54 protein-coding genes (1 of these 54 running past the window's edge) are annotated in these 57,008 nt (G+C 59.9%); 42 read left to right on the top strand and 12 right to left on the bottom strand.

Going from position 1 to position 57,008, the window contains the following annotated elements; all coding sequences use genetic code 11:
• Together dapD and RG836_RS26800 are read right to left on the bottom strand one after the other, a co-directional pair.
• A protein-coding gene (gene dapD, locus RG836_RS26805) for a 2,3,4,5-tetrahydropyridine-2,6-dicarboxylate N-succinyltransferase (RefSeq protein ID WP_310850851.1) crosses the window boundary here: on the bottom strand, window positions 1-603 show its 5' portion. It extends 432 nt beyond the left edge of the window; 603 of the gene's 1,035 nt are visible here — the first part of the coding sequence; the start codon lies at window positions 601-603; its stop codon lies off the left edge, out of view.
• Between the two features lie 33 nt (window positions 604-636).
• Entirely contained in the window at window positions 637-999 is a 363-nt protein-coding gene (locus tag RG836_RS26800) for an ArsC family reductase (RefSeq protein WP_310850850.1), read from the bottom strand.
• Between the two features lie 186 nt (window positions 1,000-1,185).
• On the opposite strand from RG836_RS26800, the gene RG836_RS26795 reads away from it, so the two are divergent.
• Window positions 1,186-2,817 carry a Na+/H+ antiporter gene (locus RG836_RS26795; RefSeq protein ID WP_310850849.1) on the top strand — a complete coding sequence of 544 codons (1,632 nt, stop codon included), beginning with the start codon at window positions 1,186-1,188 and terminating at the stop codon, window positions 2,815-2,817.
• Window positions 2,818-2,870: 53 nt separating this feature from the next.
• On the opposite strand, the gene dapC is transcribed toward RG836_RS26795, so the two are convergent.
• The 3 genes from dapC to map form a co-directional block, all read right to left on the bottom strand.
• The gene (dapC, locus tag RG836_RS26790) at window positions 2,871-4,067 is read right to left on the bottom strand and encodes a succinyldiaminopimelate transaminase (protein ID WP_310850847.1); all 1,197 of its coding nucleotides are present in this window, start codon (window positions 4,065-4,067) and stop codon (window positions 2,871-2,873) included.
• A 223-nt stretch (window positions 4,068-4,290) separates the two neighbouring features.
• Window positions 4,291-6,993 carry a [protein-PII] uridylyltransferase gene (locus RG836_RS26785; RefSeq protein ID WP_310850845.1) on the bottom strand — a complete coding sequence of 901 codons (2,703 nt, stop codon included), beginning with the start codon at window positions 6,991-6,993 and terminating at the stop codon, window positions 4,291-4,293.
• Window positions 6,994-7,030: 37 nt separating this feature from the next.
• A complete protein-coding gene (map, locus tag RG836_RS26780; protein ID WP_310850843.1) occupies window positions 7,031-7,813 on the bottom strand; it encodes a type I methionyl aminopeptidase in 783 nt (260 codons plus the stop codon).
• A gap of 372 nt (window positions 7,814-8,185) precedes the next feature.
• Between map and rpsB the strand changes: the two genes are divergently transcribed.
• From rpsB to ispD, 23 genes are all read left to right on the top strand, one after another.
• Window positions 8,186-8,923, top strand: coding sequence for a 30S ribosomal protein S2 (gene rpsB, locus RG836_RS26775; protein ID WP_003219330.1), 738 nt, complete (start codon window positions 8,186-8,188; stop codon window positions 8,921-8,923).
• Window positions 8,924-9,114: 191 nt separating this feature from the next.
• Window positions 9,115-9,978, top strand: coding sequence for a translation elongation factor Ts (gene tsf, locus RG836_RS26770; RefSeq protein ID WP_310850842.1), 864 nt, complete (start codon window positions 9,115-9,117; stop codon window positions 9,976-9,978).
• 213 nt (window positions 9,979-10,191) lie between these two features.
• Window positions 10,192-10,935: a UMP kinase gene (gene pyrH / locus RG836_RS26765; RefSeq protein WP_003172271.1), complete on the top strand. Its 744-nt coding sequence runs from the start codon at window positions 10,192-10,194 to the stop codon at window positions 10,933-10,935.
• Window positions 10,932-11,489: a ribosome recycling factor gene (gene frr, locus RG836_RS26760; protein ID WP_310850841.1), complete on the top strand. Its 558-nt coding sequence runs from the start codon at window positions 10,932-10,934 to the stop codon at window positions 11,487-11,489. The genes pyrH and frr overlap by 4 nt, the downstream gene beginning before the upstream one ends.
• Window positions 11,490-11,502: 13 nt before the next feature.
• A complete protein-coding gene (uppS, locus tag RG836_RS26755; protein WP_310850840.1) occupies window positions 11,503-12,258 on the top strand; it encodes a polyprenyl diphosphate synthase in 756 nt (251 codons plus the stop codon).
• Entirely contained in the window at window positions 12,258-13,064 is an 807-nt protein-coding gene (locus RG836_RS26750) for a phosphatidate cytidylyltransferase (protein ID WP_310850838.1), read from the top strand. Before uppS ends, RG836_RS26750 begins: the two co-directional genes overlap by 1 nt.
• Window positions 13,061-14,251, top strand: coding sequence for a 1-deoxy-D-xylulose-5-phosphate reductoisomerase (gene ispC, locus RG836_RS26745; RefSeq protein ID WP_310850837.1), 1,191 nt, complete (start codon window positions 13,061-13,063; stop codon window positions 14,249-14,251). Before RG836_RS26750 ends, ispC begins: the two co-directional genes overlap by 4 nt.
• Window positions 14,252-14,303: 52 nt before the next feature.
• Entirely contained in the window at window positions 14,304-15,656 is a 1,353-nt protein-coding gene (gene rseP / locus RG836_RS26740) for a sigma E protease regulator RseP (protein WP_310850835.1), read from the top strand.
• Window positions 15,657-15,730: 74 nt separating this feature from the next.
• Window positions 15,731-18,079, top strand: coding sequence for an outer membrane protein assembly factor BamA (gene bamA / locus RG836_RS26735; RefSeq protein WP_310850834.1), 2,349 nt, complete (start codon window positions 15,731-15,733; stop codon window positions 18,077-18,079).
• A 45-nt stretch (window positions 18,080-18,124) separates the two neighbouring features.
• Window positions 18,125-18,628 (top strand): OmpH/Skp family outer membrane protein, encoded by a 504-nt coding sequence (locus RG836_RS26730; RefSeq protein ID WP_054047181.1) that lies wholly within the window; start codon window positions 18,125-18,127, stop codon window positions 18,626-18,628.
• 3 nt (window positions 18,629-18,631) lie between these two features.
• Complete coding sequence (lpxD, locus tag RG836_RS26725; RefSeq protein WP_310850831.1) at window positions 18,632-19,687, top strand: UDP-3-O-(3-hydroxymyristoyl)glucosamine N-acyltransferase; 1,056 nt, start codon at window positions 18,632-18,634, stop codon at window positions 19,685-19,687.
• A 108-nt stretch (window positions 19,688-19,795) separates the two neighbouring features.
• Window positions 19,796-20,236: a 3-hydroxyacyl-ACP dehydratase FabZ gene (gene fabZ, locus RG836_RS26720; protein WP_008028982.1), complete on the top strand. Its 441-nt coding sequence runs from the start codon at window positions 19,796-19,798 to the stop codon at window positions 20,234-20,236.
• The gene (gene lpxA / locus RG836_RS26715; protein WP_310850828.1) at window positions 20,233-21,009 is read left to right on the top strand and encodes an acyl-ACP--UDP-N-acetylglucosamine O-acyltransferase; all 777 of its coding nucleotides are present in this window, start codon (window positions 20,233-20,235) and stop codon (window positions 21,007-21,009) included. The genes fabZ and lpxA overlap by 4 nt, the downstream gene beginning before the upstream one ends.
• Before the next feature lie 2 nt (window positions 21,010-21,011).
• Complete coding sequence (lpxB, locus tag RG836_RS26710; RefSeq protein ID WP_310850826.1) at window positions 21,012-22,142, top strand: lipid-A-disaccharide synthase; 1,131 nt, start codon at window positions 21,012-21,014, stop codon at window positions 22,140-22,142.
• 11 nt (window positions 22,143-22,153) lie between these two features.
• Window positions 22,154-22,780: a ribonuclease HII gene (rnhB, locus tag RG836_RS26705; protein WP_310850955.1), complete on the top strand. Its 627-nt coding sequence runs from the start codon at window positions 22,154-22,156 to the stop codon at window positions 22,778-22,780.
• A gap of 83 nt (window positions 22,781-22,863) precedes the next feature.
• Window positions 22,864-26,385 (top strand): DNA polymerase III subunit alpha, encoded by a 3,522-nt coding sequence (gene dnaE, locus RG836_RS26700; RefSeq protein WP_310850824.1) that lies wholly within the window; start codon window positions 22,864-22,866, stop codon window positions 26,383-26,385.
• Window positions 26,386-26,526: 141 nt separating this feature from the next.
• Window positions 26,527-27,474, top strand: coding sequence for an acetyl-CoA carboxylase carboxyltransferase subunit alpha (locus tag RG836_RS26695; protein ID WP_310850823.1), 948 nt, complete (start codon window positions 26,527-26,529; stop codon window positions 27,472-27,474).
• A 150-nt stretch (window positions 27,475-27,624) separates the two neighbouring features.
• Window positions 27,625-28,953: a tRNA lysidine(34) synthetase TilS gene (tilS, locus tag RG836_RS26690; protein ID WP_310850822.1), complete on the top strand. Its 1,329-nt coding sequence runs from the start codon at window positions 27,625-27,627 to the stop codon at window positions 28,951-28,953.
• Window positions 28,954-29,227: 274 nt separating this feature from the next.
• Window positions 29,228-30,859 (top strand): CTP synthase, encoded by a 1,632-nt coding sequence (locus tag RG836_RS26685; protein WP_310850821.1) that lies wholly within the window; start codon window positions 29,228-29,230, stop codon window positions 30,857-30,859.
• Between the two features lie 18 nt (window positions 30,860-30,877).
• Window positions 30,878-31,723 (top strand): 3-deoxy-8-phosphooctulonate synthase, encoded by an 846-nt coding sequence (gene kdsA, locus RG836_RS26680; RefSeq protein ID WP_310850820.1) that lies wholly within the window; start codon window positions 30,878-30,880, stop codon window positions 31,721-31,723.
• Window positions 31,724-31,879: 156 nt separating this feature from the next.
• Entirely contained in the window at window positions 31,880-33,169 is a 1,290-nt protein-coding gene (gene eno, locus RG836_RS26675) for a phosphopyruvate hydratase (RefSeq protein ID WP_310850818.1), read from the top strand.
• A 169-nt stretch (window positions 33,170-33,338) separates the two neighbouring features.
• The gene (ftsB, locus tag RG836_RS26670) at window positions 33,339-33,617 is read left to right on the top strand and encodes a cell division protein FtsB (RefSeq protein WP_310850816.1); all 279 of its coding nucleotides are present in this window, start codon (window positions 33,339-33,341) and stop codon (window positions 33,615-33,617) included.
• Window positions 33,614-34,321 carry a 2-C-methyl-D-erythritol 4-phosphate cytidylyltransferase gene (gene ispD / locus RG836_RS26665; protein ID WP_310850814.1) on the top strand — a complete coding sequence of 236 codons (708 nt, stop codon included), beginning with the start codon at window positions 33,614-33,616 and terminating at the stop codon, window positions 34,319-34,321. The genes ftsB and ispD overlap by 4 nt, the downstream gene beginning before the upstream one ends.
• 138 nt (window positions 34,322-34,459) lie before the next feature.
• On the opposite strand, the gene RG836_RS26660 is transcribed toward ispD, so the two are convergent.
• The gene (locus RG836_RS26660) at window positions 34,460-35,356 is read right to left on the bottom strand and encodes a LysR family transcriptional regulator (RefSeq protein WP_310850813.1); all 897 of its coding nucleotides are present in this window, start codon (window positions 35,354-35,356) and stop codon (window positions 34,460-34,462) included.
• 106 nt (window positions 35,357-35,462) lie between these two features.
• Here RG836_RS26660 and RG836_RS26655 point away from each other — a divergent pair, with 106 nt between their 5' ends.
• The 8 genes from RG836_RS26655 to rpoS all read left to right on the top strand — a co-directional run bounded on the left by RG836_RS26655 (window position 35,463) and on the right by rpoS (window position 42,646).
• Window positions 35,463-36,575 (top strand): S-(hydroxymethyl)glutathione dehydrogenase/class III alcohol dehydrogenase, encoded by a 1,113-nt coding sequence (locus tag RG836_RS26655; RefSeq protein ID WP_310850812.1) that lies wholly within the window; start codon window positions 35,463-35,465, stop codon window positions 36,573-36,575.
• Window positions 36,576-36,605: 30 nt separating this feature from the next.
• Entirely contained in the window at window positions 36,606-37,451 is an 846-nt protein-coding gene (gene fghA, locus RG836_RS26650) for an S-formylglutathione hydrolase (protein WP_310850811.1), read from the top strand.
• A gap of 71 nt (window positions 37,452-37,522) precedes the next feature.
• A complete protein-coding gene (gene ispF / locus RG836_RS26645; protein ID WP_310850810.1) occupies window positions 37,523-37,996 on the top strand; it encodes a 2-C-methyl-D-erythritol 2,4-cyclodiphosphate synthase in 474 nt (157 codons plus the stop codon).
• Window positions 37,993-39,051, top strand: coding sequence for a tRNA pseudouridine(13) synthase TruD (gene truD, locus RG836_RS26640; RefSeq protein ID WP_310850809.1), 1,059 nt, complete (start codon window positions 37,993-37,995; stop codon window positions 39,049-39,051). The genes ispF and truD overlap by 4 nt, the downstream gene beginning before the upstream one ends.
• Complete coding sequence (gene surE, locus RG836_RS26635; RefSeq protein ID WP_310850808.1) at window positions 39,039-39,788, top strand: 5'/3'-nucleotidase SurE; 750 nt, start codon at window positions 39,039-39,041, stop codon at window positions 39,786-39,788. The genes truD and surE overlap by 13 nt, the downstream gene beginning before the upstream one ends.
• Window positions 39,789-39,829: 41 nt before the next feature.
• On the top strand, window positions 39,830-40,465 hold the full coding sequence (locus tag RG836_RS26630) for a protein-L-isoaspartate(D-aspartate) O-methyltransferase (protein ID WP_310850953.1): 636 nt from the start codon (window positions 39,830-39,832) through the stop codon (window positions 40,463-40,465).
• Between the two features lie 213 nt (window positions 40,466-40,678).
• Window positions 40,679-41,533 (top strand): peptidoglycan DD-metalloendopeptidase family protein, encoded by an 855-nt coding sequence (locus RG836_RS26625; RefSeq protein ID WP_310850806.1) that lies wholly within the window; start codon window positions 40,679-40,681, stop codon window positions 41,531-41,533.
• Between the two features lie 105 nt (window positions 41,534-41,638).
• On the top strand, window positions 41,639-42,646 hold the full coding sequence (rpoS, locus tag RG836_RS26620; protein ID WP_310850804.1) for an RNA polymerase sigma factor RpoS: 1,008 nt from the start codon (window positions 41,639-41,641) through the stop codon (window positions 42,644-42,646).
• 499 nt (window positions 42,647-43,145) lie between these two features.
• Here rpoS and fdxA read toward each other — a convergent pair whose 3' ends face one another.
• Window positions 43,146-43,469: a ferredoxin FdxA gene (gene fdxA / locus RG836_RS26615; RefSeq protein ID WP_310850802.1), complete on the bottom strand. Its 324-nt coding sequence runs from the start codon at window positions 43,467-43,469 to the stop codon at window positions 43,146-43,148.
• Between the two features lie 140 nt (window positions 43,470-43,609).
• Entirely contained in the window at window positions 43,610-46,189 is a 2,580-nt protein-coding gene (gene mutS, locus RG836_RS26610) for a DNA mismatch repair protein MutS (RefSeq protein WP_310850800.1), read from the bottom strand.
• A gap of 193 nt (window positions 46,190-46,382) precedes the next feature.
• On the opposite strand from mutS, the gene RG836_RS26605 reads away from it, so the two are divergent.
• The 5 genes from RG836_RS26605 to recX all read left to right on the top strand — a co-directional run bounded on the left by RG836_RS26605 (window position 46,383) and on the right by recX (window position 49,952).
• On the top strand, window positions 46,383-47,126 hold the full coding sequence (locus RG836_RS26605) for a LexA family transcriptional regulator (RefSeq protein WP_310850798.1): 744 nt from the start codon (window positions 46,383-46,385) through the stop codon (window positions 47,124-47,126).
• Window positions 47,127-47,349: 223 nt separating this feature from the next.
• Window positions 47,350-47,697: a phage holin family protein gene (locus tag RG836_RS26600; protein WP_310850797.1), complete on the top strand. Its 348-nt coding sequence runs from the start codon at window positions 47,350-47,352 to the stop codon at window positions 47,695-47,697.
• 142 nt (window positions 47,698-47,839) lie between these two features.
• Window positions 47,840-48,340 carry a CinA family protein gene (locus tag RG836_RS26595; protein WP_310850795.1) on the top strand — a complete coding sequence of 167 codons (501 nt, stop codon included), beginning with the start codon at window positions 47,840-47,842 and terminating at the stop codon, window positions 48,338-48,340.
• Between the two features lie 83 nt (window positions 48,341-48,423).
• On the top strand, window positions 48,424-49,476 hold the full coding sequence (recA, locus tag RG836_RS26590) for a recombinase RecA (protein WP_310850794.1): 1,053 nt from the start codon (window positions 48,424-48,426) through the stop codon (window positions 49,474-49,476).
• Window positions 49,477-49,484: 8 nt separating this feature from the next.
• A complete protein-coding gene (recX, locus tag RG836_RS26585) occupies window positions 49,485-49,952 on the top strand; it encodes a recombination regulator RecX (RefSeq protein ID WP_310850793.1) in 468 nt (155 codons plus the stop codon).
• 52 nt (window positions 49,953-50,004) lie between these two features.
• Here the strand turns inward: recX and RG836_RS26580 are convergent, their stop codons facing one another.
• Window positions 50,005-51,123, bottom strand: a complete 1,119-nt coding sequence (locus tag RG836_RS26580; RefSeq protein WP_310850791.1) for an LOG family protein — start codon at window positions 51,121-51,123, stop codon at window positions 50,005-50,007.
• 261 nt (window positions 51,124-51,384) lie between these two features.
• On the opposite strand from RG836_RS26580, the gene RG836_RS26575 reads away from it, so the two are divergent.
• Complete coding sequence (locus RG836_RS26575) at window positions 51,385-51,579, top strand: hypothetical protein (protein ID WP_310850790.1); 195 nt, start codon at window positions 51,385-51,387, stop codon at window positions 51,577-51,579.
• Here the strand turns inward: RG836_RS26575 and RG836_RS26570 are convergent, their stop codons facing one another.
• Entirely contained in the window at window positions 51,580-52,005 is a 426-nt protein-coding gene (locus RG836_RS26570; RefSeq protein ID WP_310850789.1) for a PA3611 family quorum-sensing-regulated virulence factor, read from the bottom strand. It abuts the gene before it with no gap.
• Window positions 52,006-52,194: 189 nt separating this feature from the next.
• Here RG836_RS26570 and RG836_RS26565 point away from each other — a divergent pair, with 189 nt between their 5' ends.
• Window positions 52,195-52,932 (top strand): tRNA-uridine aminocarboxypropyltransferase, encoded by a 738-nt coding sequence (locus RG836_RS26565; protein ID WP_310850788.1) that lies wholly within the window; start codon window positions 52,195-52,197, stop codon window positions 52,930-52,932.
• Here the strand turns inward: RG836_RS26565 and RG836_RS26560 are convergent.
• On the bottom strand, window positions 52,929-53,825 hold the full coding sequence (locus tag RG836_RS26560) for a DMT family transporter (RefSeq protein WP_310850787.1): 897 nt from the start codon (window positions 53,823-53,825) through the stop codon (window positions 52,929-52,931). The two genes, RG836_RS26565 and RG836_RS26560, sit on opposite strands and share 4 nt — an antisense overlap.
• Window positions 53,826-54,063: 238 nt before the next feature.
• Between RG836_RS26560 and erdR the strand changes: the two genes are divergently transcribed.
• The gene (gene erdR / locus RG836_RS26555; protein WP_310850786.1) at window positions 54,064-54,714 is read left to right on the top strand and encodes a response regulator transcription factor ErdR; all 651 of its coding nucleotides are present in this window, start codon (window positions 54,064-54,066) and stop codon (window positions 54,712-54,714) included.
• A 75-nt stretch (window positions 54,715-54,789) separates the two neighbouring features.
• Window positions 54,790-55,152, top strand: a complete 363-nt coding sequence (locus tag RG836_RS26550) for a diacylglycerol kinase (RefSeq protein ID WP_310850784.1) — start codon at window positions 54,790-54,792, stop codon at window positions 55,150-55,152.
• Here RG836_RS26550 and RG836_RS26545 read toward each other — a convergent pair.
• Window positions 55,149-56,075 carry a LysR family transcriptional regulator gene (locus tag RG836_RS26545; protein ID WP_310850783.1) on the bottom strand — a complete coding sequence of 309 codons (927 nt, stop codon included), beginning with the start codon at window positions 56,073-56,075 and terminating at the stop codon, window positions 55,149-55,151. The two genes, RG836_RS26550 and RG836_RS26545, sit on opposite strands and share 4 nt — an antisense overlap.
• A 146-nt stretch (window positions 56,076-56,221) precedes the next feature.
• Between RG836_RS26545 and RG836_RS26540 the strand changes: the two genes are divergently transcribed.
• On the top strand, window positions 56,222-57,001 hold the full coding sequence (locus RG836_RS26540; RefSeq protein ID WP_058412660.1) for a ferredoxin--NADP reductase: 780 nt from the start codon (window positions 56,222-56,224) through the stop codon (window positions 56,999-57,001).
• The last annotated feature ends 7 nt before the right edge of the window (window positions 57,002-57,008 follow it).

Genomic DNA, 57,008 nt, shown 5'->3' with positions numbered 1-57,008 from the left:
GGTGGTGCCTTCGCCCACGTAAGCGCCGAGACGGATCCGCGCCGCGTCAGCGATACGCACGCCGGCCGGAACCACGTAGTCGGTCATTTTCGGGAACTTGTCCACCGAGAACACTTCCAGCAACTCGCCGCGCAGGCGTGCTTCCAGTTGATGCTCAGCCAATTCGCCAAGGTCGATCGCGCCCTGGCTGGTCCAGGCCACGTTCGGCAGCAGCGGGAAAATACCGGCCAGGTTCAGGCCGTGCGGCTTGACCAGGCGATGGGACAGCAGGTGCAGTTTGAGGTAGGCCTCAGGCGTGGACGTCAGTTGTGCGTCTTCGGCGAGCAGGGTGGCGACCAGCGGCTTGTGGCTCTCGGCCAGACGGGTCAGCAGCGCAGCCTGAGTCGCGTCGACGCTTTTCAGCGCCTCGGCCAGTTGCGAAGCCTGGGTGGTGGTGAACGCAATGGCTTGGTTGCCCTCGGTGTAATTCAGTACCGGAGCGATGGCTGCGACCAGTTCGGCCGACGGGTTGAGCAGCGGCTGGGCGTAGAACACTTCCAGCCAGGCGCCTTGACGGTTTTGAGTGCCGACACCGAAGGCCAGGCTGAACAGAGTAGTGGACATGGAAATACCTCTAACAAAATGGATCGGGCTGGCTTACTTGAGCGCCGCCGCATAAATATCTGGCTTGAAGCCAATCAGGGTTCGATCACCGAGATCAAGCACCGGGCGCTTGATCATCGAGGGTTGTGCGAGCATCAGTTCGATGGCTTTGGCCTGGTCGAGATCGGCTTTGCGTTCGTCGTCGAGTTTGCGAAAAGTCGTGCCCGCACGGTTCAACACCACCTGCCAGCCATGCTCGTTGCACCACTGGGTCAGGTGTTCACGGTCGATTCCGGCCGTCTTGTAATCGTGGAAGTCATAGCTGACAGCGTGTTCATCGAGCCAGGTGCGCGCCTTTTTCATGGTGTCGCAGGCTTTGATGCCGAAAAGGTGCAACGTTTTGCTTGAAACGGTCAAGGAATTGCCCCCTTTGCAGGTGCTGGAAATAAAAGGTGACGGATTATGCCATGGCCGGATGGTTCCCACGCAAAACCTGATGGGTGAGGAGTTTCGCTGGTCATTCAACACGGCCCACCGGCCAACCCTCAGTCTAAGCGGCTACTATGGCAATTCGATGCTGTCGTTTGTCCGGGAACTCGCGTTATGCAAACCGCCTACACCGTTCTGATCCTGTTGATGCTGGTCAGTGTCTCGCGCCTGGTGGGGCGGGTGATTCCGTTGCCGCTGCCGCTGGTGCAGATCGGCGCCGGGGCCTTGCTGGCCTGGCCGACGCTTGGCCTGCATGTGGCGCTGGACCCCGAGTTGTTCCTGTTTCTGTTTCTGCCGCCGCTGCTGTTCTCCGACGGTTGGCGCATGCCCAAGCGCGAATTGTGGCGCTTGCGCGGACCGATCCTGACCCTGGCGGTCGGGCTGGTGCTGTTCACAGTAGTCGGCGCCGGGTATTTCATTCATTGGTTGATTCCGAGTATTCCGTTGGCGGTGGCGTTCGCGCTGGCGGCGGTGCTGTCGCCGACCGATGCGGTGGCGGTGTCGGCGATTTCCCAGAACCGCCTGCCGACGCCGTTGATGCACATGCTTCAGGGCGAGGCGCTGATGAACGATGCCTCGGGCCTGGTGACGTTCAAGTTTGCGCTGGTCGCCGCGATCACCGGGGTGTTCTCGCTGGCCAACGCCAGCCTGACCTTTGTGCTGGTGGCGCTCGGCGGTCTGGCGGTGGGTGTGGCCCTGAGCTGGCTGGTCGGCCGCTTGCGCGCGTGGATGATCAACCGGGGCTGGGATGATCCGGCCACCCACGTGGTGTTCATGTTGCTGCTGCCTTTCGCCGCTTATGTGCTGGCCGAGCGCTTGGGGGTATCGGGAATCCTCTCGGCGGTAGCGGCCGGGATGATGCAGAGCTGGCTCGATCTGCTGCCGCGCCAGACCAGTACACGGCTGCTCAATCGCAGTGTCTGGTCGTTGCTTGAGTTCGCCTTCAACGGCTTGATTTTTCTGCTGCTGGGCCTGCAACTACCAGACATCATCAAAGCCGTCGCCAGCCATGAAACCTCGCTGTGGCCGATGTTGCTTTATCGCTGCCTGGACGTAATGGCGATTTTTGTCGTGCTGCTGGTGTTGCGATTCGTCTGGGTGCAAAGCATCTGGCGCCTGTCGGTGTGGCTGCGGCGCTGGCGTGGTGTCGGCGCCCTGACGCAGGTGCCGAGCACGCGATCCGTATGGCTACTGACGGTTGGCGGAGTGCGCGGTGCCGTGACGCTGGCGGGTGTGCTGTCGGTGCCGATGTTGATGGGTGGCGACCCCTTCCCTGAACGAGACCTGCTGATCTTCATTGCCGCCGGGGTGATTCTGTTGTCCTTGGTCGCCGCTTGCATTGCCTTGCCGTTGCTGCTGCGCGGCATTGAAAAAAGTCCAGACGACAAGCGCCGACAAGAAGTGCGCGACGCCTGGCGCAAGACGGCGGAAGCGGCCATCCATGCCTTGGAACTCGAAGAAGCCAAGCCACTGGACGCAACCGAAGCGGCGCTGGCCGCTGAGCTGAGGGCGCGGCTGATGACTGAATATCGCCATCAACTGGATGTGTTCAATGACTCGGCAGAAGCCCAGGCATTGGCGTTTCAAATGGACTTGCTGGAGCGCCGCTTGCGGCTGACCGCATTGCGCGCCCAGCGCCTGGAGTTGTACCGCCTCAGCCGTCATCACCAGATTGGCGATGACGTTTTGCGTGAAGTGCTCGGCGAGCTGGATTTGAGCGAAGCCAAGTTGGGCGTGGTCAAGTGAGCGTTTGAGCGCCCGCCCGGCGTTGCACCGGGCGGGATGTTATTAAGGTTGGCTTACTTGTTACTGATAAATGCACGAATACGTTCCGCTGCTTCGACGCATTCCGCCAGTGGTGCAACCAGGGCCAGGCGTACACGGCCGGCGCCGGGGTTGAAACCGTCGACTTCCCGGGACAAGTACGAGCCTGGCACCACCGTGACGTGCTGCTCGACGAACAGGTCGCGGCAGAAGGCTTCGTCATCGCCGGCTACGTTCGGCCACAGGTAGAAACCGCCGTCCGGGCGTTGCACGTCCATCACCGGGCTGAGGATCGCCAGCACCGCGTCGTATTTTTCGCGGTAGAGGTCACGGTTGGCCTGGACGTGGGCCTCGTCCTGCCAGGCCGCGATGCTGGCCAGTTGAGTCTGCACCGGCATCGCGCAGCCATGGTAGGTGCGATACAGCAGGAAGCCTTTGAGGATATCGGCGTCGCCGGCGACGAAGCCGGAACGCAGGCCGGGCAGGTTGGAACGCTTGGACAAGCTATGGAACACCACGCAGCGTTTGAAGTCTTCGCGTCCCAGTTCGACGCAAGCGCTAAGCAGGCCCGGTGGCGGTGTTTGCTCGTCGAAGTACAGCTCGCTGTAGCACTCGTCGGCGGCGATCACGAAGTCATACTCGTCGGCGAGGGCAATCAGCTTTTTCAGAGTGTCGAGCGGGATCAGCGCGCCGGTCGGGTTGCCGGGCGAGCACAGGAACAGGATCTGGCAACGTGTCCAGACGTCCGGCGACACGTCGTCGAAGTCCGGGTTGAAACCGTTCTCATCCAGGCACGGCAGGTAGTGCGGCTTGGCCCCGGCGAGGAACGCCGCGCCTTCATAGATTTGGTAGAAGGGGTTCGGGCTGACCACCAGCGCATCGTCACTACGGTTGACCACGGTTTGGGTGAAGGCGAACAGCGCCTCGCGTGTGCCGTTGACCGGCAGTACGTTGCGTGCCGGGTCGAGCCAGTCCTTGGGTACGGCGAAGCGACGTTCGCACCAGGCGGCAATGGCTTCGCGCAGGGCTGGGATGCCGAGGGTGGTCGGGTAAACCGCCATCTGATCCAGGTTGTTGGCCAGGGCTTCGGCGACAAAGCCTGGCGAACGGTGTTTCGGTTCGCCAATGGACAGCGCGATTGGCCGCTTGTCCGGATTCGGTGTGACGCTGCCCAGCAACGCACGGAGCTTTTCGAAGGGATACGGCTGCAACTGGTTCAGAGCATTGTTCATCGGGGGCCTCTTTTTAATCCGAGAGCGGGCTTGGCGGGGACGACTTCTGTGGCGCGGGAGCTTGCTCCCGTTCGGCTGCGCAGCAGTCGCAAAACCTTCGCCTGCGGTGTGCCTGACAGCCCGCGTTCGCGAGTTCAGGGGCCGCTTCGCAGCCCAGCGGGAGCAAGCTCCCTCGCCACAAAAAACACTTCAACCGCTATCAACGCGCAGAAGATGTGTCAGTTCAAATGCTGATACGCGACAGACTGATTCCAGGTTCGGCGCTGACGCTCAATTGTTCAACGATCGCATCCTGCAAGCGGCTGCACAGCAGCGGGTCGGACAGCGGCTGGTTGTTCGCGTCGGTGATGAAGAACACGTCTTCCACCCGCTCGCCGAGGGTGGCGATCTTGGCGTTCTGCAGCGACAGGTCAAACTCCAGGAAAATCGTGCCGATGCGCGCTAGCAAGCCAGGACGGTCCGGGGCGCTGAGTTCGAGCACGGTCACCGGGCGCTGGGCGTCGTTGTGGATCGTCACCTGCGGCGCGAAGGCGAAATGCTTGAGCTGGCGCGGCACCCGGCGCTGAATGATGGTCGGGTAGTCGTCCGGGTTGCGCAGGGCTTCGGTGAGGCCGTCGCGAATCTGTTTGACCCGCTCCAGGTTATTGCCGATCGAATCACCGTCGGTGTCGAGCACGATATAGGTGTCGAGGGTGAACTGGCTGCTGGAGGTGATGACCCGCGCATCGTGGATGTTCAGGTTCAGTTGGTCCATCGCGGCCACGGTCACGGCAAAAAAGTCGTGCTGGTCCGGGGCATAGATGAAGATCTGCGTGCCGCCCTCGAACTCGCGCTGGGTGGTTTCCTTGATCAGCACCAGCGGGCCGCCGTCGGCCGGCTGCTGCAGGATCGCGTCGCTGTGCCAGGCCACGTCGCCGGCGGTATGGCGCAGGAAGTAGTCATCGCCCAGTTGCGCCCAGAGTTGCTCAACGTCGTCCGGATCGGTGCCGCCGCGCACCAGGATGTCCAGCGCCGCGCTTTGGGTCTGGCGGATCTGTTCTTCGCGGTCCACCGGGTTCTCCAGGCCGCGGCGCAAGGCGCGCTTGGTCTCGGTGTAGAGCTGGCGCAACAGGCTGGCGCGCCAGGAATTCCAGAGCGTCGGGTTGGTGGCATTGATGTCGGCGACCGTCAGCACGTACAAATAGTCGAGGCGTGTTTCGTCGACGACGGCCTGGGCGAAGTCGTGGATCACCTGCGGGTCGGACAAGTCCTTGCGCTGGGCGGTGGTCGACATCACCAAGTGGTTTTGCACCAGCCAGACGATCAGTCGACTGTCCCACGTCGGCAATTGGTGCCGCTGGCAGAACGCCTCGGCGTCCACCGCACCAATTTCCGAGTGGTCACCGTGGCGGCCCTTGCCGATGTCGTGGTACAGGCCCGCGAGGTAGATCAGTTCGGGCTTCGGCAGTTTGGCCATGAGCTTGCTGGCCAGCGGGAATTTTTCCGACACCTGGGTGTACTGCAACTTACGCAGATGTTTGATCAGGTTCAGCGTGTGCGCGTCGACGGTATAGATGTGGAACAGGTCGTGCTGCATCTGCCCAACGATAAAGCCAAACTCAGGCAGGTAACGCCCGAGAATGCCGTAGCGGTTCATCCGCCGCAGGTTGCGATGGATACCGATCTTGCATTTGAACAATTCGATAAACAGGCTGGTGTTGCGGATGTCGTTGCGGAAATCGTCGTCGATCAGATGACGATTTTCCCGCAGCAGACGAATGGTGTCTGCGCGTACCCCTTTGATTTCCGGCTGCTGGGCCATCAACACGAAGATTTCCAGCATGGCGAACGGCGTGCGGCTGAACACGTTGTCGTTGCGCGCCTCGATGTAGCCGTCGTGCAACTGGAAACGCGAATTGATCGGCTGCGGCGGCGCTTCGTCCTCCGGGGCCAGGATCACTTCTTCGAAATGCTGGATGATCAGGTCGCTGAGCTGGGCAATGCTCATGACCACCCGGTAATACTGCTGCATGAAGTTTTCGATGGCTTGCTTGGCATCGTCGCCCTCGAAGCCCAGCAGCCCGGCGATGGAGCGCTGGTGATCGAACAGCAGGCGATCTTCCGCGCGGCCGGCAAGCATGTGCAGGGCGTAGCGGACTTTCCAGAGGAATTCCTGGGAAGACGCCAGCAAGGCGTTTTCGCTTTCCACCAGGAAGCCTTCGCCGGCCAGCGCCCGCAGGTTCAGCGTGCCGTACTGGCGGCGCGCGACCCACAGAATGGTCTGGATATCCCGCAGGCCACCGGGCGAGCCTTTGACGTTGGGTTCCAGGTTGTATTCGGTGTCGTTGTACTTGTGGTGGCGGGCCTTTTGCTCGGCGCGCTTGGCCAGGAAGAACTCTTTGCTCGGCCACATGTGCGCGGTACTGGTGACGTCGAGCATGCGCTGGCGCAGGCGTTCCGGGCCGGCGATGGTGCGGCTTTCCATCAAATTGGTAATGACCGTCAGGTCGGCGCGGGCTTCTGAAGCGCATTCATCCACCGAGCGAACGCTCTGACCGACTTCCAGGCCAATGTCCCACAGCAACGTCAGAAAACGCTCAATGGAATCACGGAAAACTTCGTGGTCGGCGCTGTCCAGCAGGATCAGCAAATCGATGTCGGAGTAGGGGTGCAGTTCGCCCCGTCCATAGCCACCAACGGCGACCAGTGCGATGTCGGCGTCTTCACTCCAGTTGAACTGCTCCCAGGCCTTTTGCAGCAGGTTATCCACAAACCAGGCGCGGTCCTCGATCAGCCGGCGAATATCGCGGCCACTGCGAAAACGCGCATCAAGCGTTTCGTGGGCCTGGCGGATGGCCTTCTTGAAGGCCGCGATCGGGCTGGCCTTCAGCGCCAGTTCAGCCTGGAACTGGCCACGGTCGAAGAGTTCGGGATCCACCTGCGGCATCGATTGGCTTTCCTTCTATAGGCTGGGAGCGGCGGGGTCAGGCCGAAACGCGAGGGATGGTGTCATCGGCGCGCAGGGTGAAGATCTCGTAACCGGTTTCGGTCACCAGCAGGGTGTGTTCCCACTGCGCCGACAGCTTGCGGTCCTTGGTGATGGCGGTCCAGCCGTCGCCCAGCACTTTGGTGTCGGCCTTGCCCTGGTTGATCATCGGTTCGATGGTGAAGGTCATGCCGGCTTGCAGCTCCATGCCGGTGCCTGCGCGGCCGTAGTGGAGGATCTGCGGCTCTTCATGGAACACCTTGCCGATGCCGTGGCCGCAAAATTCGCGCACCACCGAGAAACCGTTTTTCTCAGCGTGCTTCTGGATCACTTCGCCGATGTCGCCGAGGCGGCAGCCAGGCTTGACGATTTCGATCGCCTTGTACATGCATTCCTGGGTGATTTGCGACAGGCGCTCGGCCCAGACCGGCACGGTGCCAACGTGGAACATGCGGCTGGTGTCGCCGTGGTAGCCATCCTTGATGACGGTAACGTCGATGTTTAGCGTGTCGCCGTCCTTGAGCGGCTTCTCGTTCGGAATCCCGTGGCATACCACGTGATTGATCGAGGTGCAGATCGACTTCGGATAGCCTTTATAGTTGAGCGGGGCGGGGATGGCTTTTTGCTCGTTGACGATGTAGTCGTGGCAGATGCGGTCCAGCTCTTCGGTGGTGACGCCGGGTTTGACATGTTCGGCAATCATTTCCAGCACATCGGCGGCCAGTTTGCCGGCGACGCGCATTTTCGCGATGTCCTCGGGGGTTTTGAGGGTGACGGTCATACAGGCTCTCTTTGCGCTCAGCGGCGTTTATTAAAACGGAATAGGCACGGCGTGAACGCCTTTGCGGCCCTGAAAAACGCGATTCTACCAGACCATCGGCGCAAATCTGAGCTTCTGTGCATCGCTTCTCCATAGGGAATGGTGCATTCTGGGCCGGTACCACGGGGCGCACGCCAATGGCGCCGTGGCTTTGCACAATCCGGGTTCCGTTTCGAACCTTCCTGTGATATAAAATGCGCCGCTTTCCGGGGATACCCCGAGAAGCTTAAATCCACACACGTGTCGACACGATGACCTGGGTGCCTTCAGCTGATGCTGCTGGTTGGTCATTGGGATACGTGGAGGCCAAACCCGACTTATTAAGGAACTATCATGTCCCAAGTCAACATGCGCGATATGCTGAAGGCCGGTGTGCACTTCGGTCACCAGACCCGTTACTGGAACCCGAAAATGGGCAAGTACATTTTCGGCGCGCGTAACAAGATCCACATCATCAACCTTGAAAAAACCCTGCCAATGTTCAACGAAGCGCTGACTTTCGTAGAGCGTCTGGCCCAGGGCAAAAACAAGATTCTGTTCGTCGGCACCAAGCGTTCCGCTGGCAAGATCGTTGCTGAAGAAGCAGCACGTTGCGGTTCGCCGTACGTCGATCACCGCTGGTTGGGCGGCATGCTGACCAACTTCAAAACCATCCGTGCTTCCATCAAGCGTCTGCGTGACCTTGAAGTGCAAGCCGAAGACGGTACTTTCGCCAAGCTGACCAAGAAAGAAGCGCTGATGCGCACTCGCGATCTTGAGAAGCTCGATCGTTCCCTGGGTGGTATCAAGGACATGGGCGGTCTGCCAGACGCACTGTTCGTTATCGACGTTGATCACGAGCGCATCGCGATCACCGAAGCCAACAAGCTGGGTATCCCGGTTATCGGCGTTGTCGATACCAACAGCAGCCCGGAAGGCGTTGACTACATCATCCCAGGCAACGATGACGCCATCCGCGCCATCCAGTTGTACATGGGTTCGATGGCTGACGCTGTTATCCGTGGCCGCAACCACGTTGCTGGCGGTACCGAGCAGTTCGTTGAAGAAGCTCCGGTCGCTGCAGCTGAGTAATTAACGCCTTGGCGTTGGCTCAGTAAGCAAAAAGGGGGCTTGGCCCCCTTTTTGCCACCTCGAAAACCGTTTGTCTCCCGCGCCGCTACAAGCTTGTAACGCGCAGCGGACAACCTCGGTGGTTCGTGAAGAATTGAACGCCCGTTCGATCGGGTGGAATGGTTGATAACCTATCCAAGAGGAATTTTGAAATGGCAGAGATTACTGCAGCGTTGGTCAAAGAACTGCGCGAGCGTACCGGCGAAGGCATGATGGATTGCAAGAAAGCCTTGACCAAGGCTGGCGGCGACATCGAAAAAGCCATTGATGACATGCGTGCTTCGGGCGCCATCAAGGCTGCCAAGAAAGCGGGCAACGTTGCCGCTGAAGGCGCTATCGCTCTGAAGGAAGACGGTAAATCCGCCGTCCTGCTGGAAGTGAACTCCCAGACCGACTTCCTGGCTCTGCAGGACGACTTCAAGGCATTCGTGGCTTCCAGCGTTGAAAAAGCTTTCGCTGACAAGCTGACTGACGTTGCTCCGCTGATCGCCGCTCAAGAAGCCGATCGCCTGATCCTGGTCGGCAAGGTTGGCGAAAACGTCAACATCCGTCGCCTGACCCGCGTTGAAGGTGACGTGGTTGGTGGTTACTTGCACGGCAACAAGATCGGTGTTGCGGTTGTTCTTAAGGGCGGCGACGTTGAGCTGGCCAAAGACATCGCCATGCACGTTGCAGCAACCAACCCTGAGTTCCTGCTGCCGTCGGAAGTTTCCCCTGAAGCGATCGAGCGTGAGAAGGGCGTGTTCTTGACTCTCAACGCTGACAAGATCGCCGGCAAGCCGGAAAACATTGTTGAGAACATGGTCAAAGGCCGTATCAGCAAGTTCCTGGCTGAAGCGAGCCTGGTTGAGCAGGCGTTCGTCAAGAACCCTGAAATCAAGGTTGGCGAACTGGCTAAGAAAGCCGGTGCTGAAATCGTTTCCTTCACCTACTTCAAAGTGGGCGAAGGCATCGAGAAGCCGGTCGACAACTTCGCTGAAGAAGTTGCTGCCCAGCTGGCTGCCGCCAAGCAATAAGACGGTTTTCTAACTGTCGCCCTGAAGAGGCTGCCCGCTCACGCGCGCAGCCTCTTTTCAGATGGGGTAGCCAATTTTTGTTGGCTTCCTTTCGGAACTGGCTTACAAAGCCGTGTTCCGATGGCGCTGAACCAGCGTCAAGCTAGAGTGAACGCAGGCTGAAAAACAGCCAGCAAAGAATTTTTTGAAAATACGCCGCAGGAGAGATTCGCAATGGCTCAGCAGGGCAGTGGTTATCAGGCTCGCTATAAACGCATTCTACTCAAGCTCAGCGGCGAGGCCCTCATGGGCTCGGAAGAGTTCGGGATCGATCCCAAGGTGCTTGATCGCATGGCGCTGGAAGTTGGCCAACTGGTTGGCATCGGCGTGCAGGTTGGCCTGGTGATCGGTGGTGGCAACTTGTTCCGCGGCGCGGCACTGAGCGCTGCCGGTATGGATCGAGTCACCGGCGACCACATGGGCATGCTGGCCACTGTGATGAACGCCCTGGCCATGCGCGATGCGCTGGAACGTGCCAATATCTCGGCCATCGTCATGTCCGCCATCTCCATGGTTGGTGTGACGGATCACTATGACCGCCGCAAAGCCATGCGCCACTTGAACGCCAAGGAAGTGGTGATCTTCGCCGCCGGTACCGGCAATCCGTTCTTCACTACGGATTCGGCTGCTTGCCTGCGTGCAATCGAAATCGATGCCGACGTCGTGCTCAAAGCAACCAAGGTCGACGGCGTGTATACCGCAGACCCATTCAAAGACCCGCATGCCGAGAAGTTCGATCATCTGACTTACGATGAAGTACTGGATCGCAAGCTGGGCGTGATGGACCTGACCGCCATTTGCCTGTGCCGCGACCACAAGATGCCGTTGCGCGTATTTAACATGAACAAGCCCGGCGCCCTGCTGAACATCGTGCATGGTGGCGCAGAAGGGACCCTGATCGAGGAAGGCCAACAATGATCAACGAAATCAAGAAAGACGCTCAAGAGCGCATGCAGAAATCCCTGGAGTCTCTGTCTCACGCATTTGGACAGATTCGTACCGGCAAGGCTCACCCGAGCATCCTGGGCAGCGTGATGGTGCCTTACTACGGTGCCGATACCCCGTTGAGCGGCGTCGCCAACGTGACCGTCAAAGACTCCCGGACCCTGCAGGTCGTGGCATTCGAGCGCAACATGCTCGCTGCGGTCGACAAAGCCATCCAAAGCGCCGGGCTGAATCTCAACCCGACCAACCTCGGTGAATTGCTGCTGATTTCCATGCCGGCGCTCACCGAAGAAACCCGCAAGGGCTTCACCAAGCAGGCTCGCAGTGCTGCGGAAGACGCCCGCGTGGCCGTGCGCAACATTCGTCGCGATGCATTGGGCGAGTTGAAGAAGCTGGTCAAGGACAAGGAAATCAGCGAAGACGAAGAGCGTCGTGCCGCTGCCGATATCCAGAAGCTCACCGACAAGGCTGAGGCCGATATCGACGCGGCGACCAAGCAAAAAGAAGCGGACCTGATGGCCGTATAAGGGTCGCGTTTCCATGGAAAAGACCAAGCAGCCCACGCCGTCCACGGTGCCGCGCCACGTCGCGATCATCATGGACGGCAATAATAGATGGGCGAAAAAACGCTTTATGCCGGGTGTTGCCGGGCATAAAGCGGGTGTGGACGCGGTTCGGGCCGTGATCGAGGTGTGCGCCGAGGCCAAGGTCGAGGTGTTGACCCTGTTTGCCTTCTCCAGCGAGAACTGGCAGCGCCCGGCCGATGAAGTCAGCGCGTTGATGGACCTGTTCTTCAAGGCGTTGCGTCGTGAGGCCAAGCGCCTCAACGACAACAACATCAGCTTGCGCATCATCGGCGACCGTTCGCGGTTCCATCCCGAGTTGCAGGCGGCCATGCGTGAAGCCGAAGCCATGACGGTCGGCGCCAATCGCTTTGTGCTGCAGATCGCCGCCAATTATGGCGGGCAGTGGGACATCGCGCAGGCCGCGCAGCGTCTGGCGCGTGAAGTGCAGGCCGGGCATTTGCGCCCGGAAGACATCACCCCGCAATTGCTGCAAACCTGCCTGGCGACTGGCGATCTGCCGCTGCCGGACTTGTGCATCCGCACCGGTGGAGAGCATCGCATCAGTAATTTCCTGCTGTGGCAACTGGCCTATGCCGAGTTGTATTTCTCCGACCTGTTCTGGCCGGACTTCAAACACGATGCCATGCGCACTGCGCTGGCCGATTTCGCTTCTCGCCAGCGCCGCTTCGGTAAAACGAGCGAGCAGGTCGAAGCTGGAGCCCGGGTTTAATGCTTAAACAACGAATCATCACTGCTCTGATCCTGCTGCCTATTGCCTTATGCGGGTTCTTCCTGCTGAAAGGTGCGGGCTTTGCGCTATTCATTGGTCTGGTCGTGACCTTGGGCGCGTGGGAATGGGCGCGTCTGGCGGGGTTCACCGAGCAACCGATCCGCGTTGGCTATGCGGCTGTGGTCGCGGTACTGCTGTTCTTCATGTACATCCTGCCGGGGCTCGCGCCTTGGGTGCTCGGGGCGTCGGTGATCTGGTGGGCGGTCGCCACTTATCTGGTGCTGACCTATCCGCGCTCCAGTGCCCATTGGGCCAGCGCGGCGTACAAGTTGGTCATCGGCCTGTTGATCCTGCTGCCGGCCTGGCAAGGGCTGGTGCTGATCAAGCAAGAGCCCTTGGGCAACTGGCTGATCATGGCGGTGATGGTGCTGGTCTGGGGCGCGGACATCGGCGCTTACTTTTCCGGCCGAGCGTTCGGCAAGCGCAAACTCGCGCCACAGGTCAGCCCGGGTAAAAGCTGGGAAGGCGTGTATGGCGGTTTGGCCCTGAGTTTACTGATCACTCTGGTGGTCGGTGTGGTCCGTGACTGGAGTGCGTTCGAGCTGATCAAGGGTCTGCTCGGTGCGGCAGTGATTGTTTTTGTTTCGGTGGTGGGCGACCTCACCGAAAGCATGTTCAAGCGTCAGTCGGGGATCAAGGACAGCAGTAATTTGTTGCCTGGTCACGGCGGCGTGCTGGACCGCATCGACAGCCTGACAGCGGCGATCCCGGTATTTGCTGTACTGCTGTGGATGGCAGCATCGTGAGTGGCCCGCAACAGGTCACCGTGTTGGGCGCCACCGGTTCTATCGGCCTGAGCACTCTCGACGTTATTGCGCGGCACCCCGAGCGTTATCAAGTGTTCGCCCTCAGCGGCTTTACCCGAGTCAACGAGTTGCTGGCCCTGTGCGTGCGTCACGCCCCGCGCTTCGCTGTGGTGCCTGAAGCGGCCGTTGCGCAAGTGTTGCAAGATGATCTGCGCGCCGCGGGGTTGTCGACCCAGGTTTTGGTCGGTGAGGAAGGTCTGTGCCAGGTCGCCGCCGATTCGCAGGTGGACACTGTGATGGCCGCCATCGTTGGCGCCGCTGGCTTGCGCCCGACGCTGGCGGCGGTCGAGGCGGGCAAGAAAATCCTGCTGGCCAATAAGGAAGCGCTGGTCATGTCTGGCGCCCTCTTTATGCAGGCGGTGCGCAAAAGCGGCTCGGTACTGCTGCCGATCGACAGCGAGCACAACGCGATTTTTCAATGCATGCCTAATGATTTCGCCCGAGGCCTGGGCGCCGTAGGCGTGCGTCGGATTTTACTGACAGCCTCTGGCGGACCTTTCCGGCAGACACCGATGGCTGAACTGGCGCATGTTTCGCCTGAGCAAGCCTGCGCCCATCCCACCTGGTCGATGGGCCGCAAGATTTCGGTCGACTCCGCCAGCATGATGAATAAAGGCCTGGAGCTGATCGAGGCCTGCTGGTTGTTCGATGCCAAGCCTTCGCAGGTCGAAGTGGTGATTCACCCGCAGAGTGTCATTCATTCGCTGGTCGATTACGTCGATGGCTCGGTGTTGGCGCAGTTGGGTAACCCGGACATGCGCACGCCGATCGCCAATGCGCTGGCTTGGCCCGAGCGGATTGACTCGGGCGTCGCACCGCTGGACCTGTTTGCCGTGGCGCGCCTGGATTTCCAGGCACCGGACGAAGCGCGTTTTCCTTGCCTGCGGCTGGCGCGCCAGGCCGCCGAGTCGAGCGGCAGTGCGCCGGCGATGCTCAACGCGGCCAATGAAGTGGCGGTGGCGGCGTTTCTTGATGGGCGTGTCCGTTACCTGGAGATCGCGAGTATCATCGAGGACGTGTTGAATCTGGAGCCGGTGGTTGCCCTGGATGATCTTGACGCCGTATTCACGGCAGACGCCAAGGCTCGCGCCCTGGCCGGCCAATGGTTGAACCGTAACGGGCGATAAGGGCTGCACGATGATGTACCTGGCAGCACTGATACGAATGCGGAGAAAGTAGATGAGCGCGCTCTATATGATTGCCGGCACCCTGATTGCGTTGGGTGTGTTGGTTACCTTCCACGAATTCGGTCATTTCTGGGTCGCGCGCCGCTGTGGCGTCAAAGTGCTGCGATTCTCCGTAGGCTTCGGCATGCCATTGCTGCGCTGGCACGACAAGCAGGGCACCGAATTTGTAGTCGCCGCCATCCCATTGGGCGGTTACGTGAAAATGCTCGATGAGCGTGAAGGCGATGTACCGGCCGAGCAGCTCAATCAGGCCTTCAATCGCAAGACCGTTCGTCAGCGTATCGCCATCGTCGCCGCTGGCCCGATCGCCAACTTCCTCTTGGCGATGGTGTTTTTCTGGGTGCTGGCCATGCTCGGCAGCGAGCAGGTGCGTCCGGTCATCGGTGCGGTCGAGTCGGGCAGTATCGCGGCCAAGGCTGGTCTCGCACCCGGGCAAGAAATTGTTTCCATTGATGGCGAGCCGACCACCGGTTGGGCAGCGGTCAATCTGCAGCTCGTCCGCCGCCTGGGGGAAAGTGGTACGTTGCATTTGCTCGTCCGTGAGCAGGGTTCCAGCGCCGAGTCTCCTCGTGACCTGGCCCTGGATCATTGGCTCAAAGGGGCTGACGAGCCTGATCCGATCGGCTCGCTGGGCATTCGTCCATGGCGCCCGTCGCTGCCGCCGATACTCGCTGAACTCGATCCGAAAGGCCCGGCGCAGGCTGCTGGCCTGAAGACCGGCGACCGATTGCTGGCACTGGACGGCCAGCCCTTGGGCGATTGGCAGCAAGTAGTCGACGCCGTGCGGATACGGCCGGACAGTAAAATCGTGCTGCGCGTCGAGCGCGAAGGTGCGCCGATCGATGTGCCGGTGACTCTCTCCGCTCGCGGCGACAACAAACCGGCCAGCGGTTATCTGGGCGCTGGCGTGAAAGCGGTCGATTGGCCGCCGGAAATGCTTCGAGAGGTCAGTTTCGGCCCTGTGGCAGCGATTGGCGAGGGTGCGCGACGCACCTGGACCATGAGCGTCCTGACCCTCGATTCGCTGAAGAAAATGTTGTTCGGCGAGCTCTCGGTAAAAAACTTGAGTGGACCGATAACCATTGCTAAAGTGGCGGGCGCTTCTGCCCAGTCGGGCGTCGCTGATTTCCTGAATTTCCTTGCTTATCTGAGTATTAGCCTGGGGGTTCTGAATTTGCTGCCCATTCCAGTATTGGATGGGGGGCATTTGTTGTTTTATCTGATCGAGTGGGCGCGTGGTCGTCCCTTGTCGGATCGGGTGCAGGGTTGGGGGATACAGATCGGTATCAGCTTGGTGGTCGGAGTGATGTTGCTTGCTCTGGTCAACGATCTGGGTCGTCTGTAACGCTTCGCTGAATTGCGAATCTGCCGCATTTTGCGGCAGTTTGTTTATTGCCAGTTGGAATAAGAAAGGACTTCATGAAACGTCTGCTGCTAACTGCGGTTCTCACCGTATTGATGATCGCCGAAGTTCACGCCGAGTCCTTCACTATCTCTGATATTCGCGTCAATGGCCTCCAGCGGGTCTCCGCGGGTAGCGTCTTTGGTGCCTTACCGTTGAACGTCGGTGAACAGGCGGATGATCGTCGCCTGGTGGAATCCACTCGTGCGTTGTTCAAAACCGGTTTCTTTCAAGATATCCAGCTGGGCCGCGATGGCAACGTCCTGGTCATCACCGTGGTTGAGCGCCCGTCGGTCGCCAGCATCGAAATCGAGGGCAACAAGGCGATCTCCACCGAAGACCTGATGAAGGGTCTTAAACAATCCGGTCTGGCCGAAGGTGAGATCTTCCAGCGCGCCACGCTTGAAGGTGTGCGTAACGAGCTGCAACGTCAGTACGTTGCCCAGGGCCGCTACTCGGCCACGGTCGACACCGAAGTCGTGTCGCAACCGCGCAACCGTGTAGGACTCAAGGTCAACATCAATGAAGGCACCGTCGCCGCCATCCAGCACATCAACGTGGTGGGTAACACGGTATTCCCGGACGAAGACCTGATCGACCTGTTCGAACTCAAGACCACCAACTGGCTGTCGTTCTTCAAGAACGATGACAAGTACGCTCGCGAAAAACTCTCCGGTGACCTGGAACGTCTGCGTTCCTACTATCTGGACCGCGGCTATATCAACATGGATATCGCTTCGACCCAGGTCTCCATCACTCCGGACAAGAAACACGTCTACATCACCGTTAACGTTAACGAGGGTGAGAAGTACACCGTTCGTGACGTGAAGCTCAGCGGTGACCTGAAAGTGCCTGAAGACCAGATCAAGTCCCTGCTGCTGGTGCAGAAAGGCCAGGTGTTCTCGCGCAAGCTGATGACCACCACCTCAGAACTGATCACCCGTCGTCTTGGTAACGAAGGCTATACCTTCGCCAACGTCAACGGCGTGCCGCAGCCGCACGATGAAGACCACACCGTCGACATCCTGTTTGCTGTCGATCCGGGCAAACGTGCCTACGTCAACCGCATCAACTTCCGTGGCAACACCAAGTCCGAAGACGAAGTGCTGCGCCGTGAAATGCGTCAAATGGAAGGTGGCTGGGCTTCGACCTACCTGATCGACCAGTCCAAGACCCGCCTTGAACGCCTGGGCTTCTTCAAGGAAGTCAACGTTGAAACGCCAGCTGTACCGGGCGTGGACGACCAGGTCGACGTGAATTACAGCGTTGAAGAGCAAGCCTCCGGTTCGATTACCGCCAGCGTCGGTTTTGCCCAGAGCGCCGGTCTGATCCTCGGTGGTTCGATCACCCAGAACAACTTCCTCGGTACTGGTAACAAGGTCAGCATTGGTTTGACCCGTTCCGAGTACCAGAGCCGCTATAACTTCGGTTATGTCGACCCCTACTGGACGGCGGACGGTGTGAGCTTGGGCTACAACGCCTTCTATCGCACCACCGACTACAAAGACCTTGACGTCGACGTAGCCAGCTACGCCGTGGACAGCCTCGGTGCAGGCGTCAGCGTCGGTTACCCGATCAGTGAGACCTCGCGTCTGACCTTCGGCCTGACGGCGCAACAGGACAAGATCAAGACTGGTCAGTACACGGTCGACGAAATTTTCGACTTCGTTAACAAGGAAGGCGACAACTACCTGAACTTCAAGGCATCGGCCGGCTGGTCGGAGTCCACCTTGAACAAGGGCGTGCTGGCCACCCGTGGTCATTCCCAGAGCCTGACCCTGGAAACCACCACGCCGGGCAGCGACCTGTCGTTCTTCAAACTCGATTACCGTGGCCAGTTGTTCCAGCCGTTGACCGACAACTACACCATGCGTCTGCACACCGAGCTTGGTTATGGTGATGGTTATGGCGACACCGACGGCTTGCCGTTTTACGAGAACTACTATGCTGGTGGTTTCAACTCGGTTCGCGGCTTCAAGGACAGCACCTTGGGTCCACGTAGTACGCCTAGTACCGGCCGGAACCCTGGCACCATTCGTGACCCGGATCAGGATCCGCTGCCGTTCGGCGGTAACGTGTTGGTTCAGGGCGGTGTTGAAGTGCTGTTCCCGCTGCCATTCGTCAAAGATCAACGCTCGCTGCGGACGTCCGTATTCTGGGACGTGGGTAACGTCTTCGATACCAACTGCAAGGGTGAAACCAAGGACTGTGATATCAGCTTCACCAATATGGCCAGCTCCGTGGGTGTTGGCGTGACGTGGGTGACTGCATTGGGTCCGCTCAGCTTTGCGCTGGCGATGCCGATCAAGAAACCGGATGAAGCTGAAACTCAAGTGTTCCAATTCTCCCTCGGCCAGACGTTCTAAGCGTCTGACCCAAGATAACGACAATGGATTTTGTAGGAGTGCATCGTGCGTAAGTTAACTCAACTGGTTCTCCTGGCGACCGTACTGGTAGCTGGCCCGGCATTTGCCGACATGAAAATCGCCGTTCTGAACTATCAGATGGCGTTGCTCGAGTCGGACGCGGCCAAGAAGTACGCTGTGGATGCCGAGAAGAAGTTCGGTCCGCAACTGACCAAGCTCAAGACTCTGGAAAGCAGCGCCAAAGGTATCCAGGATCGTCTGGTCGCCGGTGGCGACAAAATGCAGCAAGGCGAGCGTGAGCGTCTGGAGCTGGAATTCAAGCAAAAGGCCCGTGACTTCCAGTTCCAGTCCAAGGAGCTGAACGAAGCCAAAGCCGTTGCTGACCGTGAAATGCTGAAGCAGCTGAAGCCGAAGCTGGACAGCGCAGTGGAAGAAGTCATCAAGAAAGGTGCTTTTGACCTGGTCTTCGAGCGTGGCGCAGTGATCGATGTCAAACCTCAGTACGACATCACTCGCCAAGTCATCGAGCGCATGAATCAGCTGAAGTAATCCATGACAGCGACCATCAAGCTCGGCCAGTTGGCCGAGTTCCTGGGAGCCACCCTGCGTGGCTCCGCAGAGAAAGACATCACTGGGCTAGCCACTTTGCAGGAGGCTGGCCCAGCTCAGTTGAGCTTTCTGGCAAACCCCCAATACCGTAAATACCTGGCTGACAGCCGGGCCGCAGCCGTTTTGCTGAAGGCCGCTGACGCCGAAGGTTATGCCGGCGATGCGCTGGTGGTGCCGGACCCTTATCTGGCCTACGCACGTATTTCGCACCTGTTCGATCCCAAGCCCAAGGCAGCCGCTGGCATTCACCCGAGTGCTGTGGTGGCGGACGACGCAGTGGTGGATCCAGCAGCGAGCATCGGTGCTTTTGCGGTCATTGAGAGCCAGGCGCGGATCGCAGCCGGTGTCACCGTTGGCGCGCATTGCTTCATCGGTGCCCGATGCGAGATCGGCGAAGGTGGCTGGCTCGCACCGCGGGTCACGCTGTATCACGACGTGCGGATCGGCAAGCGAGTGGTCATTCAGTCCGGTGCCGTGCTCGGTGGTGAAGGCTTCGGTTTTGCCAACCAGAAAGGCGTCTGGCAGAAAATCGCCCAGATCGGCGGAGTAGTGCTCGGTGATGACGTGGAGATCGGCGTGAACACCGCCGTCGATCGCGGCGCGCTGGCAGATACCACCATCGGCAACGGCGTGAAGCTCGACAACCAGATTCAGATTGCTCACAACGTGCAGATCGGTGATCACACCGCGATGGCGGCGTGCGTGGGCATTTCCGGCAGCACCAAGATTGGCAAGCACTGCATGCTCGCTGGTGGAGTAGGGCTGGTCGGGCACATTGAGATTTGCGACAACGTTTTCATCACCGGAATGACCATGGTGACCCACTCGATTACCGAGCCGGGTTCCTATTCTTCCGGTACGGCCATGCAACCGGCAGCCGAGTGGCGCAAAAGCGCGGCACGCATTCGCCAGCTCGATGACATCGCGCGGCGTCTGCGCCAGTTGGAAAAGCGTGTCGGGGACGTGACCCCGGACGGTAAAGCTTCTTCAGATGGCTGATACCATTTCCATATCAAGTGTGCACAGCCGCTAGACTGCCTCCTTGATTTGCTAGAGGGGCGCGCTTCAGTCGCGCGCTCCCAATCTTTACATAGGCTTCCCCCTGAAATGATGGACATCAACGAGATTCGCGAATACCTGCCGCACCGTTACCCGTTCCTGCTGGTGGACCGAGTAGTGGACCTCGATGTGGAAGGCAAGCGCATTCGCGCCTACAAGAATGTCAGCATCAACGAGCCCTTCTTCAACGGCCACTTCCCCGCGCATCCAATCATGCCGGGCGTGCTGATCATTGAAGCGATGGCTCAGGCTGCCGGGATCCTGGGTTTCAAAATGCTCGACGTGAAGCCGGCCGATGGCACGCTTTACTACTTCGTAGGCTCCGACAAGCTGCGCTTCCGCCAGCCGGTCAAGCCAGGTGATCAGTTGATCCTCGAAGCGACCTTCATCAGTTGCAAACGCAAGATCTGGAAGTTCGAATGCCAGGCCTCGGTGGATGGCAAGCCGGTCTGCTCGGCCGAGATTATCTGCGCGGAACAAAAAGTATGAGTTTGATTGACCCTCGCGCAATCATCGATCCGACGGCTGTTCTGGCCGACGGCGTTGAGGTCGGCCCATGGTCGATCGTCGGCGCAGGTGTGGAAATCGGCGAGGGGACAGTGATCGGGCCGCATGTGATTCTCAAAGGCCCGACACGCATTGGTCAGCACAATCGCATCTACCAGTTTTCCTCGATTGGCGAAGACACGCCGGACTTGAAATACAAGGGCGAGGAAACCCGCCTGGTGATCGGCGACCACAACGTGATACGTGAAGGGGTGACCATTCACCGTGGCACGATTCAGGACCGTTCCGAAACGACCCTGGGCGATCACAACCTGATCATGGCCTATGCCCACATCGGCCACGACAGCGTGATCGGTAACCACTGCATCTTGGTCAACAACACCGCGCTGGCCGGCCATGTGCACGTTGATGACTGGGCGATCCTGTCCGGCTTCACCCTGGTTCACCAGTATTGCCACATTGGTGCCCACAGCTTCTCCGGCATGGGCACCGCCATCGGCAAGGACGTCCCAGCCTACGTCACCGTGTTTGGCAACCCGGCGGAAGCGCGCAGCATGAACTTCGAGGGCATGCGCCGTCGTGGTTTCAGCGAAGACGCTCTTCACGCTCTGCGCCGTGCCTATAAAGTGGTGTACCGCCAGGGTCTTACGGTCGAGCAGGCACTGGCCGAACTGGCCGAGCCTTCGACGCAGTACCCTGAAGTCGCGGTGTTCCGTGACTCGATCCAGTCGTCGACCCGCGGCATTACTCGCTAATCATGGCCACTTTGCGTATTGCGTTGGTGGCAGGTGAGGCTTCCGGCGACATCTTGGGCGCCGGATTGATGCGCGCGCTCAAGGCCCGTCACGCCGACATCGAGTTCATCGGTGTCGGTGGCCCGTTGATGCAGGCAGAAGGGATGGTGTCCGATTTCCCCATGGAGCGGCTCGCGGTCATGGGCCTGGTGGAAGTGCTCGGTCGACTGCGTGAATTGCTAGGACGGCGCAAGCGACTGATCGCCGACCTCATCGCCCGGAAGCCAGACGTGTTCATCGGCATCGATGCACCGGATTTCAACCTTACCCTCGAACTCAAGTTGCGTCAGGCCGGGATCAAGACCGTGCACTACGTCAGCCCGTCGGTGTGGGCGTGGCGGCAGAAGCGGGTGCTGAAGATTCGCGAAGGCTGCGACCTGATGCTGACCCTGTTCCCGTTCGAAGCCAGATTCTACGAAGAGAAAGGCGTGCCGGTGCGCTTCGTCGGTCACTCCCTGGCCGATACCATTCCGTTAGTGGCTGATCGCGCCGCCGCCCGCGTCGAACTCGGTCTGTCTGACGGGCCGCTGGTCGCCTTGATGCCGGGCAGTCGTGGCGGTGAGGTGGGGCGCCTCGGTGGTCTATTCCTCGACACCGCTCAGCGCCTGCGCGCCTTGCGCCCCGGCGTGCGCTTCGTGCTGCCGTGCGCCAGTCCCGAGCGCCGCGCGCAGCTCGAAGAGCTGCTAGCCGGACGCGACTTGCCGCTGACCTTGCTCGACGGTCAATCCCATCTGGCGCTGGCGGCGTGCGATGCCGTGCTGATTGCTTCCGGGACGGCTACGCTTGAAGCGTTGTTGTACAAGCGACCCATGGTGGTGGCTTATCGACTGGCGCCGCTGACGTTCTGGATCCTCAAACGCATGGTGAAAAGTCCTTACGTGTCCTTGCCCAATCTGCTGGCCCAGCGTTTGTTGGTCCCGGAATTGTTGCAGGACGATGCAACCGTCGAAGCCCTGGCGCAGACGTTGTCACCGCTGATCGAAGGTGGTGAAGAGCAAACCCGTGGCTTCGACGAAATTCATCGCACGCTGCGCCTGGACGCGTCGAACCAGGCGGCGGATGCCGTGTTGAACCTGATTGGCCGTGCCCGATGACTAAAGTAAGCCTGCAAATGGGCCTGGATTTCACCTTGGTCGCGGAAGTTGAAGACCTAGTGGCCGGCGTCGATGAAGTCGGTCGCGGCCCGCTCTGCGGCGCGGTGGTGACCGCAGCGGTTATCCTCGACCCGAACCGGCCGATTCTCGGGCTCAACGACTCGAAGAAACTCACTGAAGCGCGCCGCGAGAAGCTCTACGACGAAATCTGCGAAAAGGCCTTGAGCTGGTGCATCGCCCGCGCCGAAGTCGAGGAAATCGACCGCTTGAACATCCTGCACGCCACCATGCTGGCCATGCAGCGGGCCATTGAAGGCCTGCACATCCAGCCGAAACTGGCGATGATCGACGGCAACCGGTGCCCCAAGCTGTCGATGCGCGCCGAAGCGGTGATTCAGGGGGACGGCAAGGTGCCGGCGATTGCTGCGGCTTCGATTCTGGCCAAGGTCAGCCGTGATCGCGAGATGGCCGCGTTCGAACTGATTTATCCGGGTTATGGCATGGGTGGCCACAAGGGTTACCCGACGCCCGTTCATCTGGAAGCGCTGGCTCGTTTGGGACCGACGCCGATTCACCGCCGCTCGTTTGCCCCAGTGCGCCAGGCGTATGAGGCGCGGGAAAGCCTGATCGAGAGTTAGTCGCCAGGCTGATGTTTTTGCCAAGGCCCGGTACAATCCGGGCCTTGTTATTTTCAAGTCGCTCGTTTCTGGACAGGATCACTATGCCGGCTTCATTCGTTCATCTACGCCTGCACACTGAGTACTCCCTGGTCGACGGTCTGGTGCGGATCAAACCGCTGGTCAAGACCCTGGTCGGCATGAACATGCCCGCCGTGGCGGTCACCGACCAGAACAACATGTGTTCGCTGGTCAAGTTCTACAAAGCCGCCATGGGCGCCGGGATCAAGCCGATCTGCGGTGCCGACCTGTGGCTGTCCAACAAAGACCCGGATAACCCCCTCAGTCGCATCAGCCTGCTGGCGATGAACGGCGTGGGCTATCGCAACCTCACCGAACTGATTTCCCGTGGCTTCATCGATGGCCAGCGCAACGGCTCGATCATCATCGAGCGCGAGTGGGTGGCCGAGGCCAGCGAAGGGCTGATCATGCTGTCGGCGGCGAAAGAGGGCGAGATCGGCCTGGCGCTGCTCAGCGGCAACCCCGATGAAGCGGAAAACCTGGCCCGCGAGTGGATGGCGGTGTTCCCGGACCGCTTCTACCTCGAAGTGCAGCGCACCAACCGCCCCAACGACGAAGAACACCTGCACGGCGCCGTGGCCTTGGCCGACAAACTCGGCGCGCCGTTGGTGGCGACCAACGATGTGCGCTTCATCAAGCAGGAAGATTTCGAGGCCCACGAAACCCGCGTGTGCATCGGTGAGGGCCGCGCCCTCGATGACCCGCGCCGGTCGAAAAACTACAGCGACCAGCAATACCTCAAAAGCGCCGACGAAATGGCCGAGTTGTTCAGTGACCTGCCCGAGGCGCTGGAAAACACCGTCGAGATCGCCAAGCGCTGCAACATTGAAGTGAAGCTGGGCAAGCACTTCCTGCCCAACTTCCCGATTCCCGATGGCATGACCATCGATGAATATTTCCGCAAAGTCTCGTTCGACGGCCTCGAAGAGCGCCTCAGCGTGCTGTTGCCCAAGGATACGACCGAGGACTACGACGCCAAGCGCCAGGTCTATGTCGACCGGCTGAATTTCGAGCTGGATATCATCATCCAGATGGGCTTCCCCGGTTACTTCCTGATCGTGATGGACTTCATCCAGTGGGCCAAGAGCAACGGCGTGCCGGTGGGTCCGGGCCGGGGCTCGGGTGCCGGGTCGCTGGTGGCCTACGTGCAGAAGATCACCGACCTCGATCCGCTGGAATATGACCTGCTGTTCGAACGTTTCCTCAACCCGGAACGGGTCTCCATGCCCGACTTCGACGTCGACTTCTGCATGGACGGCCGCGACCGGGTGATCGAGTACGTGGCCGAGAAATACGGCCGTAACGCCGTGAGCCAGATCATCACGTTCGGTTCTATGGCGGCCAAGGCTGTTGTTCGCGACGTGGCGCGGGTGCAGGGCAAGTCCTACGGTCTGGCGGATCGTCTGTCGAAGATGATTCCGTTCGAAGTCGGCATGACCCTGGAAAAGGCCTACGAGCAGGAAGAAATCCTGCGTGACTTCATCAAGGTCGATGAAGAAGCCGCGGAAATCTGGGAGATGGCGCGCAAGCTCGAAGGCGTGGTGCGTAACGTCGGCAAGCACGCCGGTGGCGTGGTGATCGCCCCGACCAAACTGACCGACTTCTCGCCGATCTATTGCGATGAAGAGGGCGACGGCCTGGTAACCCAGTTCGACAAGGACGACGTGGAAGCCGCGGGCCTGGTGAAGTTCGACTTCCTCGGGCTGCGGACCCTGACGGTCATCGACTGGGCACTGAAAACCATCAACCGTGACCGCGCCAAGGTCAACGAGCCACCGCTGGATATCGCGTTCATCCCGCTGGACGACAAACCGACTTACACCTTGCTGCAAAAGGCCGAAACCACGGCGGTGTTCCAGCTCGAATCCCGGGGCATGAAAGAGCTGATCAAAAAGCTCAAGCCCGACTGCCTGGAAGACTTGATCGCACTGGTGGCGCTGTTCCGTCCTGGCCCGCTGCAATCGGGCATGGTGGACGACTTCATTAACCGTAAGCACGGTCGCGCCGAACTGGCGTACCCGCACTCGGATTACCAGTACGAAGGCCTCAAGCCCGTGCTGGCGCCGACCTACGGCATCATCCTGTATCAGGAACAGGTGATGCAGATTGCCCAGGTCATGGCCGGTTACACCCTTGGCGGCGCCGACATGCTGCGCCGGGCCATGGGTAAGAAAAAACCAGAGGAAATGGCCAAGCAGCGCGGCGGTTTCATCGAAGGTTGCGGCACCAACAACATCGACGCCGACCTGGCGGGTAACATTTTCGACCTGGTGGAGAAGTTCGCCGGTTACGGCTTTAACAAATCCCACTCCGCTGCCTACGGCCTGGTCTCGTACCAGACTGCCTGGCTGAAAACCCACTACCCGGCGCCGTTCATGGCCGCGGTACTGTCGGCGGACATGCACAACACCGACAAGGTTGTGACCCTGATCGAAGAAATTCGCACCATGAAGCTGCGTCTCGACGCACCGGATGTGAATACCTCGGAGTTCAAGTTCACGGTTAACGATGAAGGCCGCATCATCTATGGCCTCGGCGCAATCAAAGGCGTGGGCGAGGGTCCGGTCGAGGCGATCACCGAAGCGCGGCTGGACGGTCCGTTCAAGGATCTGTTCGATTTCTGCGCGCGGGTCGACCTCAAGCGCATCAACAAGCGCACCCTCGACGGCTTGATTCGCAGCGGCGCGCTGGATCGTCTCGGGCCGTACTTCCATGATGAGCAAAAAGCCTATCAGGCGAACATCGACCGCAACCGCGCAGTGTTGCTGACGGCCATGGAAGAGGCGATCAAGGCCGCCGAACAGACCGCGCGCACCCACGACAGCGGCCACGCCGACCTGTTCGGCGGTTTGTTCGTCGAGGAAGATGCGGACGTCTACGCCAATCACCGCAAGGCCAAGGAACTGACGCTCAAGGAACGCCTCAAGGGTGAGAAAGACACCTTGGGTCTGTACCTGACCGGCCATCCGATCGACGAATACGAAGGCGAGATCCGCCGTTTCGCCCGTCAGCGCATCATCGACCTGAAACCGGCGCGGGATACACAGACCGTCGCCGGCATGATCATCGCCCTGCGGGTGATGAAGAACAAAAAGGGCGACAAGATGGGCTTCATCACCCTGGACGACCGCTCAGGGCGGATCGAAGCGTCACTGTTCGCCGAAGCCTTCCACTCGGCGCAGTCGCTGCTGCAGACCGACGCGATGGTGGTGGTCGAAGGCGAAGTCAGCAACGACGATTTCTCCGGCGGCCTGCGGTTGCGGGTCAAGCGCGTGATGAGCATGGAAGACGCGCGCACCAACCTCGCCGAAAGCTTGCGCCTGAAGCTGCACACCAAGGACCTCAAGGGTGATCAGCTACGCTGGCTGGGCGAGTTGTTCAAACGCCATCGCGGCGCGTGCCCGATCACCATGGAGTACACCAGCCCGGACGCCAAGGCTTTGCTGCAGTTTGGCGAGACCTGGCGAATCGACCCGGCGGATGCCTTGATTCAAGCCCTGCGTGACCAGTTCGGGCGAGACAACGTCTTCCTCCAATACCGTTGATGGCCGGGGGACAGGAATCCGCCCCCGACCTCGACCTGAATTTTTAATCTCGACCTGAACGCGCCTGTCCCTTAAGGTAGGGCGCGAATAGACAACCGGCCGGCCCAAGCACTCTTGGACGTCGACCCAAGACGGACGCCTATGAACCCGAATTTTCTTGATTTCGAACAGCCGATCGCCGACCTGCAAGCCAAGATCGAAGAGTTGCGCTTGGTCGGTAATGACAATTCGCTGAATATCGGCGATGAAATCTCCCGCCTGCAAGACAAGAGCAGCACGCTGACCGAAGACATCTTCGGCAAGCTGACCAGCTGGCAGATCGCGCGCCTGGCGCGTCACCCGAAACGTCCCTACACCCTGGACTACATCGAACACATCTTCACCGAGTTCGACGAGTTGCACGGTGACCGTCACTTCTCCGATGACGCTGCGATCGTTGGCGGCATTGCCCGCCTCGAAGACCAGCCGGTGATGATCATCGGCCACCAGAAAGGCCGTGAAGTGCGTGAGAAAGTCCGCCGCAACTTCGGCATGCCACGTCCTGAAGGCTACCGCAAGGCCTGCCGCCTGATGGAAATGGCCGAGCGGTTCAAGATGCCGATCCTGACCTTCATCGACACCCCGGGCGCCTATCCGGGCATCGACGCCGAAGAGCGCAACCAGAGCGAAGCGATTGCCTGGAACCTGCGCGTCATGGCTCGCCTGAAAACCCCGATCATCGCCACCGTTATCGGTGAAGGTGGTTCCGGCGGTGCGTTGGCCATCGGCGTCTGCGATCAACTGAACATGCTGCAGTATTCGACCTACGCGGTGATCTCGCCGGAAGGTTGTGCGTCGATCCTGTGGAAAACCGCCGAGAAAGCGCCGGACGCCGCCGAGGCCATGGGCATCACCGCCGAGCGCCTCAAAGGCCTGGGCATCGTCGACAAAGTCATCGGTGAACCACTGGGCGGCGCGCACCGCGACCCGGCCGCCGCGGCCGCGTCGATCCGCGCCGAACTGAGCGCGCAACTGGCAATGCTCAAGAAGTTCGACAACGAAGCGCTGCTGGCCCGTCGTTACGAGCGCTTGATGAGCTACGGTCTCTGATCTGACGCCGCTTTGGCAGACGACGCGATACCCTTGTGGGAGCGAGCCTGCTCGCGAATAGCGGTTTAACATTCAACCTGATCCGTTGGCTGTTACACCCTCTTCGCGAGCAGGCTCGCTCCCACATTTGATTTGGGCGAAGTGAATATGATGAACGCATCCAGAATCGATCTGTCTGCGAGGCTCCTCCTGAATCTGGCGCCCTGGCGCCATGCCACGACTTGGCGCATCGCCTTCTCCGGCGGTCTCGACTCCACCGTCCTGCTGCACCTGCTTGCCCATCTCGCCAAAACCGAATCCCTGCCAGCGCTGAACGCCATTCATGTCCATCACGGTCTGCAAACGGCGGGCGACGCGTGGCCGGCACATTGTCAGTTGGTCTGTGATGAGCTCGGTGTGCCGCTGCAAGTGGTTCGCGTGCAGGTGCAGTCCGGCGCCAGCCTCGAACGTGCCGCGCGGGAGGCGCGGTATGCCGCGTTCACGGAGGCAACCCAGGCCAATGAGCTGCTGCTGACCGCGCAACACCGCGACGATCAGGCCGAAACTCTATTGTTTCGCCTGATGCGAGGTGCTGGCGTGCGAGGCTTGGCGTCGATGCCGGCCGAGCGATCGCTGGGGCCGGGGCACTTGCTGCGGCCGCTGCTGGGCATCTCGCGCGCGGAGCTGGAAGCGTACGCGGCTGAGCATCGGCTGACTTGGGTGCAAGACCCGTCGAACCAGGACCGGCAATATTCGCGCAATTACTTGCGGCATCAGGTGTTCCCGGCACTGATGGTGCGGTGGCCGCAGGCAATGGTGAGCATGGCCCGCAGTGCGGCGCATTTGCGTGAGGCGCAAGGCTTACTGGATGAGTTGGCACAGATCGACCTCGCCGAGGCGAGCACCGCCAGTGATTGCGATTGGCTCGACGTGCCTTCCCTGGCGCTGGCGCCATTGGCCCGGTTATCCGCCGCCCGCCAGCGCAACGCGCTAAGTCATTGGCTGGCCCCCCGAACGCCCATGCCGGACACGGACCATTGGTCAGGTTGGGACAGCTTGCGCGATGCCGCTGAGCATGCGAGCCCGGTCTGGCGCCTGGCCCAGGGGGAGGTGCAGCGATCGGCGGGGCGGATCTGGTGGCTGGCGGGGGATTGGCTGAGCGCGCCGCCTGCACCTCAAGCCTGGCATGATCCTCGTCAACCCTTGCTGTTGCCGGGAAATGGCCGCGTCACACTTCATGGGCAGCCTGCTGCGGGTGAAATTGCCATCCGCTACCGCGAGGGTGGCGAAGTGATGAATCTGCCGGGGCGCGGGCATCGCGATCTCAAGCGTTTACTCAATGAAAGCGCGGTGCCGGCGTTCGCCCGTGGCCGATTGCCGCTGCTGTACCTGAACGGACAATTGCGCGCGGTGGCGAATCTCCCAGGCCTGAATGGCACTGCCGATGGCGACTGGCATTTGCAATGGCAGCCACTGGGGCAAGATCAAGGTTTGAGGTGAAAGGGGCTTTCCGGTAGACTACGCTCCCTTCTTGATACAACTTCTGTGGATTCGCCTGAATCGCAGCAGTTGCCGATTACCAAGCAGTCTTTGCTGGGCGATTCCAAAAAATGTGTAGCGAGCAACCTACCGGTGTGTCATCTGCCGGTCTGTCCCAACGCGGCGGTTTTTTTGAAAGGTGCACTGTGATTAATGCAGGTGATCGGGGGCCTCGGCCTTCCTTCGCTTTCCCCGGCGGCTCGGACCGCTTTAACGCAGACTTCTAGGGTTTTTCATGACGCGCTACATATTCGTCACGGGCGGTGTTGTTTCTTCATTGGGGAAAGGCATTGCCTCGGCTTCATTGGCGGCCATCCTGGAGGCGCGGGGACTTAAGGTCACCATGCTCAAGCTGGACCCCTACATCAACGTCGACCCGGGCACCATGAGCCCGTTCCAGCACGGTGAAGTGTTCGTCACCCACGACGGCGCCGAGACCGACCTGGATCTGGGCCACTACGAGCGGTTCATCCGCACGACCATGACCCAGAACAACAACTTCACCACCGGCCGTGTCTACGAACACGTGCTGCGCAAAGAGCGCCGTGGCGATTACCTGGGCGCGACCATTCAGGTGATCCCGCACATCACCGACGAAATCAAGCGCCGCATTATCAAGGGCGCCGGCGATGCCGACGTGGCGATGGTCGAAATCGGTGGCACTGTCGGTGACATCGAGTCGCAACCGTTCCTCGAAGCCATCCGCCAGTTGCGTTTCGAAGTCGGCGCCAAGCGCGCGATGCTGATGCACCTGACCCTGGTGCCGTACATCGCCACCGCTGGTGAAACCAAAACCAAGCCTACCCAGCACTCGGTCAAGGAACTGCGTTCCATCGGCCTGCAACCTGACGTGCTGGTGTGCCGCTCCGATCACCCGATCGACATCTCGTCCCGTCGCAAAATCGCCCAGTTCACCAACGTTGAAGAGCGTGCGGTGATCGCGCTGGAAGACGCCGACACCATCTACAAGATCCCGGGCATCCTGCATTCGCAAGGCCTGGATGATTTTGTTGTCGAGCGTTTCGGCCTGCAGTGCACCGGCGCCGACCTGTCCGAGTGGGAAGCGGTGGTGGATGCCAAGCTGAACCCGGAACACGAAGTCACCATCGCCATGGTCGGCAAGTACATGGAATTGCTCGACGCCTACAAATCGCTGATCGAAGCGATGAGTCACGCCGGCATCAGCAACCGTACCAAGGTCAACCTGCGCTACATCGATTCCGAAGACATCGAGAACCAGGGCACCGCACTGCTTGAAGGTGTCGACGCGATCCTGGTCCCTGGCGGCTTCGGTCTGCGCGGTGTGGAAGGCAAGATCACCGCCGTGCAATACGCTCGCGAAAACAAAGTGCCGTACCTGGGCATCTGCCTTGGCATGCAAGTGGCGGTCATCGAATTCGCCCGTAACGTGCTGGGCTGGAAAGACGCCAACTCCACCGAGTTCGATCGCGCCAGCGGTCACCCGGTCGTGGGCCTGATCACAGAGTGGGAAGACGCCACCGGCGCGGTGGAAACCCGTACCGAAGCCTCCGATCTGGGCGGCACCATGCGCCTCGGCGCGCAGGATTGCCTGCTCGAAGCCGGCTCCCTGGTGCACGATTGCTACGCCAAGGATGTGATCGTCGAGCGTCACCGTCACCGTTACGAAGTGAACAACAACCTGCTGCCGCAGTTGATCGAAGCCGGTCTGAAAATCTCCGGTCGTTCCGGCGATGGCGCCCTGGTTGAAGTGGTCGAAGCACCGGATCATCCATGGTTCGTGGCCTGCCAGTTCCACCCGGAATTCACCTCGACACCCCGCGACGGTCACCCGTTGTTCAGCGGTTTCGTCAAGGCTGCTCTGGCTCAACACGACAAGAACGCCTGACCCCGGAGAACTATCAGCATGGCCCAGAAGATCATCCGCGTCGGCGACATCGAAATCGCCAACGACAAGCCCATGGTGCTGTTCGGCGGCATGAACGTGCTGGAAAGCCGCGACATGGCCATGCAGGTCTGTGAAGAGTACGTGAAGGTGACCGAGAAACTCGGCATCCCTTACGTATTCAAGGCCAGCTTCGACAAGGCCAATCGCTCGTCCGTCAGCTCCTACCGTGGCCCCGGCCTGGAAGAGGGCATGCGGATTTTCCAGGACATCAAGCAAGCGTTCGGCGTGCCGATCATCACCGACGTCCACGAGCCTGAACAGGCTGCCGTGGTCGCCGAGGTCTGCGACATCATCCAGTTGCCGGCCTTCCTGTCGCGCCAGACCGACCTCGTGGTCGCCATGGCCAAGACCGGCGCGGTGATCAACATCAAGAAAGCCCAGTTCCTCGCGCCTCAGGAAATGAAACACATCCTGAGCAAATGCGAAGAAGCGGGTAATGACCAGTTGATCCTCTGCGAGCGCGGCTCGAGCTTCGGCTACAACAACCTGGTGGTCGACATGCTCGGCTTCGGGATCATGAAGCAGTTCGAATACCCGGTGTTCTTCGATGTGACCCATGCGCTGCAAATGCCCGGCGGTCGTTCCGACTCCGCTGGCGGGCGCCGCGCCCAGGTCACCGACCTGGCCAAGGCGGGCATGAGCCAGTCGCTGGCCGGGTTGTTCCTCGAAGCCCACCCGGACCCGGACAACGCCAAATGCGACGGCCCTTGCGCCCTGCGCCTGGACAAGCTGGAACCGTTCCTGGCGCAACTCAAGGCGCTGGACGAACTGGTGAAGAGTTTTCCGACGGTAGAAACCGCGTAATCCTCATTTCTCCGGTAAAGTACCGCACGATTTGTTGCTCAGGCCCTCGGGCCTGAGCCTTATCGTCCGCAAGTCTGCCCATTGCACACCACTTGCCGACGGTAAAAGATTTCCTCTAGCTGCGTCGTTTTCGTCAACTTTGGAGTGCTTACAACAATGGCAAAAATCGTCGACATCAAAGGTCGTGAAGTTCTCGACTCCCGTGGCAATCCCACCGTGGAAGCGGACGTGCTTCTCGATAACGGCATCATCGGCAGTGCCTGCGCGCCGTCCGGTGCTTCCACTGGCTCGCGTGAAGCGCTCGAGCTGCGAGATGGCGACAAGAGCCGTTATTTGGGTAAGGGCGTGCTCAAGGCTGTAGGCAACATCAATGGTCCGATCCGCGACCTGTTGCTGGGTAAAGACCCTGCCGACCAGAAAGCCCTCGATCACGCGATGATCGCCCTCGACGGCACCGAAAACAAAGCGACCCTGGGCGCCAATGCGATCCTCGCCGTGTCCCTGGCTGCCGCCAAGGCTGCTGCGCAGGACCAGGACCTGCCGCTGTACGCGCACATTGCCAACCTCAACGGTACTCCGGGCGTCTACTCGATGCCGGTGCCAATGATGAACATCATCAACGGTGGCGAGCACGCCGATAACAACGTCGACATCCAGGAATTCATGGTGCAGCCGGTTGGCGCCAAGTCCTTCTCCGAAGGCCTGCGCATGGGCACCGAGATTTTCCATCACCTCAAGGCTGTGCTGAAGGCCCGTGGCCTGAGCACCGCAGTGGGTGACGAAGGTGGTTTCGCGCCGAACCTGGCGTCCAACGAAGATGCCCTGAAAGTCATCTCCGAAGCTGTGTCCAACGCCGGTTACACCTTGGGCACCGACGTGACGCTGGCTCTGGACTGCGCCGCCAGCGAATTCTACGAAGACGGCAAGTACAACCTGTCTGGCGAAGGCCAGGTATTCACCGCTGAGGGTTTCGCCGATTACCTCAAAGGCCTGACCGAGCGTTACCCGATCATCTCCATCGAAGATGGCCTGGACGAGTCCGACTGGGCTGGCTGGAAAATCCTCACCGACAAGATCGGCGAGAAAACCCAGCTGGTGGGCGACGACCTGTTCGTGACCAACACCAAGATCCTGAAAGAAGGCATCGATAAAAAGATCGCCAACTCGATCCTGATCAAGTTCAACCAGATCGGCACCCTGACCGAAACCCTGGAAGCCATCCAGATGGCTAAGGCTGCCGGTTACACTGCGGTCATTTCCCACCGTTCGGGCGAAACCGAAGATTCGACCATCGCCGACCTGGCCGTGGGCACCGCGGCTGGCCAGATCAAGACCGGCTCCCTGTGCCGTTCCGACCGCGTTTCCAAGTACAACCAACTGCTGCGTATCGAGGAGCAGTTGGGCGCGAAAGCCAAGTACAACGGTCGCAGCGAGTTCCGCGGCTAAGCACTTGATGGTAAAAAGTCAGCAGGTTGTGTCGGAAAAGTCGCTATAGCGATGGATTTGCCACTAATCTGATGCCTGATGAGCACAAGCCTGGGTCACTCCAGGCTTCGTGCTATCAGCGGCTTCAATGTTGGCTTGGCGGTTTTTTTCACTGGATACCCGATATTCGATGCGCAGTCCCAATTGGTTGTTCCTCGTCTTGCTCTTGCTGCTCGCTGGCCTGCAATACCGCCTGTGGGTGGGAAATGGCAGCCTCGCGCAAGTGGCCGACCTGACTCAGCAGATTGCGGATCAACACGCCGAGAACGAAGGCCTGCTCGAGCGCAATCGGGTGATGGACGCCGAAGTCAGTGAGCTGAAGAAAGGCATGGAGACCGTTGAAGAGCGTGCTCGCCATGAGTTGGGCATGGTCAAGGACGGTGAAACCCTTTACCAGTTGGCGCAATGATCCACTCGTTACCGGCCTTCTGGGCCGTGATTCCTGCCGCGGGCGTCGGTGCTCGTATGGCCGCGGACCGTCCCAAGCAATACTTGCAACTGGGCGGGCGCACAATTCTCGAACACAGCCTCGGCTGTTTCCTCGATCACCCGACCGTCAAAGGCGTGGTGGTCAGTCTCGCTGTCGATGATCCGTATTGGCCGAACCTGTCGTTTGCCAATGATCCGCGCATTGCCCGGGTCGATGGTGGCAGCGAGCGCTCGGGTTCGGTGCTCAATGCCTTGCTGCACTTGCATGCCCAGGGCGCTGACGATGAAGACTGGGTGTTGGTGCATGACGCCGCTCGGCCCAATCTGGCTCGTGATGACCTCGATAAACTGCTGAGTGAACTGGCCGATGATCCGGTCGGCGGGCTGCTGGCGGTGCCGGCTCGGGACACGCTCAAGCGCATCGACCAAAACGGTCGAGTGCTGGAAACCGTGGATCGCAGTCTTATCTGGCAAGCCTATACACCGCAGATGTTTCGCCTCGGCGCCTTACATCGGGCGCTGGCCGATAGCCTGGTAGCAGATGCGGTGATCACCGACGAAGCCTCAGCCATGGAATGGTCTGGCCAGGCGCCACGCTTGATTGAAGGTCGATCCGACAACATCAAAGTCACCCGCCCGGAAGACCTGGAATGGTTGCGCCAGCGGTGGGGCAATCGTCGCTGATTTATCAGGCTTCTCTGATATGCCATTCGCGAGCAGGCTCGCTCCCACAGAATTTTGTGTGGCACATCAACTCCCTGTGGGAGCGAGCCTGCTCGCGAAAGCGTCAGTCCACTCAACTGAAAAACCGCTGACCCACCACTAACCCCTGTACTCCGGCCGTTGCGCCAATCCTTCCTTCAAGTAATCCACCAACTTGCGCACCTTCGGCGACAGATGCCGTTGCTGCGGGTACAGCGCCCACACTGCTGTGTTCGGCGGTTGGTGGGCTTCGAGCAAGGAAATCAGCGCGCCGCTGTTGAGGTGTTCCAGCACGTAGTAGTCCGGTAACTGGCACAAGCCGACACCTTGCAGCGCCGCGTCCAGCACCGCTTGCCCACTATTGCAGCGCCAATTGCCCTGCACCCGTTGGGAAAATTCCTTACCGTTCTGTTCCAGTTGCCAAATGTCCGAGCTGCCGATCAAGCAGTTGTGCCGACTCAATTCCGACAAGCTGTGTGGGCGTCCATACCGTTCGACGTAGGACGGCGACGCGCACAGAAACATCCGGCGTGGGGCCAGGCGCGCCGCCACCAAGCGCGAATCCTGCAAACGCCCGAGACGAATCGCCAGGTCTAGGCCTTCGTGTACCAGGTCCAGTTGCCGGTTGCTCAGTTCGATGTCGATCCGCAGTTGCGGGTACAACCCCATGAACCGCGTCACCAGCGGCACGATAAAGCGTTCGCCGTAAGCCACCGCGCAGGTCATGCGCAACATGCCCTTGGGCTCGCTGGTCAAGTCACCGACCGCACGTAGGGCTTCTTCGCGACCGTCCTGCAAGCGCTGACAATGTTGCAGAAAGGTTTGCCCGGCCTCGGTCAACGTGACACGACGGGTGCTTCGATACAGCAGTCGGGTTTGCAGACGCTCTTCGAGGCGTACGATTTGTCGACTGATGTGCGAGGAAGAAACCCCAAGTCGCTCGGCCGCAGCGGTGAATTGATTGCACTCGGCGACGGCGACAAATTCATCGATGCCTTCCCAACGGTTGTCAGCCATGATGATTGTCCCTGTACAGCAATAATATTTTCCAATTGGCCGGATTATTCATCGAAAGCGCGTGTATTACACTCTCGATCTCGTTTTTATCCACTGGAGCACCAAGATGATCAAGTCACGCGCCGCCGTTGCCTTCGAGGCCAAGAAACCGCTGGAAATCGTTGAAGTCGACGTGGCCCTGCCCAAGGCCGGCGAAGTATTGCTGCGTGTCGTGGCTTCCGGTGTCTGCCACACCGACGCCTACACCTTGTCCGGCGCTGATCCGGAAGGCATTTTCCCGTCGATCCTCGGCCACGAGGGCGGTGCGATTGTTGAGGCCATCGGTGAAGGCGTGACGTCGGTGGCCGTGGGCGATCATGTGATTCCGCTGTACACCCCGGAATGTGGTCAGTGCAAATTCTGTAAGTCGGGCAAGACCAACCTCTGTCAGGCGATTCGCGCCACCCAGGGCAAAGGCTTGATGCCGGATGGCACTTCGCGTTTTTCCTACAAAGGCCAGCCGATTTTCCACTATATGGGCACCTCGACTTTCTCCGAGTACACCGTGCTGCCGGAAATCTCCGTCGCCAAGATTGCTAAAGAAGCACCCCTGGAAAAAGTCTGCCTGCTCGGTTGCGGCGTCACCACCGGCATTGGCGCCGTGCTTAACACCGCCAAGGTCAAACCGGGTGACACCGTGGCCATCTTCGGCCTGGGCGGCATTGGCCTGTCGGCAGTCATCGGTGCGGTCAAAGCCAAGGCTGCGCGGATCATCGCTATCGACATCAACCCGGCCAAGTTCGAAATCGCCAAGCAACTCGGCGCCACCGACTGCGTGAACCCGAAAGACTTCGATCGCCCGATCCAGGAAGTGATCGTCGACATGACCGATGGCGGCGTGGATTTTTCCTTCGAGTGCATCGGCAACGTGCAACTGATGCGCGCGGCGCTGGAGTGCTGCCACAAGGGTTGGGGCGAGTCGGTGATCATCGGTGTGGCCGGTGCAGGCCAGGAAATCGCCACCCGTCCATTCCAGTTGGTCACCGGTCGCGTCTGGCGCGGTTCGGCGTTCGGCGGCGTGCGCGGTCGCAGCGAATTGCCGAGCTACGTCGACATGGCGCAGAAGGGCGAAATCCCGCTGGATACTTTCATCACTCACACCATGGGCCTGGAAGATATCAACAAGGCGTTCGACCTGATGCATGAAGGCAAAAGCATCCGTACTGTCATCCATTTCTGAGACACAGCGGCTTTCAGCTAGGAGTCCTACATGAGTCTGGAAAATATCTCCTGTCAGAAAACCTTTGGCGGCTGGCATAAACGCTACCGCCATCGCTCCGAGGTGCTGGGCTGCGACATGGTGTTTGCCGTGTACCTGCCGCCGCAAGCGGAGCAGGGCGGCAAGTTGCCGGTGCTGTATTGGTTGTCGGGCCTGACGTGCACCGATGAAAACTTCATGCAGAAGGCCGGCGCGCTGCGTATGGCGGCTGAACTGGGCCTGATCATCGTGGCGCCGGACACCAGCCCTCGTGGGCCGGATGTGCCGGGCGATCCGGATGGCGCGTGGGACTTCGGTCTCGGCGCCGGCTTCTACCTGAACGCGACGCAGGAACCGTGGAACCGCCACTATCGGATGCATGACTATGTCGTGCAGGAATTGCCGACACTGGTTGAAGCGCATTTCCCGGCGTCCGACAAACGCAGCATCAGCGGTCACTCCATGGGCGGTCACGGTGCCTTGGTCTGTGCGTTGCGCAACCCGGGGCGTTACCGTTCGGTGTCGGCGTTTTCGCCAATCAACAATCCGATGGATTGCCCGTGGGGCCAGAAAGCGTTTTCGCGTTTCCTTGGCGAAGATCGCTCGAAGTGGCGCGAGTGGGATGCCTGTGCGCTGATCGCCGAAGCCGATGAACAGCTGCCGCTGCTGGTGGATCAGGGCGATCGCGATGATTTCCTCGCCACCCAGCTCAAGCCCGAAGCCCTGCAACAAGCGGCTAAGCAGGCCAGCCATCCGCTGACCTTGCGTCTGCAACCGGGTTACGACCACAGCTATTACTTCATCGCCAGCTTCATCGACGAGCACTTGCAGCACCACGCCCGTGCATTGGGCGCTTAGGCTTCGCAACAGGCCCTAATGTCTGACAAAGCAGGTAGAATCACGCCCTGATAAATTCGGGGCGTTTTTTTATGCGTATTGGCCATGGCTATGATGTGCACCGTTTCGCTGAAGGCGACTTCATCACCTTGGGTGGCGTGCGTATCGCACACGGCTTCGGGCTGCTCGCCCACTCCGACGGCGACGTCTTGCTGCATGCCTTGAGCGATGCACTGCTCGGCGCGGCGGCGTTGGGTGACATCGGCAAACACTTTCCGGACACCGACCCGCAATTCAAAGGTGCCGACAGCCGCGTGCTGTTGCGCCATGTGGTGTCGCTGATCCACGCCAAAGGCTGGAAAGTCGGCAACGTCGACAACACCATCGTTGCCCAGGCGCCGAAAATGGCGCCTCACATCGAATCGATGCGCAGGCTGATTGCTGCGGATCTTCAAGTTGAGTTGGATCAAGTGAACGTGAAAGCTACCACCACCGAGAAGCTTGGCTTCGTCGGTCGCGAAGAAGGCATTGCCGTGCACGCCGTTGCCTTGTTGCTGCGCGCATGAATGAGCTGCAATTGCTTGGCCCCCGGGCCTACGGTCCAGCCCTAGGCAGCGCGGTACTGAAAGCCACTGCGGAAGATTTCCAGGTCGATGAAGTGCTCGACATTCCGCTGAGCGGCGACGGCGAACACCTGTGGATCTGGGTGGAAAAACGCGGCCTGAATACCGAAGAAGCCGCACGGCGAATTGCCAAGGCTGCAGGCGTGCCTTTGCGCACCGTCAGCTATGCCGGGCTCAAGGATCGCCAAGCGCTGACCCGCCAATGGTTCAGCGTGCAACTGCCGGGCAAGGCCGATCCCGATCTATCGGCGGCCGAAAGCGATACCCTGAAAATCCTCAAGACCGGTCGCCACAAGCGCAAGCTGCAACGCGGTGCGCATTCGGCTAACGGCTTCACCTTGCGCCTGACCCAATTCGCCGGCGACAGCGCCGCCATCGACGCGCGTCTGCAACAGATCGCCCGTGAAGGCATTCCGAATTATTTCGGCGCCCAGCGTTTCGGTCATGACGGCGGCAACGTGGTCGACGCCCGTGCCTGGGCCGCGCGCAAAGCCTTGCCGGAGCAACGCAATGTGCGTTCGCGGCTGCTGTCCACGGCGCGCAGCTTCTTGTTCAATCAAGTGCTGGCCGCGCGTGTCGCCGATGGCTCCTGGCAACGGGCCCAAGTCGGCGACTTGCTGGCATTCACCGACAGCCGCAGTTTCTTCCCGGCCGGTGAGGCCGAGTGCAACGACCCGCGCCTGGCGATTCTCGACCTGCACCCGACGGGGCCGCAGTGGGGCGAGGGCGATTCCCCCGCTTCCGGTGCGACTTTCGAGCTGGAACAACGGGTTGCCGCCGCGCAATCCGAGCTGCGCGACTGGTTGATCCATGCCGGCATGAGCCACGAACGTCGCATCCTGCGACTGCCCATTGGCGGGTTGACGTGGCATTATCCCGAGCCTGACATTCTGCAACTGGAATTCGTCCTTCCGGCCGGATGCTTCGCCACCGTATTGGTGCGCGAACTCGTCGATCTGGTGCCGGTGGGGCAGACGGACAGCCCATGCGTATTCTGATTTCTAACGACGATGGGGTCACCGCGCCCGGTCTCGCCGCGCTTTATGCTGCGCTGGCGGATTACACCGAGTGCGTGGTGATCGCCCCGGAGCAGGACAAAAGCGGCGCCAGCAGCTCGCTGACGCTCGACCGTCCGTTGCATCCGCAGACTTTGACCAGCGGCTTTATCAGCCTCAACGGCACGCCCACCGATTGCGTGCACCTGGGCATCCACGGCTTGCTGGAGGTGCCGCCGGACATGGTGGTCTCGGGCATTAACCTGGGCGCCAACCTCGGTGACGACGTGCTGTATTCCGGCACGGTCGCGGCGGCGCTCGAGGGGCGTTTTCTCGATCGGCCGTCGTTCGCCTTTTCACTGGTGTCGCGCCAAGTGGACAACCTTGCCACGGCAGCGTATTTCGCCGACAAACTGGTTCGGGCTCATGAACAGCTGGATTTGCCGCCGCGCACCGTGCTCAACGTGAATATTCCGAACCTGCCGCTGGATCACATTCGCGGCATTCAACTGACCCGCCTGGGCCATCGTGCTCGCGCGGCGGCGCCGATGAAAGTGGTCGATCCACGGGGCAAGGCCGGTTACTGGATTGCCGCCGCCGGCGATGCCGAGGACGGCGGACCGGGCACCGATTTTCACGCGGTGATGCAGGGCTATGTGTCGATTACTCCGTTGCAACTCGACCGCACGTTCAGCGACGTGTTCCGGAGTCTCGATGGCTGGCTGGAGGGACTGCGCTGATGGCTCGTGAGCAAGACGATATGCTGCGCCGCGGGATCGGGATGACCTCGCAGCGCACCCGTGAGCGTTTGATCCAGCGCTTATATGAAGAAGGCGTGTCCAACGCCCGTGTGCTGGAAGTGATCCGCCGCACGCCGCGGCATCTGTTTGTCGATGAAGCGCTGGCACACCGCGCCTATGAAGACACGGCGTTGCCAATCGGCCACAACCAGACCATTTCCCAGCCTTATATGGTGGCGCGCATGAGCGAGTTGCTGTTGGAGGCGGGGCCGCTGGACAAGGTCATGGAGATCGGCACCGGTTCCGGTTACCAGACCGCCGTGTTGTCACAATTGGTCGAGCGGGTGTTTTCCGTCGAGCGCATCAAGGTCCTGCAGGACCGGGCCAAGGAGCGCCTGGTCGAGCTGAACCTGCGTAACGTGGTGTTTCGCTGGGGCGATGGCTGGGAAGGCTGGCCGGCACTGGCGCCGTACAACGGCATTATTGTCACCGCCGTGGCGACCGATGTGCCGCAAGCGTTGCTCGATCAACTCGCGCCCGGCGGGCGTCTGGTGATTCCGGTGGGTTCGGGGGAGGTGCAGCAGTTGATGTTGATCATCCGCGAAGAAAACGGCTTCTCGCGCCATGTGTTGGGGGCGGTGCGATTTGTGCCACTGCTCAATGGGCCGCTGGCCTGAGCATTTGTATAAACGCTCTGAATTCTCCCCGATTGCCCTTGTCCTACAGCGGCGTCGTCGAGTGTTAAACGCCAGCAATCAACACAGGCAAACGTGTGCGGCGAGCGATTTCGCCGCCGTCAGGGTAAAGCCCGGACGGCCAGTTATACTTGCGGCACCTTATGCCGACACACGGCAAATGTTTATTTTCAGCCACCACAAAGGGAGCGGCGGGTGAGTCTCACAGTCATTGCGCAGCGTATGGGTACAACGAGCTTTCAGCGCCTGGTGACTGGCCTTGTCCTGAGTACCTTGCTGGTCGGGTGCTCCAGCACCAAATCCAGCAATGTCCGGGTCGTTGATCGCAACAATACGTCGAACCCGGTCGCGCAACGTCCGGCCGTGACCACTGGACAGTACGTGGTTCGTAAAGGTGACACCTTGTTCTCGATCGCCTTTCGCTACGGTTGGGACTACAAGGCACTGGCGGCAAGAAACAATATTCCTACGCCCTATACGATACGTGTAGGTCAGACAATTCGCTTCGATGGGCGTAACGATTCAGCTCCAACAGCCACGGTGACCCAGTCCGGTTCGACCTCCAGTTCGTCGAGCAAAACGACCGTGATTCGTCGGCCGGTCGGGGTTGCACCGACGGTTGCAAGCAAGCCCTCAAACAGCCCCGCGCCAGCCCCGCTGCCGCCTGCAGGCCCGGCCCCGACCGGTTGGGGATGGCCATCGAACGGGATTCTGATTGGAAAATTCTCTTCAAACGGTAGTTTGAATAAAGGCATTGATATCGCCGGAGATTTGGGACAGCCTGTTTTAGCTGCGTCTGATGGGACGGTGGTATACGCCGGGAGTGGCTTAAGGGGCTACGGCGAATTAGTCATCATCAAACACAGCGATACCTACGTCAGTGCCTACGGTCACAACCGCAGGCTGTTGGTTCGGGAGGGGCAGCAGGTCAAGGTCGGACAGACAATTGCCGAAATGGGGTCAACGGGTACAGACCGGGTGAAACTGCATTTTGAGATTCGCCGCCAAGGTAAGCCTGTAGATCCGCTGCAATTCCTGCCACGTCGTTGATTTGATGCCAGCCTGTTCCGTCACGTAGAGGGAACAGGCTCCAGCGTTGCCAAGGATAAAGGCGCCGCTTGAGCTTGAGGTCGAACTCACCAAAGGACTATAACAATGGCTCTCAGTAAAGAAGTGCCGGAGTTTGACATCGACGATGAGGTGCTCCTGATGGAGACCGGCATCGCTACGGATTCGATGTCGGATGATGAAGGGGCGACTCCACCTTCTGTTCGCGCCAAATCCAGACACTCCGCTTCGCTTAAGCAACACAAGTACATTGACTACACGCGAGCGCTCGACGCGACGCAGCTGTATCTCAATGAAATCGGCTTTTCCCCCCTGCTGTCACCGGAAGAAGAAGTGCATTTTGCGCGTCTGTCGCAAAGTGGCGATCCTGCCGGGCGCAAGCGCATGATTGAAAGCAACCTGCGGCTGGTGGTGAAAATCGCCCGACGCTACGTTAATCGTGGGCTGTCGCTGCTCGACCTGATCGAAGAGGGCAACCTCGGCCTCATCCGGGCGGTGGAGAAGTTCGATCCCGAGCGCGGCTTCCGTTTCTCGACCTACGCCACTTGGTGGATTCGCCAGACCATCGAACGGGCGATCATGAATCAGACCCGGACGATCCGGTTGCCAATCCATGTGGTCAAGGAACTCAACGTGTACCTGCGGGCGGCACGGGAGCTGACACAGAAGCTCGATCACGAACCCTCACCCGAAGAAATCGCCAATCTGCTGGAAAAACCGGTGGGCGAGGTCAAGCGCATGCTGGGCTTGAACGAGCGGGTTTCTTCGGTCGACGTCTCGCTGGGTCCGGATTCGGATAAAACCCTGCTGGACACCCTCACGGACGACCGTCCTACCGACCCGTGCGAATTGCTCCAGGACGATGATCTGTCCCAGAGTATCGATCAGTGGCTGTCTGAACTGACCGACAAGCAACGGGAGGTGGTCATTCGCCGCTTCGGCCTGCGTGGCCATGAGAGCAGCACTCTGGAAGACGTAGGCCTGGAAATCGGCCTGACCCGTGAGCGGGTCAGACAAATCCAGGTGGAAGGGCTGAAGCGCCTTCGCGAGATTCTCGAGAAGAATGGCCTGTCCAGCGAGTCCCTGTTCCAGTAAGCAATACCGTCGCACCTGTACGAGAAGCCCCGACTGGTTCGGGGCTTTTTGTTGTCCAGAGAGGGGGCTGGTACTGGCCTCGGCTTTGTCGTGGTGCCGTGTAAGACTTCGCTGACTGTGTCGTAGGTGTTCGCTATTTTTACGGCGGGCGTTTACCGATTTTTCGCCGGTGCGTGTCTGTATCTCGTTGTTTTATAAAGATTTAGTAAAAGCGAATTGCGGACAATCAGGCCCGAGGAAGGCAGGTAGTGGGCTTGTCCTGATCACATAAGGCGCTAGTATCTGGGCTGTGCCAACGGACAGGCGCACCCACCAAGGACGCTGGGAAGGACATCGCAGGACGCGATTCATCAGGACGATGACAGGGACCAAAGGGATTAGGGGTAAAAGGTGGGCGGGTCAAACCGCCCCTTTTTTTTGCCTGGATTTTCTGCCCGAGGATCATCCGGCAGAAACGCAAAAAGGCCCGCAAGGGGCCTTTTCGAGACAGCGGGGCTGATCAGCGTTCGAGGTCAGCGAGCTTGCCGGGCTTGCCATCCCACTCCGCTGCATCGGGCAGCGAGTCTTTCTTCTCAGTGATGTTCGGCCAGACTTCGGCCAGTTCCATGTTCAACTGGATGAAATTTTCCATGCCGGCCGGTACTTCATCTTCCGAGAAGATGGCCACAGCAGGGCATTCTGGTTCGCACAGCGCGCAATCGATGCACTCGTCCGGGTGAATCACCAGGAAGTTCGGGCCTTCGTAAAAGCAGTCCACCGGACAGACTTCTACGCAGTCGGTGTACTTGCACTTGATGCAGTTGTCGGTGACGACGAAGGTCATTTCTAATTTTCTCCTCAGGCGGCGGCAGCGGAGCCCCTTCAGGACGGGGTCGCCAGGTTTGGGAGCGATGTCTGCAGGCCAGGCTATTAGCCTGCAGCACCCAAACCGCGCGAGATTCTAACAGCTTGAAGCCGTCTGCGTTAGACCCGTGTCTTTAGTGTATAGAGCAATTCAAGCGCCTTGCGCGGGGTCATGTCGTCCAGATCGAGTTTCGCCAACTCATCCAGCACCGGATGCGGCAGGCTGGCGAACAGATCGCTCTGCATCGGCGCCGCCGGTTTGCCCTTCACCGGCACTGGCTGCTCATGGGGCAGGGCGGTGGTTTCCAGGCGATTGAGGTGCTCACGGGCGCGTACGATCACCTCGCTCGGCACACCGGCCAATTGCGCCACGGCCAGGCCATAACTCTGACTCGCCGGCCCCGGCAGCACGTGATGCAGGAACACAATGCGTTCGTTGTGCTCGGTGGCGTTGAGGTGCACATTTGCCACCAGCGGCTGCGCCTCCGGCAGCACGGTCAATTCAAAATAATGCGTGGCGAACAGTGTATAGGCGCGCAAATGCGCCAGGCGCTCGGCAGCCGCCCAGGCCAGCGACAGACCATCGAAGGTGCTGGTGCCGCGCCCCACTTCGTCCATCAGCACCAGGCTGCGTTCGCTGGCGTTGTGCAGGATATTGGCGGTCTCGCTCATTTCGACCATAAAGGTCGAGCGCCCACCGGCGAGGTCATCGCTGGAGCCGATCCGGGTGAAGATGCGATCCACCAGCGACAGCTCGCAACTGGCGGCCGGGACGAAACTGCCGATATGCGCCAGCAGCACGATCAATGCGGTTTGCCGCATGTAGGTCGATTTACCGCCCATGTTCGGGCCGGTGATCACCAGCATGCGGGTGTTGTCATCGAGGCTCAGGTCGTTGGCCACGAACGGTGTAGTCAGGACTTGTTCGACCACCGGGTGACGACCCTGGGTGATGCGCATGCACGGCTCATCGACAAAGCGCGGGCAGTTGAGGTCGAGGTTCAGCGCCCGTTCGGCGAGGTTGCTCAGCACGTCCAGTTCGGCCAGGGCGCCGGCGGTGTCTTGCAGCGGCGGCAGTTGGCTGATCAGGTCTTCCAGCAGCGCCTCGTAGAGCATTTTTTCCCGGGCCAGGGCTCGGCTCTTGGCCGACAGCGCCTTGTCTTCGAAGGCCTTGAGCTCGGGGGTGATGAAGCGCTCGGCACCTTTCAGGGTTTGCCGGCGAACGTAATCGGCCGGTGCGGACTCCGCCTGCTTGCTCGGCAACTCAATGAAGTAGCCGTGAATCCGGTTGTAGCCGACCTTCAAGTGGGACAGGCCAGTGCGTGCCTTCTCGCGGGCCTCCAGGTCGATCAGGAACTGCCCGGCGTTTTCGCTGAGCGATTGCAGGTCGTCCAGTTCCGCGTCGTAGCCGGTCTTGAGCACGCCGCCGTCGCGGATCACCGCTGGCGGGTTGTCGATGATGGCTTTTTCCAGCAGCGCTGCGAGTTCCGGGTAAGTACTGGTGATTTTCGCCAGCTCAATAATGTGCGGCGCTTCCAGCTCCGCCATTGCCAGCTGCAAGGCCGGCAGGGCGCCGAGGGCATCACGTAGACGTGCAAGGTCGCGGGGGCGTGCGTTGCGCAGGCCGATCCGCGCCAGAATCCGCTCGATATCGCCGATTTCCTTGAGCTGCGGTTGCAGCTCCTCGAAGCGATAACCGTCGAGCAGGCAGGTGATTGACGTCTGCCGCGACAGCAATACCTTGAGGTCGCGCAACGGGCGGTTCAGCCAGCGGGTCAGCAGACGGCTGCCCATCGCAGTCTGGCAACGGTCGACCACCGATTGCAGAGTATTGTCGCGCCCGCCCGCCAGGTTGGTGTCCAGTTCCAGGTTACGGCGGCTCGCGCCGTCCAGCACCACGGTGTCGTCCAGCCGCTCGTGCCGCAGGCTGCGCAAATGCGGCAAGGCGGTGCGTTGGGTTTCCTTCGCGTAAGCCAACAGGCAACCGGCGGCACCGATGGCCAGGGTCAGGTTCTCGCATCCAAAGCCTTTCAAGTCTTGGGTGGAAAACTGCTGGCAGAGACTTTTCAGCGCCGAATCACGCTCAAAATCCCACGGCGCCCGGCGACGAACCCCACGACGCTTTTCCGCTGGCAGATCTTTTGGCCAGTCATCCGGGATGAGCAGTTCGACCGGGTTAACCCGCTCCAGCTCCGCCAGCAGGTTTTCCCAGCCCTTGATCTCCAGCACCGAGAAGTTGCCGCTGGTGATGTCCAGCACCGCCAGGCCGAACAGCCGCTCGTCACCGAGCACTGCAGCGATCAGGTTGTCGCGACGCTCATCCAGCAGCGCTTCATCACTCACCGTGCCCGGCGTGATGATCCGCACCACTTGGCGTTCCACTGGCCCTTTACTGGTGGCCGGATCACCAATCTGCTCACAGATCACCACCGACTCGCCGAGCTTGACCAGTTTCGCCAGATAACCTTCCGCGGCGTGGTAAGGAATCCCACACATCGGAATCGCCTGCCCTGCCGACTGCCCGCGTGCGGTCAGGGTGATGTCCAGCAACTTGGCGGCTTTCTTCGCGTCCTCGTAAAAGATCTCGTAGAAATCGCCCATGCGATAGAACATCAACTGATCGGGGTGCTGGTTCTTCAGGCGCCAGTACTGCTGCATCATCGGCGTGTGTGAGGACAGATCGGAGAGGGCTTTATTCATCGACTGATCAAGAAAACTCGTTGAAAGGTGTGGGGCAAAAGGAGGGGCATCGGCCCGGCTTTTCCGCGATGGGCGCAAGGTTACCATGGGTGCCTGTTCGGCACCGAGGGCCGATGGCGGCGGGCCCAGGGTTTCGCCGCAAATGCACAAATATGCAAATCAGCATTTGTATTCGCGAAAAAGATCAAGCACTATGCGCGTTATGCAAAAACGCAATGTTTCTTCCGTCCTCCGAGCGCTGCTCGATCAACACGGTCTCTCCCCCACGGAGCTGCACCGGCGTACCGGCGTGCCGCAATCGACCCTGTCGCGGATCCTCAGCGGCAAGATCGTCGACCCTTCCGACAAACACATCTCTAAGATCGCCGAGTACTTCGCCGTGAGCACCGATCAACTGCGCGGGCGCGCCGACATCCCACCGACTGTCGCTGGCGGACGCGGTGCATTGCATTCAGAACTCAGGGATATCAGCCTGTGGGACGACGACACTCCCGTCGATGACGACGAGGTGTCAGTCCCCTTTCTGCGCGAGGTCGAATTGGCGGCGGGATCAGGCAGATTCGTGATTGAAGAGAGCGAACGCTCCAGCCTGCGCTTCGGCAAGCGCAGCCTGCGCCATAACGGCGTGCAGTTCGACCAGGCCAAGTGCGTCACGGTCCGCGGCAACAGCATGCTGCCGGTCCTGCGCGACGGCGCCACAGTGGGCGTCAATGCCGGTAAATGCGGGATTGGCGACATCGTCGACGGCGACCTTTACGCCATCAATCACAATGGTCAACTCCGAGTGAAACAGCTCTATCGCCTGCCCACCGGCATTCGCCTGCGCAGCTTCAACCGCGATGAACACCCGGATGAGGACTACAGCTTCCAGGCCATCCAGGAAGAGCAGATCGTCATTCTTGGGCACGTCTTCTGGTGGGGGATGTACGCTCGGTAGCGAATGCTGTTTGGAGATGGCCCGCGTAATTGCGGGCTTTTTTATGTCCTGCGTCAGCGCCTGCAATCCCTCAGCAAGTGCATACCGCAGATCTGGATAATGCGCAATTGCATTGACTATCTATGCATCAATGCATATTCTTTCTCTCTAGCAGTTAAGCCAAGTGACTCCGAGCGAGCCTTCAGGTTGCTGGCTACAACTATCATCCACAGGGAGGCGATACATGATGAATGACCATCAAGCATTAATGGACCTGCCTATCTGGTTGTCCTTCATTCTAGTCCTGATCGCCGGGCTGTCTGGTGAGATGCTCCGCGCTGATAAAGAGGGTGTACGCGGCTTGTCGCTACTACGGCGACTGGCTCTGCGTTCGGGGGCAAGCGTGATCTGCGGTGTGTCAGTCGTGATGTTGCTCTACGCTGCCGCAATGTCGATTTGGGTTGGTGGGGCTTTCGGGTGCCTGACCGCAATGGCCGGCACCGACGTCGCCATCGGGCTTTACGAGCGTTGGGTGGCGAAGCGGATCGGTCTTGAGGACGCACCGCGTAAGAATCTCCCCCGCGATCGGTAGTACGTACGCGTTGCTCATTTGGGCGCATCCATAACTCGGTCTTCCCCGGCCATACCCCCTAACATTTTGATCAAGCCCGCGCCTTGCAAGTGCCATGTGCTCGTGTACGGTAAGTCTCATACCGACCGCTCAGGAGAGGACCGTGAAAGAAACCACCCAACTGGCCGCCGAACTGGGGCGACGTTTGCAGGTACTCAATGCTCACGTTGCCACTGCCGAGTCTTGCACCGGGGGCGGGATCGCTGAGGCGATCACGCGGATTCCGGGGAGTTCGGCGTGGTTCGAAGCGGGGTACGTGACTTACTCCAACCGGCAGAAAACCCAGCAGCTTGGGGTGCCGGCCGAGTTGTTCGAGCAGGTGGGCGCGGTCAGTCGCGAGGTGGTTGAGGCGATGGTGCGGGGCGCTCAGCGTCATAGCCATGCGCATTTTGCCGTGGCGGTCAGCGGTGTGGCGGGGCCGGACGGTGGTTCGCCGAGTAAACCGGTAGGCACGGTATGGCTGGCCTGGGGCGTTGGCGACGCGGTTTACAGCGAGATGCAGTTTCTTCCGGGAAGCCGCGATGAGGTCCGCCGACAAACGGTGAAGGCCGCGCTAGAGGGGCTGCTGCGGCATGCCGCTGGAGAAATCTCAAATCAGGGGTAGGCGATCTGCAAACCCTGTGGAATAATACTGTCTACTTATACAGGTGTTGGCCGTCAGGCCTTATTGATTACGTGAGGACTTTAATGGACGACAACAAGAAGAAAGCCTTGGCTGCGGCCCTGGGTCAGATCGAACGTCAATTCGGCAAGGGTGCCGTAATGCGTATGGGCGATCAGGACCGTCAGGCGATCCCTTCTATTTCGACTGGCTCTCTGGGTCTGGACATCGCGCTCGGCATTGGCGGCCTGCCAAAAGGCCGTATCGTTGAAATCTACGGTCCTGAATCCTCCGGTAAAACCACGCTGACGCTGTCTGTGATCGCCCAGGCTCAAAAAGCCGGTGCGACCTGTGCCTTCGTCGATGCGGAACACGCCCTCGATCCTGAATACGCCGGCAAGCTGGGCGTAAACGTCGACGACCTGCTGGTGTCCCAGCCGGATACTGGCGAACAGGCACTGGAAATCACCGACATGCTGGTGCGCTCCAACGCGGTTGACGTGATCATCGTCGACTCCGTCGCCGCTCTGGTACCGAAGGCTGAGATCGAAGGCGAAATGGGTGACATGCACGTGGGCCTGCAAGCTCGTCTGATGTCCCAGGCACTGCGGAAAATCACCGGTAACATCAAGAACGCCAACTGCCTGGTGATCTTCATCAACCAGATCCGTATGAAGATCGGCGTGATGTTCGGTAGCCCGGAAACCACCACCGGTGGTAACGCACTGAAGTTCTACGCCTCGGTTCGTCTGGACATCCGCCGCACCGGCGCGGTGAAGGATGGCGACGAAGTGGTCGGCAGTGAAACCCGCGTCAAGGTCGTGAAGAACAAAGTGGCTTCGCCGTTCCGTCAGGCTGAGTTCCAGATTCTTTACGGCAAAGGCATCTACCTTAACGGCGAGATGATCGACCTGGGCGTGTTGCACGGCTTCGTCGAGAAATCCGGCGCCTGGTACGCCTACAATGGTGCCAAAATTGGTCAGGGCAAGGCCAACTCGGCCAAGTTCCTGGCGGACAACCCGGAAGTCGCTGCCGCGCTCGAGAAGCAACTGCGCGATAAGCTGCTGACCCCAGCACCGGACGTCAAGGCTTCGCCGGTAAAAGAAACTGCTGACGACCTGGCTGACGCGGATATCTGATTGCTCCGATGACCGCCGTACTCGATACACTCGTCGCAGTGCGGCGAACCGCCATGGACCTGCTCGCACGACGCGAGCACGGTCGAGTCGAGCTGACGCGTAAACTGCGTCAGCGCGGCGCCCCTCCTGAAATGATCGAAACAGCCCTCGACCGCTTGATGGAAGAAGGCCTGTTATCCGAATCCCGCTACCTTGAGAGCTTTGTGTCCTACCGCGCCCGCTCGGGTTACGGTCCTTTACGGATTCGCGAAGAGCTGAGCCAACGTGGCTTGCAACGTGCTGATATAGAGCTAGCGTTACGCGAAAGCGGCATCAGTTGGCAGGAACAGCTGGAAGAGGTTTGGCGACGCAAATTTTCCGGGCGTCTTCCCATCGACGCGCGGGAGCGCGCCAAGCAAGGGCGATTCCTCAGCTACCGGGGTTATTCCATGGAGATGATCAACCGCTTGTTCAGCGGCAGGGGAATGGACGATTGATACAAACGGCCCGCTATTTCGATAGCGGGCCGTTTTTTTTGCCTCGCGAAAATCAGGACGGCTCACGCGTGCGTTGTGAATGTGGCTTGGTCTGACTCGCCGCATGGGCCCAGTTTTCCGGCAGGTTGATGAAATCCACCAGCTCTCGCAAACGCCCGTGGTTACGTGCATTGAAGGTAAACGCCAGCCGCGCCAGGTGACTGAACCGGGCGTCGTCATGTTCCTCGCCGCTGTAAGCATGCTGATGAAAGCTGTCGCTCAGGCACAGGTCGGCGAAGGTCTCATGCATCTGGTCGAGGGCCTGCTCGCTGAGCTTGTGGTTCATGCGGATCACAAATTGCTGTTTGAGCCAGCGGCTGGAATGGAAATTACCGTAGAACTGGTTGATCTCGGCTACGGCTTCTTCAACGTTGTCCACCAACCGCATCAGCTTCATATCGGTGGGCAGGATGTAATGATTTTCCGCCAATTGGCTCTGAAGAAAGTCCAGCGCCCCTTGCCAGAACGTGCCGCCCGGTGCGTCCAGTAACACCACCGGCACCAAGGGGCTTTTGCCGGTCTGGATCAGTGTCAGCACTTCCAGGGCTTCGTCGAGGGTGCCGAAACCGCCCGGGCATAGGACCAAGGCATCCGCCTCTTTGACAAAAAACAGCTTGCGGGTAAAGAAGAAGTGGAACGGCAGCAGGTTGCCAGTGCCTTGTACCGTCGGGTTGGCGTGCTGTTCGAACGGCAGGGTGATGTTGAACCCCAAGCTGTGATCCAGGCCCGCGCCTTCGTGGGCCGCCGCCATGATCCCGCCGCCGGCCCCGGTAATCACCATCAGGTCCGAGCGTGCCAATTCAGCCCCCAATTCGCGAGCCATGGCGTACAGCGGATGTTCGACCGGCGTTCGCGCCGAGCCAAACACCGTGACTTTACGTCGGCCCTTGAACTGCTCAAGCACGCGGAATGCCTGCTCGAGTTCGCGCAAGGCCTGCAAGGTAATTTTGGCATTCCAGCGGTTGTGATCTTCCTGGGCCATGCGCAGGACGGTGAGGATCATGTCGCGATAAATCGGGTGGTTAGGACTGTCGGGTGAAACCAGTTTGAGTTGTTCTTCGACCTTATTGATCAGGTCATGGCCGCCAGATTCAAAGTGACGGTTGAGGAGGTCGTTCGGTTGATAAGGCATTCAGCTTTCTCCTTCTGCACAAAACCTTACGGCGAATGCATGACTAGATCATTGCGCCGGAAAGTCTTCGCTGGCAACCGCTTATTGCCGATTTGCAATGCCGTTTCACCATTCGTCCGAAGCCGCTGCAGGCCGCGGGCGCTCTGATTTACTCAATCACAGGTGATATCAAAACCATTGCACCGAGGGCTTGGCGCTGGGTTGAGCGGGTGAAGGATTTATCGTCGCTGACAAGACGATCAGGGAGCAGGGAGGCGGGAGATGGCCAGGATCATTCTGGAAATCGATACGCAGCTGTATCGAATGTTACAAACCGCCGCCGAGGCCAATCACTTGAGTCTCGAAGAAGAGTGCTGCCGGCGTCTGCAAGGGACTGAGCGCCGATCGCGTTATTTGCTGGCGCTGGTGGCGGAGTTGCGCGCCGAAGATGAACAGCGGCGCGCCAACACCCGGTGATTACTTTTTCTTCGGCGCTGCGGCTTTCGGGCAATCCGCTTCTTTGAATTCCTCCGCCAGCACCGGGCGGTTGGTTTTCACTTCGGTGAACTCGTACCGCATGATCGCGCCTTGCGCCATCAACTTGCGAAAGCCTGGATTGGTGCACACCGTGCGACCCAACTGAAAATACACGGCCTTGGGGTCGTTGCGCATCTGCTCGGCATGGCTGCTCTGCACGCTGAGGTGATTGATCAGCACATTGCCTTCGGCGGTATAGCCCTGATCGAGAATGTCTTCGTTGATCGCCCGAGGCGTGCCGACGCTGCTCTGGGCCGCGACGTTCTTCAGCATTTTGCTGAATTCGAGTTCTTTCAGCGACGCAGCCTGAGCCGTGAAAGACGACGCCAACAGCACGGCAACGGTGGGAACGATAAGGCGCAGCATGAAACTCTCCTGGTTCAGTGACTGGTGCTTCGACCCGCCACGTGACGGTGCGTTCAGTGGTCGCGGATTATAGAGGAGGGGCGGTGGACGGTACAGGCTTGGCGGGACAGCTCTGATAAACTGCCGCGACTTTCTGCCTTATCGAGTGTTTGTCGTGTTGATCGTGTTTCCCTGCGGGCGGTGCCTGCGATGACTCAAGCCACCCCGGGTTTTGCCTTGAACGCCGTTGCCCGTTTGCGCGACGAACGGGAAGAAGCCGGCATCAAGCCGATCGAGGCCCGCGGCTGGCGGGCCACCCGCTGCCGTGCTTGCCGGGTGATCGAGAGTCACTGCTTGTGTGCCTGGCGGCCGAAGGTCCAGACCCGTGCCGGCGTGTGTCTGATCATGACCAATAAGGAAGTGTTCAAGCCCAGCAACACCGGTTGGCTGATCGCCGACGTGCTGGCGGACAACTTCGCATTTATCTGGTCGCGCACAGAGGTGGATCAGGCACTGATCGATTTGCTGGCCGACCCGCAGTGGCAGCCGTACCTGGTGTTCCCCGGCGAATATGTCGAGCAGGCGCGGGTGGTGAACACGGTTGAACCAAGCGACGGTAAACGTCCGCTGTTCATCTTGCTGGACGCGACCTGGACCGAAGCGCGGAAGATTTTCCGCAAGAGTGCCTATTTCGACACGTTGCCGATCCTCAGCCTGATGCCGGAGAAGCTCTCGCGCTACCGCTTACGCCGCTCGACCCGCAGCGAGCACCTGTGCACCGCTGAAGTCGCGGCCCTGTGCCTGGAACTGGCGCAGGACAACGATGCCGCGAATGCCCTGGACGCCTACTTCGACGTGTTCAGCCAGCATTACCTCGACGCCAAGCGCCAGTTGCCGCTGGATTGCAGCAGCGAGGCGCATGAGGCGCTGAAAAGGTACATGATCTAAACCGTCAGCGTCTGCGGCTTTTTCGGCCACAACTGCGCGGCGAGCATGCCACAGAGCATCAGGCCGCAGCCGATGTAACCACGCAGGGTCAGCGATTCGTTCAGTAACCAGGCACCGGCAATAGCGGCGAACACGGCTTCGAGGGAGAAAATGATCGCGGCGTGCGAGGCAATCGCGTCTTTCTGGGCGATCACTTGCAAGGTGTAACCGATGCCGACCGCGATCACGCCGCCGTAAATGACGGCCGGGCCGGCGGCGAGGATCGCGTCCCATTGCCAGGTTTCGAAGCACAGCGCCAGCACCAGGCTGACCACCGAGCAGGTGACGAATTGCAGGAACGCCAGGCGGATCACGTCGTGGCGACCGGCGAACACGCCGACCAGCACCACATGCCCGCCCCACACAAATGCGCCGATCAACTGCAGCCAATCGCCGGACGAGACCTGGAAATTGTCGCCGACACTGAGCAGGAACATGCCCACCACTGCCAGCAGCGCCCCGAGCCAGGTGCCCAGGCCGGTCTTGTGGCCAATGAGCAATCCCAAAAGCGGCACTACAATCACATACAGCCCGGTGATGAACCCGGCATTGGTGACGCTGGTAAACAGCAGGCCGACTTGCTGCAGGTTAATCCCCAGCGCCAGGGCCAGGCCCATCACGCCGCCGCCGAGCAACAGGCCACGGGTCAGGAAAGGTTCGGCGGGCATCTGCTCGCGGCGGCTGCGCCACAGCAGCAGCGGTAGCAGGCACAACGAGCCGAGCGCGAAGCGCAGCCCGGAATAAAGGAAAGGTCCGACGTGATCCATGCCGGCCATCTGAGCGACAAAACCGGATCCCCAGATCATCGCGGTGATTAACATCAGTACATCGGCACGCAGGGCTGAACGGCGCATGGGGGCTCTCTTGTTGGTCTGCCCGCAAAGATGCCGTAAAGCAAGCAACTTGACCACCCCGGCTTCGCTGGGCATGCTTGGCGCCGATTAGGGCGCGGCCGAAGATTGAAACGCCGGTTCACAAGGCTTTTGGCGTTGAACGTGCCCTGTTGATTGTTGCCGCCTGGTGGCAATCCAGAGTTGCTTTGGCGAGTGCCGATACCCTTGGCGCGCCATCAAAAACAGGATCATTTGAAAAATGGCCACATACGAAATCCTGATTGCCGATGACCACCCTCTGTTTCGCAGTGCCTTGCATCAAGCCTTGACCCTGGGCCTCGGTCCCGACGTGCGGTTGGTCGAGGTGGCGAGCATCGCCGAGCTGGAAGTCCGCCTGACCGAAAAGGCCGATTGGGACCTGGTGCTGCTGGACCTGAACATGCCTGGAGCCTACGGTTTTTCCGGGCTGGTGCTGTTGCGCGGGCAATATCCGCAGATTCCGGTGGTGATGGTATCGGCCCAGGAAGAAGCGGCGGTCATGGTCAAGTCCCGTGAATTCGGCGCCAGTGGTTTCATTCCCAAATCCAGTTCGCTGGAAGTGATCCAGAAAGCCGTGCAAGCGGTGCTCGACGGCGACGTGTTCTGGCCGCCGCAGGCGTTCGAAGCGGTCAGCGTGTCCGATGAGGCCAAAGCCGCCAGCGAAGGCCTCGCCAGCCTGACGCCGCAACAGTTCCGCGTGCTGACCATGGTTTGCGAAGGGTTGCTCAACAAGCAGATCGCGTTTGAGCTGAGCGTGTCCGAGGCGACCATCAAGGCGCACGTCACGGCGATTTTCCGCAAGCTCAATGTGCGGACCCGGACTCAGGCAGCGCTGCTCTTGCAACAACTTGAGTCAATTTCCAGCCATTGAAGCCCAACACATTCACGCTTTTTTGACTTTGCTTGATCTAGTTTCCTCACTCCTTTTTGGTTCAGTTGCTTATCTATGTCACCTTTCAAAGGCCAGACCGGCCTCAAACGTATCCTCAATGCTTCCGGTTATTCCCTCGACGGCCTGCGCGCGGCCTTCGTCGGAGAAGCCGCGTTTCGTCAGTTGGTGTTGCTTAACGTCGTGCTGATTCCGCTGACGTTCTTCCTAAACGTCAGTCGTGTCGAGCAAGCCCTTTTGATCGCCGTCTGCCTGTTGGCCTTGATCGTCGAGTTACTCAACTCGGCGGTGGAAGCGGCGATCGACCGAATTTCCCTGGAGTTGCACCCTCTGTCGAAGAACGCCAAGGACATGGGCAGCGCCGCGCAATTCGTGGCGTTGACCATGATTGCGCTGGTGTGGGCGGTGATCCTGCTTTAAGCGATGCTCGGCAGCACGATTTCGTCGCTGCGCTGCACCCCGGCGGTGAAGGCCCGGCACAGGTCGAGGAACTCGCGCATCGCCGAGGTCTGGTATTTCTGCTTGTGCCAGATGAAATAGAACTGCCGCGCGAGGTCCAGGTCCGGTGTCTCTACCGGCACCAGGCTGCCACGGCGGAATGCATCGCGCAGTGCCAGACGCGAAATGCAGCCAATCCCCAGCCCTGATTCCACCGCACGTTTGATCGCCTCGGTGTGCTCCAGCTCCAGGCGGATGTTCAGCGCACTGCGGTGATGGCGCATGGCTTGGTCGAAGGTCAGCCGGGTGCCCGAACCTTGCTCCCGCAGGATCCATGCCTCCTGGCTCAGTTCTTCCATGCTCGCAGTGCCTCGTTGCGCCAAGGGATGCTGGGGCGCGCAGAACACCACCAGTTCGTCCTCGACCCAACTCTGCACTTCGATGTCCGGATGGCTGCAATCGCCTTCGATCAGACCCAGATCAATTTCGTAGTGCGCCACTTGTTGCACGATATTGGCGGTGTTCTGCACATGCAGCTTCACCTGGCTCTCGGGATGGCGCTGCATGAAGCCGCCGATCAGCAGGGTGGCGAGGTAATTGCCGATGGTTAGCGTCGCGCCCACCGCCAAGGAGCCAAAACCGGACTTGCCGTTGAGCAGGTCTTCGATCTCCTTGGCCTGGTCGAGCATGGCCACGGCCTGCGGCAACAGTTGCTTGCCGAGGGCGTTGAGGCTCAGCCGCTTGCCCGCGCGATCGAACAACTGACAGCTCGATTGGCGCTCTAGCTCGGTGATCGAGGTGCTGGCCGCCGATTGCGACAGATTGAGCAGCCCGGCCGCGCGCGAGACGCTTTCCTGCTGGGCGACGGCGACGAATACTTGCAGTTGACGGAGAGTAAATCGCATATCTATATAACCGATAACCCTTATCTTAATAATCCATTTAACAGATATTGTCGCTGGCATTAGAATGCGATGCAATTGCGCACCCGCCGGCCTTGCCTGTAGCCGGCGCGAAGCTCGCGCAGACCATCTCCAGGAGTCCCCCGTACATGAGCAACATGAACCACGAGCGTGTCCTCAGTGTTCATCACTGGAACGACACTCTGTTCAGCTTCAAGTGCACCCGCGATCCGGGTCTGCGCTTCGAGAACGGTCAGTTCGTGATGATCGGCCTGCAACAACCCAATGGCCGCCCGCTTATGCGCGCTTACTCGATTGCCAGCCCGAACTGGGAAGAGCATCTCGAGTTCTTCAGCATCAAGGTGCAGGACGGTCCACTGACCTCCCAGTTGCAGCACTTGAAGGAAGGCGACGAGATCATCATCAGCAAGAAGCCTACCGGCACGCTGGTACTCGACGACCTCAAGCCTGGCAAACATTTGTACCTGCTCAGCACCGGCACCGGTCTGGCGCCGTTCATGAGCGTCATCCAGGACCCGGAAACCTACGAGCGTTTCGAAAAAGTGATCCTGTGCCACGGCGTGCGTTACGTCAACGAAGTCGCTTACCGCGAGTTCATCACCGAGCACCTGCCGCAGAACGAATTCTTCGGCGAAGCGCTGCGTGACAAGTTGATCTACTACCCGACCGTGACCCGCGAGCCGTTCGAGAACGAAGGCCGCCTGACCGACTTGATGCGCAGCGGCAAGCTGTTCAGCGACATCGGCCTGCCACCGATCAACCCTGAAGACGACCGCGCCATGCTGTGCGGCAGCCCGAGCATGCTCGACGAGACCAGCGAAGTGCTGAACAGCTTCGGCCTGAAAGTCTCGCCGCGGATGCGCGAGCCGGGTGATTACCTGATCGAACGAGCGTTCGTCGAGAAGTAAGCAACAA

Source organism: Pseudomonas rhizozeae (assembly GCF_031583775.1).
Lineage (GTDB): Bacteria > Pseudomonadota > Gammaproteobacteria > Pseudomonadales > Pseudomonadaceae > Aquipseudomonas.
The sequence above is the reverse complement of the archived record's forward strand: the minus strand, read 5'-3'. Positions and strand labels throughout refer to the sequence as shown.

Bases quoted from the DNA above. Each gene is read 5' to 3' on its own strand.
- RG836_RS26605 (WP_310850798.1), top strand. From the start codon at position 46,383: ATGCGCGTTATGCAAAAACGCAATGTTTCTTCCGTCCTCCGAGCGCTG.
- RG836_RS26575 (WP_310850790.1), top strand. From the start codon at position 51,385: ATGGCCAGGATCATTCTGGAAATCGATACGCAGCTGTATCGAATGTTA.
- RG836_RS26750 (WP_310850838.1), top strand. From the start codon at position 12,258: ATGCTTAAACAACGAATCATCACTGCTCTGATCCTGCTGCCTATTGCC.
- dapC (WP_310850847.1), bottom strand. From the start codon at position 4,067: ATGAACAATGCTCTGAACCAGTTGCAGCCGTATCCCTTCGAAAAGCTC.
- tsf (WP_310850842.1), top strand. From the start codon at position 9,115: ATGGCAGAGATTACTGCAGCGTTGGTCAAAGAACTGCGCGAGCGTACC.
- bamA (WP_310850834.1), top strand. From the start codon at position 15,731: ATGAAACGTCTGCTGCTAACTGCGGTTCTCACCGTATTGATGATCGCC.
- kdsA (WP_310850820.1), top strand. From the start codon at position 30,878: ATGGCCCAGAAGATCATCCGCGTCGGCGACATCGAAATCGCCAACGAC.
- RG836_RS26565 (WP_310850788.1), top strand. From the start codon at position 52,195: ATGACTCAAGCCACCCCGGGTTTTGCCTTGAACGCCGTTGCCCGTTTG.
- eno (WP_310850818.1), top strand. From the start codon at position 31,880: ATGGCAAAAATCGTCGACATCAAAGGTCGTGAAGTTCTCGACTCCCGT.
- ftsB (WP_310850816.1), top strand. From the start codon at position 33,339: ATGCGCAGTCCCAATTGGTTGTTCCTCGTCTTGCTCTTGCTGCTCGCT.
- RG836_RS26600 (WP_310850797.1), top strand. From the start codon at position 47,350: ATGATGAATGACCATCAAGCATTAATGGACCTGCCTATCTGGTTGTCC.
- recX (WP_310850793.1), top strand. From the start codon at position 49,485: ATGACCGCCGTACTCGATACACTCGTCGCAGTGCGGCGAACCGCCATG.
- RG836_RS26630 (WP_310850953.1), top strand. From the start codon at position 39,830: ATGACCTCGCAGCGCACCCGTGAGCGTTTGATCCAGCGCTTATATGAA.
- fabZ (WP_008028982.1), top strand. From the start codon at position 19,796: ATGATGGACATCAACGAGATTCGCGAATACCTGCCGCACCGTTACCCG.
- RG836_RS26540 (WP_058412660.1), top strand. From the start codon at position 56,222: ATGAGCAACATGAACCACGAGCGTGTCCTCAGTGTTCATCACTGGAAC.
- lpxB (WP_310850826.1), top strand. From the start codon at position 21,012: ATGGCCACTTTGCGTATTGCGTTGGTGGCAGGTGAGGCTTCCGGCGAC.
- lpxD (WP_310850831.1), top strand. From the start codon at position 18,632: ATGACAGCGACCATCAAGCTCGGCCAGTTGGCCGAGTTCCTGGGAGCC.
- ispD (WP_310850814.1), top strand. From the start codon at position 33,614: ATGATCCACTCGTTACCGGCCTTCTGGGCCGTGATTCCTGCCGCGGGC.
- tilS (WP_310850822.1), top strand. From the start codon at position 27,625: ATGAACGCATCCAGAATCGATCTGTCTGCGAGGCTCCTCCTGAATCTG.
- frr (WP_310850841.1), top strand. From the start codon at position 10,932: ATGATCAACGAAATCAAGAAAGACGCTCAAGAGCGCATGCAGAAATCC.
- RG836_RS26655 (WP_310850812.1), top strand. From the start codon at position 35,463: ATGATCAAGTCACGCGCCGCCGTTGCCTTCGAGGCCAAGAAACCGCTG.
- uppS (WP_310850840.1), top strand. From the start codon at position 11,503: ATGGAAAAGACCAAGCAGCCCACGCCGTCCACGGTGCCGCGCCACGTC.
- RG836_RS26550 (WP_310850784.1), top strand. From the start codon at position 54,790: ATGTCACCTTTCAAAGGCCAGACCGGCCTCAAACGTATCCTCAATGCT.
- surE (WP_310850808.1), top strand. From the start codon at position 39,039: ATGCGTATTCTGATTTCTAACGACGATGGGGTCACCGCGCCCGGTCTC.
- ispF (WP_310850810.1), top strand. From the start codon at position 37,523: ATGCGTATTGGCCATGGCTATGATGTGCACCGTTTCGCTGAAGGCGAC.
- RG836_RS26660 (WP_310850813.1), bottom strand. From the start codon at position 35,356: ATGGCTGACAACCGTTGGGAAGGCATCGATGAATTTGTCGCCGTCGCC.
- map (WP_310850843.1), bottom strand. From the start codon at position 7,813: ATGACCGTCACCCTCAAAACCCCCGAGGACATCGCGAAAATGCGCGTC.
- truD (WP_310850809.1), top strand. From the start codon at position 37,993: ATGAATGAGCTGCAATTGCTTGGCCCCCGGGCCTACGGTCCAGCCCTA.
- rpsB (WP_003219330.1), top strand. From the start codon at position 8,186: ATGTCCCAAGTCAACATGCGCGATATGCTGAAGGCCGGTGTGCACTTC.
- RG836_RS26570 (WP_310850789.1), bottom strand. From the start codon at position 52,005: ATGCTGCGCCTTATCGTTCCCACCGTTGCCGTGCTGTTGGCGTCGTCT.
- RG836_RS26685 (WP_310850821.1), top strand. From the start codon at position 29,228: ATGACGCGCTACATATTCGTCACGGGCGGTGTTGTTTCTTCATTGGGG.
- RG836_RS26695 (WP_310850823.1), top strand. From the start codon at position 26,527: ATGAACCCGAATTTTCTTGATTTCGAACAGCCGATCGCCGACCTGCAA.
- mutS (WP_310850800.1), bottom strand. From the start codon at position 46,189: ATGAATAAAGCCCTCTCCGATCTGTCCTCACACACGCCGATGATGCAG.
- dnaE (WP_310850824.1), top strand. From the start codon at position 22,864: ATGCCGGCTTCATTCGTTCATCTACGCCTGCACACTGAGTACTCCCTG.
- RG836_RS26795 (WP_310850849.1), top strand. From the start codon at position 1,186: ATGCAAACCGCCTACACCGTTCTGATCCTGTTGATGCTGGTCAGTGTC.
- erdR (WP_310850786.1), top strand. From the start codon at position 54,064: ATGGCCACATACGAAATCCTGATTGCCGATGACCACCCTCTGTTTCGC.
- pyrH (WP_003172271.1), top strand. From the start codon at position 10,192: ATGGCTCAGCAGGGCAGTGGTTATCAGGCTCGCTATAAACGCATTCTA.
- rpoS (WP_310850804.1), top strand. From the start codon at position 41,639: ATGGCTCTCAGTAAAGAAGTGCCGGAGTTTGACATCGACGATGAGGTG.
- RG836_RS26580 (WP_310850791.1), bottom strand. From the start codon at position 51,123: ATGCCTTATCAACCGAACGACCTCCTCAACCGTCACTTTGAATCTGGC.
- RG836_RS26785 (WP_310850845.1), bottom strand. From the start codon at position 6,993: ATGCCGCAGGTGGATCCCGAACTCTTCGACCGTGGCCAGTTCCAGGCT.
- recA (WP_310850794.1), top strand. From the start codon at position 48,424: ATGGACGACAACAAGAAGAAAGCCTTGGCTGCGGCCCTGGGTCAGATC.
- lpxA (WP_310850828.1), top strand. From the start codon at position 20,233: ATGAGTTTGATTGACCCTCGCGCAATCATCGATCCGACGGCTGTTCTG.
- fghA (WP_310850811.1), top strand. From the start codon at position 36,606: ATGAGTCTGGAAAATATCTCCTGTCAGAAAACCTTTGGCGGCTGGCAT.
- RG836_RS26545 (WP_310850783.1), bottom strand. From the start codon at position 56,075: ATGCGATTTACTCTCCGTCAACTGCAAGTATTCGTCGCCGTCGCCCAG.
- fdxA (WP_310850802.1), bottom strand. From the start codon at position 43,469: ATGACCTTCGTCGTCACCGACAACTGCATCAAGTGCAAGTACACCGAC.
- RG836_RS26560 (WP_310850787.1), bottom strand. From the start codon at position 53,825: ATGCGCCGTTCAGCCCTGCGTGCCGATGTACTGATGTTAATCACCGCG.
- rseP (WP_310850835.1), top strand. From the start codon at position 14,304: ATGAGCGCGCTCTATATGATTGCCGGCACCCTGATTGCGTTGGGTGTG.